At 64.7% G+C, this 55425-nt stretch carries 52 protein-coding genes, 1 tRNA gene and 2 pseudogenes (1 of these 55 running past the window's edge); 32 read left to right on the top strand and 23 right to left on the bottom strand.

From position 1 onward, the window contains the following. Positions 1 to 164: 164 nt before the first annotated feature. Positions 165 to 1211: an aldo/keto reductase gene (locus tag AC0WR5_RS13300; RefSeq protein WP_475863790.1), complete on the top strand. Its 1047-nt coding sequence runs from the start codon at positions 165 to 167 to the stop codon at positions 1209 to 1211. Positions 1212 to 1230: 19 nt separating this feature from the next. Here the strand turns inward: AC0WR5_RS13300 and AC0WR5_RS13295 are convergent. Beyond that, positions 1231 to 2091: pseudogene (locus AC0WR5_RS13295) on the bottom strand (helix-turn-helix domain-containing protein). Positions 2092 to 2130: 39 nt separating this feature from the next. Here AC0WR5_RS13295 and AC0WR5_RS13290 point away from each other — a divergent pair. The 3 genes and pseudogenes from AC0WR5_RS13290 to AC0WR5_RS13280 all read left to right on the top strand — a co-directional run. Next, positions 2131 to 2775 (top strand): annotated as a pseudogene (locus AC0WR5_RS13290) (fatty acid desaturase); the annotation flags it as partial. A gap of 82 nt (positions 2776 to 2857) precedes the next feature. Further along, entirely contained in the window at positions 2858 to 3316 is a 459-nt protein-coding gene (locus AC0WR5_RS13285; protein ID WP_475869012.1) for a fatty acid desaturase, read from the top strand. Between the two features lie 32 nt (positions 3317 to 3348). After that, positions 3349 to 4221, top strand: a complete 873-nt coding sequence (locus AC0WR5_RS13280) for a DMT family transporter (protein ID WP_475869010.1) — start codon at positions 3349 to 3351, stop codon at positions 4219 to 4221. Here the strand turns inward: AC0WR5_RS13280 and AC0WR5_RS13275 are convergent. Beyond that, entirely contained in the window at positions 4218 to 4922 is a 705-nt protein-coding gene (locus tag AC0WR5_RS13275) for an NUDIX hydrolase (protein ID WP_475863788.1), read from the bottom strand. The two genes, AC0WR5_RS13280 and AC0WR5_RS13275, sit on opposite strands and share 4 nt — an antisense overlap. Before the next feature lie 56 nt (positions 4923 to 4978). Next, on the bottom strand, positions 4979 to 5359 hold the full coding sequence (locus AC0WR5_RS13270) for a DUF983 domain-containing protein (protein ID WP_475863787.1): 381 nt from the start codon (positions 5357 to 5359) through the stop codon (positions 4979 to 4981). Between the two features lie 309 nt (positions 5360 to 5668). Here AC0WR5_RS13270 and AC0WR5_RS13265 point away from each other — a divergent pair, with 309 nt between their 5' ends. The 4 genes from AC0WR5_RS13265 to AC0WR5_RS13250 all read left to right on the top strand — a co-directional run bounded on the left by AC0WR5_RS13265 (position 5669) and on the right by AC0WR5_RS13250 (position 8545). Beyond that, positions 5669 to 6607, top strand: coding sequence for an EF-hand domain-containing protein (locus AC0WR5_RS13265; protein WP_475863785.1), 939 nt, complete (start codon positions 5669 to 5671; stop codon positions 6605 to 6607). A gap of 220 nt (positions 6608 to 6827) precedes the next feature. Next, on the top strand, positions 6828 to 7445 hold the full coding sequence (locus AC0WR5_RS13260; RefSeq protein WP_475863783.1) for an RNA polymerase sigma factor: 618 nt from the start codon (positions 6828 to 6830) through the stop codon (positions 7443 to 7445). Beyond that, positions 7438 to 7965: a hypothetical protein gene (locus AC0WR5_RS13255; protein ID WP_475863782.1), complete on the top strand. Its 528-nt coding sequence runs from the start codon at positions 7438 to 7440 to the stop codon at positions 7963 to 7965. Before AC0WR5_RS13260 ends, AC0WR5_RS13255 begins: the two co-directional genes overlap by 8 nt. A gap of 7 nt (positions 7966 to 7972) precedes the next feature. After that, entirely contained in the window at positions 7973 to 8545 is a 573-nt protein-coding gene (locus tag AC0WR5_RS13250) for a periplasmic heavy metal sensor (RefSeq protein WP_475863781.1), read from the top strand. Between the two features lie 54 nt (positions 8546 to 8599). Here the strand turns inward: AC0WR5_RS13250 and AC0WR5_RS13245 are convergent, their stop codons facing one another. Beyond that, on the bottom strand, positions 8600 to 10018 hold the full coding sequence (locus tag AC0WR5_RS13245) for a diguanylate cyclase (protein ID WP_475863779.1): 1419 nt from the start codon (positions 10016 to 10018) through the stop codon (positions 8600 to 8602). A gap of 103 nt (positions 10019 to 10121) precedes the next feature. Between AC0WR5_RS13245 and AC0WR5_RS13240 the strand changes: the two genes are divergently transcribed. Beyond that, positions 10122 to 10406: a DUF3572 domain-containing protein gene (locus AC0WR5_RS13240; protein ID WP_475863778.1), complete on the top strand. Its 285-nt coding sequence runs from the start codon at positions 10122 to 10124 to the stop codon at positions 10404 to 10406. A gap of 16 nt (positions 10407 to 10422) precedes the next feature. Here the strand turns inward: AC0WR5_RS13240 and AC0WR5_RS13235 are convergent, their stop codons facing one another. Then, positions 10423 to 10881: a MarR family winged helix-turn-helix transcriptional regulator gene (locus tag AC0WR5_RS13235; RefSeq protein ID WP_475863777.1), complete on the bottom strand. Its 459-nt coding sequence runs from the start codon at positions 10879 to 10881 to the stop codon at positions 10423 to 10425. Positions 10882 to 11071: 190 nt separating this feature from the next. On the opposite strand from AC0WR5_RS13235, the gene AC0WR5_RS13230 reads away from it, so the two are divergent. From AC0WR5_RS13230 to ribD, 6 genes are all read left to right on the top strand, one after another. Beyond that, positions 11072 to 11770: an HAD family hydrolase gene (locus AC0WR5_RS13230; RefSeq protein ID WP_475863776.1), complete on the top strand. Its 699-nt coding sequence runs from the start codon at positions 11072 to 11074 to the stop codon at positions 11768 to 11770. Positions 11771 to 11881: 111 nt separating this feature from the next. Beyond that, positions 11882 to 13444, top strand: coding sequence for a trimethylamine methyltransferase family protein (locus AC0WR5_RS13225; protein WP_475863774.1), 1563 nt, complete (start codon positions 11882 to 11884; stop codon positions 13442 to 13444). 128 nt (positions 13445 to 13572) lie between these two features. Beyond that, positions 13573 to 14163, top strand: coding sequence for a heme NO-binding domain-containing protein (locus AC0WR5_RS13220; protein WP_475863773.1), 591 nt, complete (start codon positions 13573 to 13575; stop codon positions 14161 to 14163). Then, positions 14160 to 15209, top strand: a complete 1050-nt coding sequence (locus AC0WR5_RS13215) for a diguanylate cyclase domain-containing protein (RefSeq protein ID WP_475863771.1) — start codon at positions 14160 to 14162, stop codon at positions 15207 to 15209. Before AC0WR5_RS13220 ends, AC0WR5_RS13215 begins: the two co-directional genes overlap by 4 nt. A 187-nt stretch (positions 15210 to 15396) precedes the next feature. Continuing rightward, positions 15397 to 15864, top strand: coding sequence for a transcriptional regulator NrdR (gene nrdR, locus AC0WR5_RS13210; RefSeq protein ID WP_475863770.1), 468 nt, complete (start codon positions 15397 to 15399; stop codon positions 15862 to 15864). After that, positions 15861 to 16964 carry a bifunctional diaminohydroxyphosphoribosylaminopyrimidine deaminase/5-amino-6-(5-phosphoribosylamino)uracil reductase RibD gene (ribD, locus tag AC0WR5_RS13205; protein ID WP_475863768.1) on the top strand — a complete coding sequence of 368 codons (1104 nt, stop codon included), beginning with the start codon at positions 15861 to 15863 and terminating at the stop codon, positions 16962 to 16964. Before nrdR ends, ribD begins: the two co-directional genes overlap by 4 nt. A gap of 5 nt (positions 16965 to 16969) precedes the next feature. Here ribD and AC0WR5_RS13200 read toward each other — a convergent pair whose 3' ends face one another. From AC0WR5_RS13200 to AC0WR5_RS13190, 3 genes are all read right to left on the bottom strand, one after another. Next, a complete protein-coding gene (locus AC0WR5_RS13200; protein WP_475869008.1) occupies positions 16970 to 18988 on the bottom strand; it encodes a capsular polysaccharide biosynthesis protein in 2019 nt (672 codons plus the stop codon). 14 nt (positions 18989 to 19002) lie between these two features. Then, positions 19003 to 20133, bottom strand: a complete 1131-nt coding sequence (locus tag AC0WR5_RS13195; protein ID WP_475869006.1) for a polysaccharide biosynthesis/export family protein — start codon at positions 20131 to 20133, stop codon at positions 19003 to 19005. Positions 20134 to 20273: 140 nt separating this feature from the next. Next, on the bottom strand, positions 20274 to 21566 hold the full coding sequence (locus AC0WR5_RS13190) for a capsule biosynthesis protein (RefSeq protein ID WP_475863766.1): 1293 nt from the start codon (positions 21564 to 21566) through the stop codon (positions 20274 to 20276). Positions 21567 to 21781: 215 nt separating this feature from the next. Between AC0WR5_RS13190 and AC0WR5_RS13185 the strand changes: the two genes are divergently transcribed. The 5 genes from AC0WR5_RS13185 to nusB all read left to right on the top strand — a co-directional run bounded on the left by AC0WR5_RS13185 (position 21782) and on the right by nusB (position 25306). Next, the gene (locus AC0WR5_RS13185; protein WP_475863765.1) at positions 21782 to 22372 is read left to right on the top strand and encodes a riboflavin synthase; all 591 of its coding nucleotides are present in this window, start codon (positions 21782 to 21784) and stop codon (positions 22370 to 22372) included. Then, a complete protein-coding gene (locus AC0WR5_RS13180) occupies positions 22369 to 22956 on the top strand; it encodes a hypothetical protein (protein WP_475863764.1) in 588 nt (195 codons plus the stop codon). Before AC0WR5_RS13185 ends, AC0WR5_RS13180 begins: the two co-directional genes overlap by 4 nt. Positions 22957 to 23103: 147 nt before the next feature. Next, complete coding sequence (ribB, locus tag AC0WR5_RS13175; protein ID WP_475863762.1) at positions 23104 to 24234, top strand: 3,4-dihydroxy-2-butanone-4-phosphate synthase; 1131 nt, start codon at positions 23104 to 23106, stop codon at positions 24232 to 24234. 3 nt (positions 24235 to 24237) lie between these two features. Next, positions 24238 to 24780, top strand: a complete 543-nt coding sequence (locus AC0WR5_RS13170; protein WP_475863761.1) for a 6,7-dimethyl-8-ribityllumazine synthase — start codon at positions 24238 to 24240, stop codon at positions 24778 to 24780. 28 nt (positions 24781 to 24808) lie between these two features. Further along, on the top strand, positions 24809 to 25306 hold the full coding sequence (gene nusB / locus AC0WR5_RS13165; protein WP_475863760.1) for a transcription antitermination factor NusB: 498 nt from the start codon (positions 24809 to 24811) through the stop codon (positions 25304 to 25306). A 128-nt stretch (positions 25307 to 25434) separates the two neighbouring features. On the opposite strand, the gene AC0WR5_RS13160 is transcribed toward nusB, so the two are convergent. Further along, positions 25435 to 27273, bottom strand: a complete 1839-nt coding sequence (locus AC0WR5_RS13160) for an autotransporter domain-containing protein (RefSeq protein ID WP_475863758.1) — start codon at positions 27271 to 27273, stop codon at positions 25435 to 25437. A gap of 494 nt (positions 27274 to 27767) precedes the next feature. Here AC0WR5_RS13160 and AC0WR5_RS13155 point away from each other — a divergent pair, with 494 nt between their 5' ends. Next, positions 27768 to 28136, top strand: coding sequence for a hypothetical protein (locus AC0WR5_RS13155; RefSeq protein ID WP_475863756.1), 369 nt, complete (start codon positions 27768 to 27770; stop codon positions 28134 to 28136). Between the two features lie 425 nt (positions 28137 to 28561). Further along, entirely contained in the window at positions 28562 to 29017 is a 456-nt protein-coding gene (locus AC0WR5_RS13150; RefSeq protein WP_475863753.1) for an MmcB family DNA repair protein, read from the top strand. Positions 29018 to 29079: 62 nt separating this feature from the next. Here the strand turns inward: AC0WR5_RS13150 and AC0WR5_RS13145 are convergent, their stop codons facing one another. After that, the gene (locus AC0WR5_RS13145) at positions 29080 to 29313 is read right to left on the bottom strand and encodes a DUF6324 family protein (RefSeq protein WP_475863752.1); all 234 of its coding nucleotides are present in this window, start codon (positions 29311 to 29313) and stop codon (positions 29080 to 29082) included. A gap of 243 nt (positions 29314 to 29556) precedes the next feature. On the opposite strand from AC0WR5_RS13145, the gene AC0WR5_RS13140 reads away from it, so the two are divergent. Together AC0WR5_RS13140 and AC0WR5_RS13135 are read left to right on the top strand one after the other, a co-directional pair. After that, positions 29557 to 29633 (top strand) — tRNA-His (locus AC0WR5_RS13140). Positions 29634 to 29822: 189 nt separating this feature from the next. Beyond that, entirely contained in the window at positions 29823 to 30650 is an 828-nt protein-coding gene (locus AC0WR5_RS13135; RefSeq protein WP_475863750.1) for an alpha/beta fold hydrolase, read from the top strand. A 66-nt stretch (positions 30651 to 30716) separates the two neighbouring features. Here the strand turns inward: AC0WR5_RS13135 and AC0WR5_RS13130 are convergent, their stop codons facing one another. Together AC0WR5_RS13130 and AC0WR5_RS13125 are read right to left on the bottom strand one after the other, a co-directional pair. Beyond that, positions 30717 to 31736: an alpha/beta fold hydrolase gene (locus AC0WR5_RS13130; protein WP_475863748.1), complete on the bottom strand. Its 1020-nt coding sequence runs from the start codon at positions 31734 to 31736 to the stop codon at positions 30717 to 30719. Positions 31737 to 31915: 179 nt separating this feature from the next. After that, positions 31916 to 32224, bottom strand: a complete 309-nt coding sequence (locus AC0WR5_RS13125) for a DUF6476 family protein (protein WP_475863746.1) — start codon at positions 32222 to 32224, stop codon at positions 31916 to 31918. Positions 32225 to 32255: 31 nt separating this feature from the next. On the opposite strand from AC0WR5_RS13125, the gene AC0WR5_RS13120 reads away from it, so the two are divergent. Both AC0WR5_RS13120 and rpoH read left to right on the top strand, forming a co-directional pair. Continuing rightward, entirely contained in the window at positions 32256 to 33299 is a 1044-nt protein-coding gene (locus tag AC0WR5_RS13120) for an RluA family pseudouridine synthase (RefSeq protein WP_475863745.1), read from the top strand. 470 nt (positions 33300 to 33769) lie between these two features. Then, a complete protein-coding gene (gene rpoH, locus AC0WR5_RS13115; protein WP_475863744.1) occupies positions 33770 to 34666 on the top strand; it encodes an RNA polymerase sigma factor RpoH in 897 nt (298 codons plus the stop codon). Positions 34667 to 34745: 79 nt separating this feature from the next. Here rpoH and AC0WR5_RS13110 read toward each other — a convergent pair whose 3' ends face one another. The 5 genes from AC0WR5_RS13110 to AC0WR5_RS13090 form a co-directional block, all read right to left on the bottom strand. After that, entirely contained in the window at positions 34746 to 35924 is a 1179-nt protein-coding gene (locus AC0WR5_RS13110; RefSeq protein ID WP_475863742.1) for a dipeptidase, read from the bottom strand. A 78-nt stretch (positions 35925 to 36002) separates the two neighbouring features. After that, positions 36003 to 36296 (bottom strand): hypothetical protein, encoded by a 294-nt coding sequence (locus AC0WR5_RS13105; protein ID WP_475863741.1) that lies wholly within the window; start codon positions 36294 to 36296, stop codon positions 36003 to 36005. A gap of 3 nt (positions 36297 to 36299) precedes the next feature. Next, entirely contained in the window at positions 36300 to 38135 is a 1836-nt protein-coding gene (locus AC0WR5_RS13100) for a M3 family oligoendopeptidase (RefSeq protein ID WP_475863739.1), read from the bottom strand. Between the two features lie 144 nt (positions 38136 to 38279). Further along, positions 38280 to 39251: an alpha/beta fold hydrolase gene (locus AC0WR5_RS13095; RefSeq protein ID WP_475863737.1), complete on the bottom strand. Its 972-nt coding sequence runs from the start codon at positions 39249 to 39251 to the stop codon at positions 38280 to 38282. Positions 39252 to 39327: 76 nt separating this feature from the next. Then, the gene (locus AC0WR5_RS13090) at positions 39328 to 39624 is read right to left on the bottom strand and encodes an SCP2 sterol-binding domain-containing protein (protein ID WP_475863736.1); all 297 of its coding nucleotides are present in this window, start codon (positions 39622 to 39624) and stop codon (positions 39328 to 39330) included. Between the two features lie 165 nt (positions 39625 to 39789). On the opposite strand from AC0WR5_RS13090, the gene AC0WR5_RS13085 reads away from it, so the two are divergent. The 5 genes from AC0WR5_RS13085 (at position 39790) to AC0WR5_RS13065 (ending at position 44711) form a co-directional block, all read left to right on the top strand. After that, a complete protein-coding gene (locus tag AC0WR5_RS13085) occupies positions 39790 to 40275 on the top strand; it encodes a tetratricopeptide repeat protein (RefSeq protein WP_475863735.1) in 486 nt (161 codons plus the stop codon). Positions 40276 to 40304: 29 nt separating this feature from the next. Beyond that, on the top strand, positions 40305 to 43184 hold the full coding sequence (locus AC0WR5_RS13080) for a helicase-related protein (protein ID WP_475863733.1): 2880 nt from the start codon (positions 40305 to 40307) through the stop codon (positions 43182 to 43184). A gap of 2 nt (positions 43185 to 43186) precedes the next feature. Further along, a complete protein-coding gene (locus AC0WR5_RS13075; RefSeq protein ID WP_475863732.1) occupies positions 43187 to 43576 on the top strand; it encodes an RNA-binding S4 domain-containing protein in 390 nt (129 codons plus the stop codon). A 49-nt stretch (positions 43577 to 43625) separates the two neighbouring features. Further along, positions 43626 to 43964: a ferredoxin FdxA gene (gene fdxA / locus AC0WR5_RS13070; protein ID WP_475863731.1), complete on the top strand. Its 339-nt coding sequence runs from the start codon at positions 43626 to 43628 to the stop codon at positions 43962 to 43964. Positions 43965 to 44201: 237 nt separating this feature from the next. Further along, positions 44202 to 44711, top strand: a complete 510-nt coding sequence (locus tag AC0WR5_RS13065) for a CarD family transcriptional regulator (RefSeq protein ID WP_475863729.1) — start codon at positions 44202 to 44204, stop codon at positions 44709 to 44711. A gap of 72 nt (positions 44712 to 44783) precedes the next feature. Here the strand turns inward: AC0WR5_RS13065 and cobS are convergent, their stop codons facing one another. Beyond that, positions 44784 to 45527 (bottom strand): adenosylcobinamide-GDP ribazoletransferase, encoded by a 744-nt coding sequence (gene cobS, locus AC0WR5_RS13060; protein WP_475863727.1) that lies wholly within the window; start codon positions 45525 to 45527, stop codon positions 44784 to 44786. A 71-nt stretch (positions 45528 to 45598) separates the two neighbouring features. On the opposite strand from cobS, the gene cobT reads away from it, so the two are divergent. Continuing rightward, on the top strand, positions 45599 to 46609 hold the full coding sequence (cobT, locus tag AC0WR5_RS13055; RefSeq protein WP_475863726.1) for a nicotinate-nucleotide--dimethylbenzimidazole phosphoribosyltransferase: 1011 nt from the start codon (positions 45599 to 45601) through the stop codon (positions 46607 to 46609). 19 nt (positions 46610 to 46628) lie between these two features. Here the strand turns inward: cobT and AC0WR5_RS13050 are convergent, their stop codons facing one another. From AC0WR5_RS13050 to nrdE, 5 genes are all read right to left on the bottom strand, one after another. Next, positions 46629 to 48506: a monovalent cation:proton antiporter-2 (CPA2) family protein gene (locus AC0WR5_RS13050; RefSeq protein WP_475863724.1), complete on the bottom strand. Its 1878-nt coding sequence runs from the start codon at positions 48504 to 48506 to the stop codon at positions 46629 to 46631. 241 nt (positions 48507 to 48747) lie between these two features. Then, positions 48748 to 50907: a hypothetical protein gene (locus tag AC0WR5_RS13045; protein ID WP_475863722.1), complete on the bottom strand. Its 2160-nt coding sequence runs from the start codon at positions 50905 to 50907 to the stop codon at positions 48748 to 48750. Between the two features lie 197 nt (positions 50908 to 51104). Next, a complete protein-coding gene (locus AC0WR5_RS13040) occupies positions 51105 to 52094 on the bottom strand; it encodes a hypothetical protein (RefSeq protein ID WP_475863720.1) in 990 nt (329 codons plus the stop codon). A gap of 174 nt (positions 52095 to 52268) precedes the next feature. Beyond that, positions 52269 to 53246 (bottom strand): class 1b ribonucleoside-diphosphate reductase subunit beta, encoded by a 978-nt coding sequence (nrdF, locus tag AC0WR5_RS13035; RefSeq protein WP_475863718.1) that lies wholly within the window; start codon positions 53244 to 53246, stop codon positions 52269 to 52271. Between the two features lie 150 nt (positions 53247 to 53396). After that, on the bottom strand, positions 53397 to 55425 hold the 3' portion of the coding sequence (nrdE, locus tag AC0WR5_RS13030; protein WP_475863716.1) for a class 1b ribonucleoside-diphosphate reductase subunit alpha. It continues 98 nt past the right edge of the window; the window shows 2029 of its 2127 coding nt (coding positions 99-2127); its start codon lies beyond the right edge, outside the window; the stop codon is at positions 53397 to 53399.

Here is a 55425-nt window from a genome sequence, read left to right as displayed (position 1 = left end):
TGGCTCTCGCGCGGTCCGCCCCTTGTTTTGCGGGCCCAGCGAGGGTGCGGCGAAAAAAGGGCCGGATACCCCGAAAATTGCGCGTTTCGGGGGTGACGCCGCGCAGGAAATTCGTAACTTTCTGACACTATTCAAATCTGAAGGCGAAGAACGGGTACATATTTATGCGCATGAAACAGCTTGGCCGCACTGGGATCGAAGTCTCGACCTATTGTCTCGGCTCGATGACCTGGGGCAACCAGACCCGTAGTAACGACGCGCACAAGCAGCTTGATGCCGCTGTCGACCACGGCATCAACTTCATCGACACCGCCGAGATGTACCCGGTGAACCCGGTCAAGGCCGAGACGGTCGGCCGGACGGAGCGGATCATCGGCCTGTGGATGGAGAAATCCCGTGGACACCGCAGTGAGGTCGTGATTGCCTCCAAGCATTCCGGCGAGGGCATGCAGCACGCCCGCGAGGGGGCGCCGATCACGGCCAAGACCATTCCGCAGGCGATCGAAGGCTCCCTGCGCCGGCTGAAGACCGATTACATCGACCTCTATCAGTTCCACTGGCCCAACCGCGGCTCGTACCATTTCCGCCAGAACTGGACATATGACCCCTCCGGGCAGGATCCGAAGAAGGTGCTCGACAACATGGCCGAGTGCCTCGAGGCTCTCGAGAAGGAACGCAAGCGCGGTACCATCCGCGCCTTTGGCCTGTCGAACGAGAGCGCTTGGGGCACGGCGCAATGGCTGCGCCTTGCCGAAGAAGGCAAGGGCCCGCGCGTGGCCTCGATGCAGAATGAATATTCACTGCTCTGCCGGCTCTACGATACCGACATGGCCGAAATGTCGGTGAACGAGGATGTGGGCCTGCTGGCCTTTTCGCCGCTGGCCGCGGGACTGCTGACCGGCAAGTACCAGGGCAATGCCAAGCCCAAGGGCTCTCGCATCACGTTGAACGAGGATCTGGGAGGCCGCAAGACCGCCCGGGTGTTCCCGGCCGTCGACGATTACCTCGACGTGGCCTTCAAGCATGATCTCGACATGGTGCAAATGGCGCTTGCCTGGGTTGCCCAGCGTCCCTTCACCACCTCGGTCATCTTTGGCGCCACGGACATGGCACAGCTGAAGCGGATCCTGGAAGGCACTGAGCTAACTCTGTCGAAAGAGGTTCTGAAAGACCTGGATGCGGTGCATCGCAAGCATCCGATGCCCTATTGATCACCACTGCGTGGCCGGGTCAGCCGATCCGTCCGCGCAAACCGCGCAGATAGCGTGGCAGTTCGCGCGAGGTTACAGCGGCCTCTCGCACGAGGTGGTCGAAATGTCCCGTCAGCGCCTGGACCCGCTCGGAATCACGAAACGCGATATAGTTCAGCCCGGCATAGAGCACCGCCAGCAGCGGCCCGAATATGGTGATCGGTGCCGAGAACAGCCGTCGAGCGTCGAAGAGGTAGATCCTCATTCGGGGGTAGAGGCTCTCGCTCAGCTCGATGAAGCGATCTACCTGGCGCAGCGTCAGGTCCGAGGGCAGATCCGCGTAATAGCCGCCGGCACTGGCAAAGGCAATCATCTCGTGCCGGGGCAGGGCGATCTCGTAGTCGGAATGTGAATTGCGCATCCAGTTGAGCCAGTTTTCCGAGGCGTTGATCGCCTGGGTCGTGGTCCGGCCAAGGTGCGGGGAATACTCCCATTCCAGCAGTTCCGTTGTCTTCAGCATGTCGGGCAGCGCCGCCGGAACATGGCGGATATTGTAGCCTGCGGCCTCCTGGTGCCAGGCAAAGATCTGTTCGTCCACAAGCGCCCGGGGCGCCGCCGTCAGCGAGAGCGAAGTGACCAGCAGGTCGGCCGCGGTCTCGGGGCGGTCGGAGAGCGACAGCAACCAGTCAGAGGACACCCCAAGCGCCGCCGCGCATTCTCCCACCACCTTTGCATTTGGCAGTCGCGGCCCGTCCCCGCCCAGCATTTGCGAGATCGTGGACCGGTCAACGCCGATCTACCGGGCAAGGCCGCTCTGGCTCATCTCCCGCATCTGCAAGGCTTCGCGCAGGCGGTCTCGGAACTGTGCCGCGCGCCTGCGTTTGTCGATCTTTTCCATCATACGGCGTTTTTTATCACGATATGACGAGTTGGTAACAAGATGAGGAATTCCACGGCATCTCCGCTCAGCTTAGCGTCGGGGGGGCGTGGTGATCTGGAAACCGGCGCCTCTCAAGACAGCGGACACAGAATGGAAACCCCGGCGCACAGCCTGGTAAAGGCACTCTTGTGGACGCTCCTCGGCATCGCGGTGATGAGCCTCGTGGGGCTGTTCTTTACCGGCTCGGTGCGGCTTGGTGGCAAGATGGCCGTTGAAAACGCGGCGCTGGGCTTGCTGAGCTACGAGCGGATCTGGGCCCGCATCTCTTGGAGGGTGTCGAAGGCTGAGCGTACCTTTCGTCGGGCGGAATGGCCGACACTGGTCCTTCTCGTCGCCTGCTATCTGCTGTGGGCCCTCGCCACCAAGTGGCTGGCCGTGGTCTGGCTGCCGCTGGGCATTGTGGCCCTGGCAATCGCGGCGGCACTGCATTCCTCGCTCAGTCACAAACTGATCCATGGCCATCCGTTCCGAAGCCAGTTGCTGAATGCCGCGCTGGCATTTCCCACGTTGTCGCTGGTGGTGCCCTACAAGCGCTTTGCCGAGACCCATCGGGCACATCACCACGACGAGATCATGACCGATCCCCACGACGACCCTGAGAGTTGCTATCTCGATCCGGCAATCTGGGCCCGGCAACCGGCCTGGAGGCGGCAACTGCTCCGGACGAACAACACGCTGGCGGGGCGGATGCTGATCGATCCAGCGCTGGGCCCGATCACCTTTGCCCGTGCCGACCTGCGCGCGATCAGAGGGGGGAAGGGAGATCCTGCACGCCTGGCTCTGGCATCTGGCGGGGCTTGTACCCGTGGGGCTGTGGTTGGGACGGGTGTCGGAGATGCCCATCTGGGCCTTTCTGCTCGGCAGCTACCTGTCGCATTCCCTGCTCAAGATCCGTACCTATCTCGAGCATCGTGCCCACCTTCAGGCCGGGGCCCGCACCGTGATCATAGAGGATCACGGCCCATTGGCGCTGCTGTTCCTCAACAACAATTTTCACGCTGTGCACCATCAGAACCCCGGCCGGCCTTGGTACGAATTGCCGGCGCTCTATCGGAACGGGCGCGCCGAGTTCCTGCGACGCAATGTGGGCCGCATGTATCCCTCCGATGGCACGGTGTTCTTGCATCACTTCCTTCATGGGAAGGAACCCGTCGAAGATCCTTACTTTCCAAAGCCTTCAGAATAATACATGACGGCGGCATGGAAAATGCCTGGATCATGTTTACCCTCCTCGCGGTGGTCTTCCAGACCCTCCGCTTCATGCTGCAAAAGAGCCTTGCCTCGGCATCGCTCAGCCCTGCCGGCGCGACATTCGCGCGGTTTCTATGGGCCGCGCCGCTGGTCTGGGCGGCGCTGCTGCTGAGCGGTCTCGCCTGGCCTGCACTTGGGCTGCGCTTCTGGGCGCTTGCGCTGACCGGCGGCGTGACACAGATTCTGGCCACGGTCTGCGTCGTGGCGCTGTTTCGCAACCGCAACTTTGCCGTGGGCGTGACGCTGAAGAAGACCGAGGTGCTGCTGACCGCGCTGGTCGGCTTCCTGGTGCTGGGCGAGACGATATCGCTGCCCGCTTTCCTGGCCATCTGCATCGGCCTGTCAGGCGTCCTTGCGCTGACCGACATGCCGGTGGCCGGCGGGCGCGGGCTTCGGCGGTTTGCCAATCCGGCAACGGGCCTCGGCCTCGCGTCCGGCCTGTTCTTTGCGCTGTCGGGGGTGACCTATCGCGGGGCCTCGCTGCTGGTGCCGGCAGAGCCCGGTGCGCGTGCCCTGATCACGCTGACGGCTGTGGTCACCTCTCAGCTGATCCTCATGGTGATCTGGCTGAGTTGGAAGGAAAGGGGCGAGATCGGCCGGGTGATCCGCGGCTGGCGCGTGACCTCGCTCGTCGGGGTCACCTCGGTCATCGGCAGCTATTTCTGGTTCATCTCCTTCACGCTGCAGAACGCCGCCTATGTTTATGCGGTGGGGCAGGCAGAGGTCGTGCTCAGCCTGCTGGCCTCGGTGCTCTTCTTCCACGAGACGATCTCCCGGCGCGAGGGGCTGGGCATCGGGCTGATCACCGCCAGCGTCCTGGGCCTGGTGCTGCTGGCCTAATCGGCAATTCCGTCGAGAGGGCTCTGGCCGCGCAGCCGACGGAACAGCTGCCTTTCCTCGCCCTGGGCGAAGAAGGGCACACTGTCGGGCGGACCGGGATCGGCCACGCGTTGCGCCACCTCGGCCAGGACAACCTCGGTGATGAAGGGCAGATCGAAACGACGGGCCTCGCTCAGCGGGATCCATTGCAGGTTCGACAGCTCGTCGGAGGCGGCGCCGAAATCGTCGAGATCGCCGGCGATCGCGCTGTCGGCATCCACCATCAGGAAACGGGCATCGAAGCGGCGCGGGCGCCCCGGCGGCGTGACCGCGCGAAACACGAAGCGGAGCGCCGACGCATCGGGAAGGTGCCCGGTCGCGGCAAAATCGCGCCAGTCTTCGGGGGGCGCGGTCCAGCGGCCCGGCTGCCCCAGCACCAGCCCCGTCTCCTCCCATAGTTCCCGGATTGCGGCGGCGGCGATGGCCGGCGCCAGGCCCGGAGGACTGGCCTCGGCCAGGCGGTCGAGGCAGGGCTGTTGCAGGGGCCGGGACAGGGGCACCGCGGCATCGCCGGGGTCGAGGGCACCACCGGGAAACACGAACTTGTTCGGCATGAAGACGGCGCCGGCACCGCGCTGGCCCATCAGCACGCTCGGCGTGCCCGTGCGGTCGCGCAGGGCAATCACCGTGGCGGCATCGCGGATAAGGGTTTCGCTTGTCATTCCGTCTCTCCCTTGCGCCGGGCGACGAGGGGGCAGAAACGCGTTCCTGTCGGGCCTTACCGTCCGCGGATCCAGTGCAGCGCCACGCAGGCCCCCTTGATCCTGGGCAGAAGGTAGAGGCAGAGCGTGATCATGCCAATAGCGCTGAGGGTCAGCAGCATCAGCGGGTTGGGGGTGACGGGGCTGAATCGGATGGTCAGCACCGGCACCAGCGCACCGCCCAACACCAGGATGCCGGCCCAGAGGGCAGCCTCGCGGTCCCCGCCGAGGCCGAGGGGCTGACGGCAGACGGGGCAGCGCTCCCGCACCCGTAGATAGCCCTGCATCATCGGGCCGGCGCCGCAGTTCGGACAGCGCCGGTGCCAGCCGCGGCGCAAGGCAAGGCGCAGCGGATGCCGGGCGGGCATGGACGAGGGGATGGGGCTGGTGAGTTTCATGCAGGAGGTTCGTGCACCGGGGAAGGAGGTTTGCGGCAAAGATGACTTTCCGGCACAGGGATTCAATGCGACAGCCTGTCTTGCGGCGGGATGCCGCAAGACAGGCCCGCTCTTGCATGCCCGCAACTGCGGAATGATCGGCGCAACGTGGCCAGGAGAGCGGGCCGGTCTCGTGAGGGCCGTTTCAGCGCGTGCAAACTTTTTTGCCCTTTCTGCGACGGAAGCGCCGGCGCCCCCCGTTTATCCTTGCAGATGTTGACCGGCGCGGCTGGTTGCATCGTGCACCAGGGATTATAAGGAGTAACCCCCATGAAACGTGCAGTTCTTCTGAGCGGTATCGCCGCGCTGACGCTGAGCGCACTCGCGTCCGGTGTCGTGGCACAGACCGCACCGACGCAAAACGCGCCCGCGCCGCAGGGCGGCCCCGCTTTCATGCGGATGGACGCCAACGGCGACGGCAGCGTGACCCAGGAAGAGATCCAGGCCCAGGCGGCCGAACGCTTTGCCGAGGCGGATGCCGACGGCGATGGTACGGTCACCGCCGAGGAACTCGTCGCCCAGATGCAGAAAATGCAGCAGGAGCGAGAGGCCAACCGGATGCAGCGCATGGCCGACGCCATGATCAAGCGCATGGATGCCGATGAGAGCGGCGGCCTGAGTGCCGACGAGATGAAGCCGGCCGGGCGCGGCATGGCCATGTTCGACAAGCTGGACACCGATGGCGACGGCATGATCTCGAAAGAGGAATTTGCCGAAGCGCGTGGCGCCATGTCCGGGCGTGGTGGTCCGGGCCAGATGGGCGAAGGCCGCCCGATGCGCGGCCCGATGGGGGGCGCGATGATGGGCCAGCCCGGCATGGGGGGCCAGATGCAGGGCCAGATGCAAGGGCAAATGCCCGGCCAGATGGGGCCGCGCACGGCAATGAACATGCACCCACATGGGTTCGGCCACCATGGTCCCAAGATGCAGGGCCAGATGATGCAGCAGGTCCCGCGTGGCGGTCAGCCCGGCGGCATGATGCCCTGTATGATGCCGCAGCAGGCCATGCAGATGGGCGGCCAGATGGGGGGGCAGTTCGGTGGCCATTTCGGCACCCCGATGGGTGGCCAGATGTTCGGGCAACCGTCCGACATGATGCCGCCGATGGCCGCACCGCAGGGCCAGCAGGATGGCGCCGCAATGCAGCCTCCGATGCCCACGCCTCCGGGTGATGGCGCTGCCCCCGCAGAGGGCGAAAACGGCAACTGACGCCCTCAGGGCAAGCCATTCCGGCCCGGTGTCCGCGGGGGGTGACTGTCCCGCGGTTCCCAACATCGGGTCGGTGCTTTCTCCGGGACAAGAGGGGCCGGAGAAAGGGAGCTCGGGTCCGGTATGGTGTGCATCCCCAGGCCATGCCGGACCGGGCATTCCCGGCGAAAGCCCGCACAGATGACCGGGAGGCGATGCTGGTGCGCATTGCCAGGCAGAAATGAAACGGATACGCCGCATCGGCATGAACCAGATGGCCTTCGACGATCCAGATACGATACCGGATGATGCGCTGCTTGTGCTTTATGCCAACGGCGATCCGGTCGCGGCACGCCTGCTGACGGCGCGGCTCGGTCCGCGCGTTCTGGCCCAGGCACGTCGCATGCTCGGCTCTCTGGAAGAGGCCGAGGACATCACCCAGGAGGCGCTGCTGCGCCTTTGGAAGATGGCGCCGGACTGGCGTCAGGGCGAGGCCAAGGTCACGACCTGGCTCTACCGGGTGACGGCGAACCTCTGCACCGACCGGCTGCGCCGGCGTCGCGGAGGTACACCGGATATCGAGGACGTGCCCGAAATGGCAGATCCGGCGGCACCGGTGGATGACCAGATGCAGCATCGCGCCCGCATGGACGCTCTGCAGCAGGCGCTGAACGAGTTGCCGGAACGACAACGGCAGGCCGTGGTATTGCGGCACCTGGAAGGTCTGGGCAATCCTGAGATTGCCGAGATCATGGAGATCAGCACCGAGGCGGTCGAGAGCCTGACCGCCCGGGGCAAGCGGGCGCTGAGCCGCCTCATGGCGGAACGGCGCGAGGAATTGGGGTATCAGGATGACTGATCGCAAGAAAGGTGAAGGCCTGCCGGAAGAGGCACTCGACGCCCTGTTCGCCGAAGCGCGCGAAGAGGACATGCGGCTCTCCGATGGCCTGATGGCACGGATCATGGCGGATGCCGAGGCCGAGACGAAGATGCGTCTCGAGGCCGAGCGCGCGGCCATGGAGCGTCGACGGGCCGCCGCGGCACCTGAACCCGCACGCGGCTGGATCGGCGGTCTTTTCGGCGGATTTTTCGGCGGTCACTCTGCCGGGGTTGCCGGCGGCACGCCCGAGGGCGGAGCCGCGGGGATGACGCTTGGCGGTGGCATGGGCCAGATGGTCCGTGCGATCGGTGGCGTGCCGGCCCTCGCCGGGCTGGTGGCTGCCACGGTCGCCGGGATCTGGATCGGGCTCGCGCCGCCCGCGGCGATAGCCGACAGCGTCGATGCCTTCTTTGGCACAAGCACTGGTTCCTCCGAGGTGTATGACCTCTATTACGTGAACAACGGTTCCGTCCTCGACCTGGCCGAGGCAGAAGGATAAGCGCACGATGAGCGACATGACGACAGAAACGCCGCCCACCGGCGCCGGTGGCAATGGCGACAACGGCCGGGGCCCTGAACGCCGCAGGACCGCGCTATGGGTGCGCATCGTGCTGTTCATCTCCCTAGCTCTGAATCTCGCGGTGGCCGGCCTGGTCGTGGGCTTCGTGCTCAAGGCGCCCGTGGGCGGGCCGCCGCCCCATCTCGAGCGGACGGGCGGGGTCCTCTCGCTGGCCATGACCGATGAGGAGCGCCGCGAGATCGGCCGGATGGTCTTCGAGGACATGAAGGCGAACCGGCCTTCGCGGCAGGAAATTCGCTCCGAGTTTGCCGGTATCATCGCCACGCTGCGGGCCGAACCTTTTGACAAGGAAGCCTTTTCGCAAAGCATGTCGCGGCAGCTTCAGGAGGCGATCCGCCGGCAGACCTCCGGGCAGGAGCTGCTCATCGACTATATTGCCGAGATGTCGCCCCAGGATCGCCAGGCCTATGCTGATCGCTTGGAAAAGCGCCTCAGCCGGCCGCCGTCGCACGCCGAGGATGTGGACAAGGGGCGACCGAACCGGCCCGAGCAGAACTGAAGACACCCGGTGCGCCCATGGCCACCGGGTTTTCCATTTCAGGATGGGAAGCGGTCAAGCGCCGGCACGCAGGGCCGTGGGCGGGGCAAAGGACGTTCCACCGCGTCGCGGCTGAAGGGCCACCTGGTCCCGCCCGCAGTGCTTGGCGGTATAGAGCGCGCGGTCGGCATCCTCGATCAGGCTCTCTGCATTGCGCGTACCGGCCTTGCCCAAGGTAACCCCAACCGAGATCGTCAGGCTCAGCGGTGCCTGGGTCTCGGCCAGGACGACCTTCGACTGGCGCACCGCCTCGCAGAGCTGGGCGGCACGGTCGAGCGCGTCCTGCGGCGCAATGTCGGGCAGGGCGACCAGGAATTCCTCGCCGCCTATCCGGGCCAGCAAGTCCTCGGGGCCCAGCTGGCTTCTCAGAGTATGGGCGACGGATTTCAGGGCCAAGTCGCCCACCGCGTGACCGTGGATGTCGTTGACCTTCTTGAAGTGGTCGAGGTCGATGACCATCACCGCAAAACCGCGGGTGCCGCGCGCGGTCATGCGCGAGATCTGCGACAGTCGGGGCAGGGCGAAGCGGCGGTTGTAGAGGCCGGTTAGCGGATCGGTGATCGAGGCACGCAGCCCGTCGGCAAGCGCCCTGCGCAGCCCGTGCCGCCGCGCCAGCCGCAGTTGCAGCGCCCGCAGTCGCGCGGTGATCTCGTCGGCGTCGAAGATTCCGCACATGATCGACCCGGCGCCGATCTCGTACCCCTCGGCCACCACCCGGTGGCTGGCATCGGGGGCAAAGAGCAGGATCTCGATTTCGCTGCGGTCACGATGCGCCTGGATCTCGGAAAGCAGGCGGAAGCTGCGGTGTTCCTGGCCCGGCGTGATGCCCAGGACGATCAGCCCGGGCTCCTTTTGGAGGCCGCCGGGGCGCGCCACGTCGGACAGCAGCCGATAGTCCATCCGGAACCCGGCGAGCGGGCCGAGCGCGGTTTGCCAGGCGGCTGCCTGTGCGGCATCGGCGGCGATCAGGGTAACGCGTGTCTTGCCCATGAAGGTGGCCGAGGCCTCGCGCAGGCCGGGCAGGCGGCCGTCGTCGCTGCGCAGCTGCAGCGTATCGATCATGTCGCGGGCACGTTCATGCGAGCGCAGGCGCGCCTTGAAGACATCTTCGGGCTCGCTGCGTGGGATCACCTCGTCGGCGCCGGCCGTCAAAAGCGCGCCGCGCCCGGTCTGGGCGCCGGCTGCGGTGACCACGAAAATGGTGACCGTCTCGTATTGCGGTGTGGCCCGGATGTGGCGCAGGAACTGGGCGACCGGCATGCAGGAGAGCTCGTCCGCCACCAGCAGGACGCTGGGCTGCCAGTCGTCCATGATCGCCAGGGCCTCCTCGTCGGACCCTGCAACCTGAATGTCGTAGAAAGCGCCCGAGAGACGTGCGGCCAGCGTAATCCGGCGGGTCACGTTGTCGTCCACGATCAAGATCCGTCCTGGCATGAAATCTTCCCGGAATGGCCGGCTGAGAGAGCCGGGTTGCATGGCTAATGAATTGGTGAAATTGGTTAAGAAACAATTTCGAAGCGCATTGGGAGTTATCGAATTGGCAGTATCGCGCGCACGAGCCGAAGAGGTCGCCACGGCGGCCCTGACATGGCTTGCGGGGAACGAGGAATTGCTGCCCGTGTTCATGGGCTCTACCGGCCTTTCTGCCGATGATCTGAGGCAGGCGGCTTTGGCCCCGGAGTTCCTCGGTGCCGTACTCGATTTCATCCTGATGGACGATGCCTGGATCGTGAGGTTCTGCGACCAGGCGCAGCTGCCCTACGACCTGCCGCAGCAGGCGCGCATGATGCTGCCCGGGGGCGAACAGGTGCACTGGACCTGAGGGCGCGCTCAGAGGTTCAGAGGTGGCGCAGGGCCGGCTCTTCGCCTTCGGTCAGCTTTTCCAGCAGCTTCAGCAATTGCTCCATCTCGCCTTCCGCCAGGCGATCCGCCATCACGGCCATGTTCTCCACGGCAAAGGGCGTGCCCTGGGCCACGGCCCGCTGGCCGGCTTTTGTCAGGGCGATCTGGCGGGTGCGGCGATCATCGGTGCCAAAGGACCGCTCGAGGAGCCCGTCCGCTTCCATCTGACGCAGCGCACGAGAGGTGGCGGTGCGGTCGATGCCCACGAATTCCGCCAGCTCCGACGGCTGGGTCAGTCCCTCGTTGGCCAGGCCCAGCAGGATGCACCACTGTATCCGGGTCAGGCCGATGTCGCGCAGGCGGTCGTCCAGCCTGCGTTCCTGCAGGCGGGCGGCCAAGGACAGCCAGTATCCCAGGGATTGGTGCAGCCGGTATCGGGGCGTCTCGTCGCTCATGCCTTGGTTGAGCCTGACGGGATCGGGAAAGTCAAGGATGCCGGTGGGTTGCTGGTGTAAGCAGAGCTGGCGCCGTGGCATGGTGCGGGGATTACCGGCTTGTGCCCGAAGGCCGGATCGCGCAGGGTCCGACTGCCCGGCCAGGGCGGCGGATACACCGGACGAAACAGCGGACGAAAAGGCGGATACCATGGCGCTTGGCGGAATTCTCTTTGACAAGGACGGGACCCTGTTCGACTTCGCTGGCACCTGGAACGGCTGGGCCAAATCCGTCATTGCCGATTTCGCCGAAGGCGACGACGACCTTGCTCGCGCCATTGCCGCGGCACTGAAATTCGATCTCGAGCTGGGCAGTTTCACCCCGGACAGCCCGGTGATCGCCGGGACCACCTGGCAAGCGGCGGAACGCGTGGCGGCGGTGCTGCCCGGACGCGATGCGGAGTGGGTCGCTGGCTTCCTGAACCGGCGCGCCGCCGCGGCAGAGCTGGTGCCTGCAACCCCGCTCCTGCCGTTGATGCAGGCGCTGGCGGCACGGCAGCTGAAGCTCGGCGTCATGACCAACGACGCCGAGAGCAGCGCCCGGGCCCACCTGCGCGCCGCCGGTGTCGAGGAGATGTTCGATTTCATCGCGGGCTTCGATTCCGGCTTCGGCGAAAAGCCGGATCCGGCGCCGCTGCTGGCCTTTGCGCGAGCCGGGGGCCTTACGCCCGGGGCTTGTGCGATGGTCGGCGACAGCACCCACGACCTGCTGGCGGGGCGGGCCGCTGGTATGACGACCGTGGCCGTGCTGACAGGCATGGCCCCGGCCGAGGAACTCGCGCCACATGCCGATGTGGTGTTGCCCGATATCGGTCATCTGCCCGCCTGGCTCGACACGCGGGCGGGTTAGAAGCCGGCCTTTCCCTTTTTGATTGAGTGAATGCGACACTGGGTGTCGCAAACGGGGCTGCTTTGGACCGGGGGCGAGCGTTTGCTCGCTCCATCAGGATGGAGGCAGGTCATGGAACATGCGGCAGCCAGGGCGAAACGACGCGGCGGCGGACGGGCCGGATCCGTCGCACGACGGGGCAGCGCCGCGATTTTCCAGCCCCCCTGGCGCATTCCCGTCAATATCGACCGTCCGACCGAGCCCCTGGGCGAGGAGGGCATTGCTGCCATCCATGAGGGCGCCATGACGGTGCTGGAGGAGATCGGCGTCGCCTTCCTGCATCCTGACGCCTGCCGCATCCTCGAAGAGGCGGGCTGCATCGTCCAGGGTGATGTTGTGCGCATGGGGCGCGACTTTGTCACCGAGATGCTTGCCACCGCCCCCGCCGAATGGACACTTACCCCGCGCAACCCGGATCGCATGCTGCCCATCGGGGGCAACCATATCCTCTTCGGCAATGTATCCTCCCCGCCGAACTACTGGGACATGGCGCTTGGTCGCAAGGTGCCCGGCACCCGCGAACAATGTGCCAACCTCCTGAAACTCACGCAGTATTTCAACTGCATCCACTTCGCGGGCGGCTATCCGGTAGAGCCGGTGGACATCCACGCCTCGGTCCGCCATCTCGATGTGCTCTTCGACAAGCTGACGCTGACCGACAAGGTGCCACATGCCTATTCGCTCGGTGCCGAGCGGGTCGAGGACGTGATCGAGATGGTACGCCTGGCTGGCGGCTGGACGCAGGAGGAGTTCGACGCCACTCCGCACATGTACACCAACATCAACTCCACCTCGCCGCTGAAGCACGATTACCCGATGCTCGACGGCTGGATGCGGTTGGCGCGGCGAGGTCAGGGGCTGATCGTCTCGCCCTTCACGCTGGCCGGCGCCATGGCGCCGGTGACCATGGCCGGCGCGGTGGTTCAGTCGCTGGCCGAGGGCCTCTCGGCCATCGCCCTGGCCCAGTACATCAGTCCGGGCGTGCCCTGTGCCTTCGGCACCTTCACCTCGAACGTCGACATGAAATCCGGCGCTCCGGCCTTCGGCACGCCGGAATACATGCGCGCCACCCAGATGACCGGCCAGATGTGCCGCCACTACGGTTTGCCGATGCGCGCCTCGGGGTCCTGCGCGGCCAATGTGCCGGACGGCCAGGCGATGTGGGAAACCTCGAATGCGCTCTGGTCGGCGGTGCAGTCGGGCGCGAATATCGTCTATCATGCCGCGGGCTGGCTCGAGGGTGGGCTGATTGCCAGCCCCGAGAAATTCATCATGGATTGCGAGGTGTTGCAGCAGATCCAGCGCTACATGGAGCCGGGGATCTGTGCCACGGACGAGGGGGGCATCGCCCTCGATGCCATGCGCGAGGTGCGCCAGAACGGCCATTTCTTCGGCACGCAACACACCCAGGACCGCTATGCCACGGCCTTCTATCAGCCCTTCCTGTCGGATTGGCGCAACTTCGAGAGCTGGCAGCAGAGCGGTGCCGTCTGGACCGCCGAACGGGCGCATACAACCTACCTGAACATTCTGGAGGACTACCGCGCGCCGCCGATCCCCGAGGCCAATCGCGCCGCGCTTCAGGAGTTCGTCATCCGCCGCAAGCAGGAGGGCGGGGCGCATACGGATTATTGACCGCGAAAAATGATTAACATGCGACGCAAGAAGGGGCTTTGCGGCTCGGTCACCCGCGCCGGTGTTGAACCGATGTTAAACCTCTGACGCCATCCTGACGGCCAGCGAATACGGGCTGCGGCGGCACCATGCACGGTTTGATCAACAAATCCATCCAGAGCTTCCTGCGGGATTCCTATGGCGAGACGGTCTGGAGTGAGGTCGCACTCGCTGCCGATCTGCCGTTCCCGGAGTTCGAGGCGATGCTCACCTATGAAGAACCGGTGACTTGGCGCGTGGTCGATGCCGCTTGCGAGATCCTGCGCAAGCCGCGCCACGTCGTGCTCGAGGACATCGGCACCTACCTCGTGTCGCACAAGAACAACGAAGGGCTGCGTCGACTGCTGCGCTTTGCCGGCATCTGCTACGAGGATTTCCTGCATTCCCTCGATGATCTGCCCGACCGCACACGCCTTGCCGTGTCCGACCTTGAATTGCCGGCTCTCGAGCTGCGCCAACATTCCGCCTCGCGCTTCTCCCTGACCTGCCAGAGCAGCCGCCTGCCGGGCTTTGGTCATGTCATGGTGGGCATCCTGCGGGCCATGGCCGACGACTACGGTGCGCTGGTGGTTCTCGATCACCTCGGGGGCGGCTCCGGCATCGAGCGGATCGAGATCACCCTGGTCGAAACCGCCTTTGCCGAGGGCCGCAGCTTCGAGCTCGGGGCGCGTGCCGGATGACAGTCCCTCCGAAGAAACCCGACCTGCTGGTCTCGGGCCCGCAGGTGCAAGGCGTCAGCCTTGCGGCGCTCGACACGCTCTGCCCTATGCACCTGGTCCTCGATCCGACCGGCCACATCAGCCATGCTGGCCCGACGATGCAGAAGCTGCGCCCGGAAGAGCCCATGGCCGGCCAGCGCTTTCTTGAGCTGTTCGAGCTCAGTCGCCCCCGCGCGGTCGACTCGATGGAAGACCTGATGCGGCTCGCGGGTGTCAAGATGCACCTGCGCCTGCGCGACGTGCCTCGCACCGCGCTCAAGGCGGTCTTCGTGCCGCTCGCCCCCGATGCGGCCGGGCAGCAGGGGGCGCTGGTCAATTTCTCCTTCGGCATTTCCATTGTCGATGCGTTGCAGACCTACAGCCTGCACAGCGGTGACTTTGCCGTCACTGACCTGACGATCGAGATGCTCTACCTGATCGAGGCCAAGACCGCCGCGATGGAGGCCTCGCGCAAGCTGAACCTGCGCCTGCAGGGGGCCAAGATAGCGGCCGAGGAGCAGGCCTATACCGACACGCTGACCGGGCTGAAGAACCGCCGCGCAATGGATCATGTCCTGGCCCGGCTGATCCGCACCCGCCAGACCTTCGCTCTGATGCATCTCGACCTCGACTACTTCAAGGAGGTCAACGACACCCATGGCCACGCCGCCGGCGACTTCGTGCTCCAGCACGTTGCCCACCTGATGGTCGAGGAAACCCGCGAGGTGGATACCGTCGCCCGCATCGGCGGGGATGAGTTCGTGCTGCTCTTCCCGCGGCTGACCCGCACCGCCCGGATCGAGGAAATCGCCGCCAACCTGATCCGCCGTCTCGAGGTACCGATCACCTTCGAGGGCGTGACGTGCCGGGTGTCCTGTTCCATGGGCACGACCCTGTCGAGCTATTACGACAGGCCGCGCCCGGAGCAGATGCTGGCCGATGCCGACATGGCGCTCTATCAGTCCAAGCACGGCGGCCGGGCCCAGCATACGCTGTTCCTGCCGGGTGCGGCCTCGGCCACATCCTGAGTGTTCCCCTACCCGCCAATACGCTGAAAATGCGGGCCTGCCGTGGCAAATCCGCAGCATATGTTGATTGCTCAAATCGGTGCTACCCAATCTGATGTAGAAACCCTATAGTCGCTGTGGATAAAAAGGGGTGGCCCCATAGCCGTGCAATCGGCCCGGGGAAACAATCGAGAGGGGAGCCCGGCCTATGCGCTGTCCGTTCTGCGGCAACATAGACACTCAGGTGAAGGATTCACGCCCGGCAGAGGATCACGTCTCGATCCGCAGGCGTCGCTTCTGCCCGGCCTGTGGCGGTCGGTTCACCACCTACGAACGCGTCCAGCTGCGCGATCTCGTGGTGATCAAGTCGAACGGCCGTCGCGAGGATTTCGATCGCGACAAGCTCGAGCGTTCGATCCGTATCTCGATGCAGAAACGCCCCGTCGAACAGGAGCGCATCGACCAGATGATCTCCGGCATCGTGCGCCGCCTCGAGAGCATGGGCGAGACCGACATCCCCTCCAAGGTCATCGGCGAGATTGTCATGGAGGCGCTCGCGCGCATCGACACCGTGGCCTACGTGCGCTTTGCCAGCGTCTACAAGAATTTCCAGGCGGCCGACGATTTCGACAAGTTCGTGAGCGAACTGCGTCCGAACATCGTCAAAGACGAGTGAACCGGCAAGACGACGCCCGCTATCTCGCCCTGGCGCTGTCGCTGGGGCGTCGGGGGCAGGGCAATACCTGGCCCAACCCCTCCGTGGGCTGCGTCATCGTGCGTGATGGCTGCATCGTCGGGCGCGGCTGGACGCAACCGGGGGGGCGCCCCCACGCCGAACCGATGGCCCTGGCGCAGGCTGGCGAGCGTGCCCGGGGTGCCACCGCCTATGTCAGCCTCGAACCCTGCGCCCACCATGGCAAGACGCCTCCCTGCGCCGAGGCGCTGATCGGCGCAGGGATTGCCCGCGTCGTGGCGCCCATCGCCGATATCGACCCGAGGGTCGAGGGCAAGGGGTTCGACATGCTGCGCGCCGCCGGCATCGAGGTCTCGACCGGGCTGATGGCCGAGGCCGCGCTGGCAGATCATGCCGGCTTCTTTCTCAACCGCGAGCAGGGCCGGCCCTTCGTCACCCTCAAGCTCGCGCTCACCATCGACGGTTGCATTGCCACGGCCAGCGGCGACAGCCAGTGGATCACCGGCCCCGAGGCGCGTCGCCGGGTGCATGCCATGCGCCTCTCCCATGATGCGGTCATGGTCGGCGCAGGCACCGCCCGGGCCGATGATCCCTCGCTGACCGTGCGCGGCATGGGCGAGGTGTCTCAGCCGGTGCGGGTCGTCGTCTCACGGCGGATCGACCTGCCGCTTCTGGGCAACCTCGCGCGGACCGCACAGCAGGTGCCCGTCTGGATCTGCCACGGCCGCGATGCCGATCCGGCCCTGATCACCGCCTGGCAGGGCGTCGGTGCCAAACTGCTGCCGTGCGAGGTTTCCGGGCGGCAGCTCGATATCGGCTCGGTTCTGCAACAGCTCGGCGCGCGCGGTTTGACCCGTGTCTTCTGCGAGGGGGGCGGCGCCCTTGCCGCCACGCTCCTCGGTGCCGATCTCGTCGACGAGCTCATCGTCATGACCGGCGGGGCCCTCGTAGGGGCAGATGGCCGCGGCGGCGTGGCCGCCCTCGGGGTCGCCAGGCTCGCCGATGCCCCGCGCCTCGAACTTGTCGACTGCACCCGCATCGGTCCCGATGTGATGACCCGCTGGCGCCGTCCGACCCGCTGATCGGCCTAGCGCCAGAGCCAGCTTTGCGAGGCGAAGAACCCCTGCAGCTTGGCCAGTCCCCTCAGCGCCGGGCTGCCGCTGGTCGTACCCGTTTCCAGTCTGTCCATCGCCACTTCGACGGTACAGGGCAACCCGCTCACCGGATCGCGATAGCGCGGGTAATCGATCAGCGCCGCATGGATCAGCCCGGCAAGCGCCGGCCTTGCAGTGCGATGTTGCACCCGTGGCCCCAGGTCCTGCGTCAGGCCCCAGCCGGCATAGAAGGGTCGCCCCAGCGTGGTGACCGCCCGGCCCCGGATCAGCGCCTCGAACCCTATGAGAGAGGTCATCGTCCAGACCTCGTCGACCTGCTCCAGCAGCGCGGCCGGATCGGTGCCGGTGATCACCCGGTCGGCCAACGTTTCGGCCTCCTCCACCGCGCCGGGGCGCAGCCCGGCCTCGACGTCGGGATGCGGCTTGTAGAGGATCACCGCTTCGGGCCGGGCGCGACGCGCGGTCACGAGCAGGGCGCGGTTGGTGCGGATCTCGCCGGCCCCCAGCCGGATCGAGGCATCGTCCTCCACCTGTCCCGCCACAAGCAGGCGGGCACCGTCGGGCACTCCCTCCAGCGCGGGGGCCTTTCCGAGGTTGTACTTGCTCAGCCCCGCCGCGCGAAGCCGTGAAACAAGCGCTGCCACGCGCGCCTCTTGGTCCGGGCGCAGGCGCTCCCGCCCGGCAATCAGCCGGTCCAGGCGGCTCTCGCGCGTGGGATCGTAGTAGATCCCGAGGTCATCGAGGGTCAGCGACACCGGTGGCACCAGCGCGGCTCCCAGGCCGCGGGACCGCAGAAAGCCGTCTTCCACGCGCACGACCTCTGCCTCGGGCGGGGTCAGCCCGGCCCAGCTCATCACCCTGCGGTCCTCGCCCTCCGACTTGGCACCGGCAAAACGCATCGCCTTTTCGCCGCCAAAGAAACCCTGAAAGCTCTTTCGTTTCCATAGCCTTATGTTCAACCCTACCCAGCCATCATGATCCTCGCGCCAGGCTCGCGCCCGCGCGGCCAGCCCCTCTGCGGCCTCCTCTGCCGGGCACAGCGCGTCGCGGCAGGGATCGTACCACACCGGGTAGCGCAGCAGTGCCCCCGCGGCCAGTTGCGCCGCGCCGAGCGCCCGCCCGCGCCGGGGCAGGGGCGTCGGGTTGCGGTCTTCGCTCAGGCCCCAACCGGCATAGAAAGGCAGGCCGAAAACCTGCGGTCGATGGCCCGCCAGGATCGCCTCGAACCCAAGCTGCGAGCTGACGGTATAGACCGCCACCGCGCCCTCCATCAGCGCCCAGGGGCTGACCGGCCGGTCCAGCAGGCTGGTGCGGATGTCGGTGTCGCCGGGGCCGAAATGGCCGGGCCGGTGCCCGGCGGTGCTCTCCGGGTGGGTCTTGATCACAATGCGCACGCCGGGGTTTTCCTGCCGCGCGGCCTGCAGCATCGTGGCAAAGCTATCCGCGGCGGCGCCACCAAGCCGGATCGAGGCATCGCCCTTGGTCTGGTCGATCACCAGGACATAGCCGGGCGCGGGCAGCGGCGCCTCCGGCAGTACGGCTGCATATTTGGTCAGATGCGCCTCCCGCATCTTGGCGATCAGCGCCTCGGCCCGGGCCAGTAGCTCCGGCGCGTCGAGCGGATCATGGGCCAGCAGATGTTCCAGATCCGAGGGGCGCGTGGCATCGAAATGACAGCCCCGCCGGTCGAGGACCAGCCCGATGGGCGGCTCGCCTGACCGCCCCGGGCGCAGCGAGCGCAGGAAGGGATCCTCGACCCTCAGCAGGCCGGCCCCCCGCCGCTCGGCCACACGCTGGCCCCTCCAGGCGTGGCGGGAGTGCCCCCATACCCCCACCAGCTCGCCGGGGCCGGGCAGGCCCGTCGTCACGCGATAGCCCGCCAGCGACAGGATCCGCCGCAGGCGTGGCTGCCGCAGGAAGCCGCCGGTGTAAACGAAAAGCCGCCGCGGCGCATCGGGCGCGGCGGCGGCTTCGGGATCGGAGGGGGGCAGGGTGGTCAAGCCCGTCAGTTGGCCAGGTTGGCCACCGAGTTCACCGTTGCCGCCGAGCTGAGCGAGCCGGTGAGCGTCGCGATGGTTTTGTTCCACTGGGTGAACGGTGCCTCGGTGACATAGATCACGTCGCCGTCCTGGATCAGGAAATCCCGGGCCAGGAAGATGCCGTTCGGCTCGTTCAGGTTCAGCACGTAGACCATCCGCTGCGCTCCGGTCAGGTCGTTGCGGGCCAGCACGCTCTTGGCGATGGCCTCCGGCTCGTTGCGGAACACGAAGATGCCGGTGGGGTCTGCGGCATTGGTCTGCAGGCCGCCGGCCCGGGCCAGGGCCTCTACGCCGTTCATCGTCGCGTTGTCGAAATCGATGCTGGTCTGCCGGCCGGCCGCGCCCAGCACGATGAAGCTGCGCTGATCGCCTTCGACCAGCACGCGGTCGCCGTTGCGCAGCGCGATGTCGTAGGCAGGGTTGGTAAAGATGTCCTGGTACCAGACGGTCGATTTCTGGTTGCCGCGCATCACCGTGACCTGGGCGATCTCGGGCTTGACCGTGGGCCCGCCGGCCGAGGCCAGCATCGACGACAGGTTCCGGGTCGGGCGCTGGATCGGATAGACGCCCTGTGCCCCGATCGAGCCGCCGAGCGTCACCGTCGCACCGTCGCCGGCCTCCCGGCGTACCTCGACCTGCGGGTCGGGTGTCTGTTCGGCCAGCTGTGCGGTGATCTGCTGGCGGATCGCTTCGGGGGTATTGCCGGCGGCCTTGATGCGGCCCGCGTAGGGCACGAAGATATAGCCGTCGTCATCCACCTGCACGCCGTTCAGGCTGGTAAAGTTCATGCCATCGCTGACAAGCAGCCCGTCGTCGACGTTTTCCCAGATGGTCAGGGTCAGCGTGTCGCCGGGGCTGATGGTGTCGGATCCGACCGTGGCGGCATTGCGGAAGGCCTGAGAAAAGCCCAGGGCAGGCGTCACCGCGGTGGCCTTGGTCACCCGGTCGTTCACGGTAACGATGAAACTGTCGCCCTCGCGCTGGATCGACCCGGCATAGATCTGGTCCTTGTTGGGGCCGACATGGGGCAGGGCCGCACAGGCGGCGAGGCTGCCGAGTGCCAGTGTCACGGCCGCGCGCCGCAGCCCACGGGTCATCCCTTGGTAGCTGATAGGGGTCACGTCTCGATGTCCTCACCACTTAAGTGCCGGCGCTCGACCAGCCGCAAGTTCTTATTGTTTTATGGGCCGAGGCTAGCCCCAAAGCGGTTTCGGATCCAGCACGGGGTGGCTCGGCGTCAGGTTACGATTCGCAACTGTTGCCGCGGAGCCGCGGTGCCGGACTTCAGCGCATCATAGGGATCTTCGGCCGACAGCATCATGTCGACCACCTGCCGCATCAGCTGGCGCCGGGCCCGGGCGGAATAGAAACCGCCCGCAATCTGGCTGGTTTCGAGCAGGAACCGGCGGAAATCCTTGTAGGCGCGGCGGTCCGGACGCTGTGCGCTGGCAAAGAACTCATCCAGCGGCTGGGTCGAGACGAACTCCGGTTTGGCATAGACGGCGGCGCCGAAGACCTTGATCGGGATGCCCCGATAGAGCACCTGCTGCCCGGCGGTGGAATTCACCGTGACCGCGCTGCGGGTGTCGGCCAGAAGCTCGGCCAGCTTGCCGCCGCGCACGTAATGCACCCGCCCGGTCAGGTCCATTTCGCGGGTCAGGCGACGGATCTCGCGGCGCAGCGGCGCCCGCCCGTCCTCCAGCGGATGCGCCTTGATCACCAGGTGATGATGCCCCGGCGCTCCCTCGCTGAAGCCGCGCATGACCTCCTCGAGGAAATCCACCATTGTGGCAAAGGGGGAATGCGCCTGGAAGGAACTGTCGTGTTCCAGCTGCAGCAGCACTAGGTGATAGGGAAAGCCCGCGCGCCGGATCCGGCGCGAGGCCCGCCGCCGCTCGATCGAGGTTATCGGCATGCTCAGCAGGCGCCGCACGTAGAGCTTGAATTCCTGCGTGACCGTCAGGCTGCGATGGGGCTGGAAACTGCGATAGTTGCGGTTCGCGAACATCACGAACCAATGATAGAGCGCTCCGTAGAAGACATGTTCGCGCATGTCGCCCCAACGCGCCGGCGGCAGCGGCGCATCCATATCCGACAGCGCCAGCATCTGGCGCATGTCCTCCACGCCCATCTCCATCAGCCGCGAGTTGCCGTTCGATCCGCCGCGTTCATAGGTCACCCAGTAGGGCCGCATGTAGCCTTCCTCGAAGACATGCACCGTCACCCCGCGGGCGCGGGCCTGGATCACGGCCTCGGCGTGGACCGGGCGCACGTCGCCATAGAGCACGATGTCGGTCACGCATTTCGTCTCGAGCAGGCGGGCCAGTGTCTCCGGCCAGGCCTCGATGTCCTCGCGATAGGGGATATAGCTGTTGCGGTCCCGCCAAAAGACGCTGTCCCCGGCGTTGAAGCCCACGCGCCAGACCTCTGCCCCGGCATGCTGCAACATGCGGGCGAGTTGCTGAAAGAACGGACCGTGAGGGCCCTGCAGGAACAGGAACACCCTCCGGCGTTGCACTCTGGGTTTCATGGTTTCCAACCTCTGGATCCTTCTTGGCTGAAAACGTGCAAACGGTCAAACTTGGGGTGCACACTGCCGATCAATTCCTTCCGCGATCTGAAACGCCCTGCGATTTCCGGCGCCTGGCGGCCATTGAAGGCGGGCCCGCGCGCCAGCTCTTGAACGGTGCCCGGCTTGGCGCTACCGCTTGGAAAAGCGAAGCGCGGCGGCGCGGAAAGGCTCCCATGTTCACCGGATTGATCAGCGACATCGGCACTCTGCGCAGCCTGCGCCAGGCGGGCGACCTGACGGCCCGCATCGGCACCGGCTACGACATGGAGGGCGTCGACATCGGCGCTTCCATCGCCTGCGACGGCGTCTGCCTGACCGTCACCGCCACCGGGGCCGACTGGTTCGACGTGACCATCAGCGCCGAGACCCTGTCGAAATCCACCCTGGGCCGCTGGGCCGAGGGGCACCGCATCAATCTCGAGCGGGCGCTGCGCGTGGGCGACGAGCTGGGCGGGCATATCGTCTCGGGCCATGTCGACGGCACCGCCGAGATCCTGGCGATCCGCGACGAGGGCGACAGCACCCGCTTCACTTTTCGCGCCCTGCACGGTCTGGCGCGTTTCATCGCGCCAAAGGGCTCGGTCGCGCTCAACGGCACCTCGCTTACCGTCAACGAGGTCGAGGGCGAAACCTTCGGCATCAACATGATCCCGCATACGAAATCCGTCACCACCTGGGGCGGGCTCTCGGTGGGCGATCACGTCAACCTCGAGGTCGACACCATGGCCCGCTACGTCGCCCGCCTGCAGGAGATGCCGGCATGAGCGAAGGGGCCGGGGGGTGGCCCCTGCACGGCATTGGACACAACATGGGGCCGTCGATGGACGCGGGCCGCACCTGGCGGGCGCATTCCTGGGCCCGGGCGCAGGCGCAGCATAAGCAGTCCGCGCTGCCCGTGGCGCTCTTGCGGATGCGCATGGCCCGCGCCGCCGATGTCGGGCTCGCCTACCGCGACTATGCCTCGGTGCGCGCAACTTCCGGCCGCGACATCGCGGGCTACCTGATCTCTTCCAACGCGCTTCAGGTCTTCTCCAACGGCGCACCGGTGCCAGAGGAGATCTCCGAAAAGCTGATCCGGCTGCGCCATGTCCACCGCATCGCCCTGGCCCAGCCGCCGCTCAGCCCCGAGCTGTTGATGGACTGCGTGCGCGGTCTCGATGCCGCGGTCCCGGCGCCGCCGCTCCTGGCCTCCTTCCCCCGCATGCGCGAGGCGCTCGCCCGGGCGCAGCAGGGGCTGCCAGCCGCGGGTCTCGTCGCCATCACCGCCCTGGGGCTGGAGAAGGAATGGGTCGCGGCCGGTCGCCTCGGCGCCGCGCTCCCGGCCGAAGCACTCTTCGGCGCCGCTTGACGCGGCGCCAGGGTCCGCCCGGAGGCTGCGGATGCCTACGGTGTCGCTGCGCACAGCCGCCCTGCCGATTTCGCCCAAGCGTCAGGCTGGCAAATGTTGTCCCCCTGCGGTATCTGCCCCCAAGGCGACAGGAAGAAAGAAGGGCACATGTCCGACAACAATGCATATGACAACGCCGGCCCCGTAGAGGAGCGCTGGTCCGACGCCATCTCGTCGATCGAGGAGATCATCGAGGATGCCCGCAACGGCCGGATGTTCATCCTGGTCGACCACGAGGACCGCGAGAACGAGGGCGACCTGGTGATCCCGGCGCAGATGGCCACCCCCGAGGCGATCAACTTCATGGCCACCCATGGCCGCGGGCTGATCTGTCTCTCGCTTGCCGGCTCCCGTGTCGATCAGCTCGGGCTGCCCCTCATGTCGCCGAGCAATTCCTCGCGTCACGAGACCAATTTCACCGTCTCCATCGAGGCCCGCGAAGGTGTCTCCACCGGCATCTCGGCCCATGACCGCGCGCGCACCGTCGCCGTGGCCATCGACGCGGGCAAGGGCCCGGCCGATATCGCCACGCCCGGCCACGTCTTTCCGCTGCGCGCCCGCGACGGCGGCGTGCTCGTCCGCGCCGGCCATACCGAGGCCGCGGTCGATGTCTCGCGCCTGGCCGGCCTCAACCCCTCGGGCGTGATCTGCGAGATCATGAACGAGGACGGCACCATGTCGCGCCTGCCGGAACTGATTGCCTTTGCCCAGAAGCACGGGCTCAAGATCGGCACGATCTCCGACCTGATTGCCTATCGCCGCCGCCACGACAACCTGGTCAAGCTCGAGCGCGAAAAGACCATCACCTCGGAATTCGGCGGCGATTGGACGCTGCGCCTCTACGTCGACGAGACCCAGGGCGCCGAGCATATCGTGCTGATCAAGGGCGATGTCTCGGGCGATGACCCGGTCCTGGTGCGCATGCATGCCATGGATCCGCTGCAGGACATGGTGGGCCTTGGCGGTGTCGGCCGCGCCGACGAGTTCCGCGACAGCATGAAGGCCGTGGCCGAAGAGGGCCGCGGCGTTGTGGTACTGCTGCGCGACACCCATATGAAGCTCGCCACCGGCGAGGGCGTCTCGCCCCAGACCCTGCGGCAATACGGCCTTGGCGCCCAGATCCTGACCTCGCTCGGGCTGTCGCGCCTTGTGCTGCTGACCAATTCGCCCCAGCCCAACGTGGTGGGGCTCGATGCCTACGGGCTTGAAATCACCGGCACCCGCCGGATCGGAGGATAAGACATGGCTGCATCCGAACAGCATTACACGATGGAGCGTGGCAGCTTCGACAAGCCCGCCAAGCTGCTGATCGTCGTGGCGCCCTATTACCGCGACATCGCTGACCAGCTGATCGCGGGCGCGAAGGCCGAGGCCGAGGCCTGGGGCGTCGAGCACGAGCTGATCGAGGTGCCCGGCGCGCTCGAGATCGCGAGTGCCATCTCCATGGCCGGGCGGATGTCGAACTACGATGCCTATGTCGCCCTCGGCTGTGTCATCCGCGGCGAGACCACCCATTACGAGACCGTCTGCAACGACAGCTCGCGTGCGCTCACGCTGCTGGGCCTGCAGGGCTATCCGATCGGCAATGGCATCCTGACCGTCGAGAACCGCGAACAGGCGCTGGTGCGCGCCAACGTCGATGATCAGAACAAGGGTGCAGGGGCTGCAGCTGCGGCCTTGCATCTTCTCGCGCTTTCGCGCAAATGGGGCGCTCCGAAAAGCGGCGTGGGATTCCGCCCCGCGTCCGAGGAATATCGCCTGGCCGGTGGCGACACCACCGCCTGAGCCAAGCTGTCAGATAGGCCACCGACCGATGAGCGAAGACGCACAGACCCCGCAGCCCGCCCCCCTCTCGGGCAACCAGAAGCGCAAGATGCGCTCTGCCTCCCGGCTCTATGCCGTGCAGGCGCTGTTCCAGATGGAAGCCGCGGGGCAGTCGGTGGAACGTGCCATCGTCGAATTCGAGGATCACCGCTTCGGTGCCGAGTACGAAGAGGGCGAGATGCAGGAGGGCGACGTGACGCTCTTCCGCAAGACGCTCCGCGATGCGCAGAACTGGCAGAGCAGGATCGACCAGATGACAGACCGCGCGCTGGTCGCCAAATGGCCGCTGGGCCGGATCGACTCGGTGTTGCGGGCGCTCTTCCGCGCTGCAGGTGCCGAGCTGGTCGAGGGCGAGGCCCCGCCCAAGGTGGTGATCTCGGAATACGTCGACGTGGCCCGCGCCTTCTTTCCCGAAGGCAAGGAACCCAGCTTCGTCAACGCCGTGCTCGACCACATGGCCCGCGAAGCCAAGCCCGAGGCCTTCTGAGGACCGGGACCTGGACAGCAGGACACCTGAAAAAGGCGCCGTGGGCCTCCGCGGCGCCTTTTTCTGTGAGCGTAGGCGTCCGGGCTGCGGCCCGGACGCGGCACTTTCAGGATCGGGCTGCGGTTGCCTCAGAAGGTAAAGTTCAGCGAAGCACCGATGGAATGCGCCCGGCTCTTGCGGGTAAAGTCGCCCTGGTATTCCAGCAGGGCGGTCAGCCCGTTGTTCAGTTCGGCGCCCAGGGCCAGCCGCGCGCTCAGCGCGTCGGGCTGCGGTCCCTCGATCAACTCGCTGCTCGCGCCGCCGTCGATAGCCACCGCGAAATCGTCGCTCTTGAAGTCATGGGCATAGGAGACCTCGGCAAAGCCGAAGGTGGTGCCCGTCGGCCTGACCGCGCGGATCGTGCCGCGGATGCCGATCACCGGCGACAGGCTCTCGTCGCTGAAAGAGGCCACCTGCACGCCGCCATTGCTCTCCTGGAACCCGTCGATCGACCGGCTCTGATAGACGAGGCCCACGAAGGGATCGATCACTGCGGTGGTGCCGGGACCCATGGCATAGGGGGGCAGTTCCTTGCCCAGTTCCATGCTCACTTGCCAGGTCTCGCCACCGGGGCTGGCGGCAAAGGGGCCGCCCGTCGCGCCGTCGGGATCGCGCACCTGGCTGTAGTCGAAGCTGCCATAGGTCACGTCGAAACGCCCGTGAAGCCCGTTCGTCTGCTGGAAGGTGGTGTAGACCGATCCGATGATCGCATCGGTGGTCAACGTGGAATCGTAGCCGTCCTTCACGTCGGCGCTGATCGAGCCATAGCTCAGCGCGGCCCCCACGCGGACCGTACCGAGAGACGTGGTGTTCGGCAGGGTATAATCGATGCCGACCGTGCCGCTGCCGCCGTCGAAGTCGAAGCCGGTGTTGTAATCCGTCGTGTCGTAGGTGCCGAAGGTGTAGCTGCCGGTCAGGTAGACATTCAGGCCCTTAACGCCCCAGGCATCCTCGGCAAAATTCATGGTGGCGTCCGACGCCTGGGCGGCCGACACCACCATGGCAGAGCCGCTGTCGCCGGGGCTGAAGCGGGCAACGACCTTGCCATGGCGTACCACCATGACCTGCTGCACGTCACGCAGCACGTTCAGGAACAGATCGCTGTCGCCCGCGGTGCCACCAGAGGGAGTGGGGGCGACGGCAGCTGCGATCACGCAGTCTGCAAAGGCCTCGGCAAAGGCGGTCGCCTCATCGCCACCACTGCGAAGGTAGTCGAGATCGGCTACACAGCCGGCCGTGGTGGCCAGCGCCAGGTCGATGTAGTCGGCCTCGGTGTTGCCGGCGGTGCTGGTGACATTGGCCAGTGCTTCCGAGGTGACGGTGCCGTCCGACTGCAGCACCAGCACGTTCGTGCCATCGGTCGCGACGCCGCTGCTGCCGGTAGTCGCCGTGATCTCGGCCGTGGTCACGGTCACCAGGGAGATGCCGCGGGCCTGCAGATCGGCCAGGATCGAGGCATAATCGAGCGAGGGGTCCTCGTTGTCGCGGTCCTCGTCGGTGACAAGCACCAGCGTGACCGAGGCGCCAGGCGTGAAGCTGTAGGTGCTCAGCGCATAGGAGATCGCGGAATAGCCGTCCTCGACGCTACCGCTGATGCGCAGGCTCGCCGCGGCGGCGCCAAAGGAGAGCGCATCGCCGAGCAGGTCGCCGTCGAGATCGAAGGCAATGCCCAGGTTTTCGCCGCTGACGCCGCTGCCATAGCCGGTCAGTCCGAACGAGGCGGTGAAGCCGGAGGCAGCCAGGGACGTTTCAACGGTCGAGGCGAAAGAGGGCAGAAAGGCCTGCTCCGTCGACATCGACCCGGATTCATCGACCAGGAATATGATGTCGGCATAGGAGGCTGCGAGGGCGGGGAAGGGGGTGAGAAGGCAGGCAGCGGATGCAACCAGCCGGGCCCCGAAAGGGGCCTTGCCTTGAAAAATGAACATTTCTTGAACGAACCTGACTGAACGGTTGGGGACTCGGAAAACTAGGGAAATATGGTCCGGCAAAATTGTGACTAGCCGGTGCCGAAAATCTGCTTCGGGCCGCCTTGGCACGCAATAAAAACTGTCGAGACGTGCAATCCGTCACCCGCGTCCTGCGCCAGGAGCTTTGGATCTCGTCGTGGTGATGGCGCTAATATTCAGAAAAATTGGTGTTTCAGGCTCACTTTTTCGTCATCATTAACCATCTGCAATCTCGGTGAAAAAGCAGAGCCAGTCTCGATGGGCCGCGGTGTCAGGCGCCGCAACGCTTCGATGGCCCCCTGTCCGGACGACAGGAGCGGAAATCTGCCGGTCCGAGGCGGAAAGTCTTGTCATATCGCCGCCGATTGCGACGTCGTGGCACAGCCGAGGCGCGCAAATTGATTCGATATGATGTGGATTTTCCCTCATATTCCGCTAGGCTTATGTGAGAGAATCTGCACGCGGAGGCTGTCATGCCCAAACTCGTCCGGCTCTACATCACCCAGATCGCGATCGGTTTCGCGATCTCGGCGGTCTTTACCGTCGGGCTGATCTATTTCGATGTCGCGGGGCTCAAGCGTCTCGTGATGTCGTCCTCCGACGGGCTGCTCGGGGCCTTCCTGGTCTTCTTCTTCAACGGCATCGTCTTTGGTGGGGTGCAATTCGCCGTGACGATCATGGGCATGCGCGAGAAGGGCGGTCCGGGTGGCGGCACGCGCGCGCCGCTTAAGCTGGCGCCGCAACCCGCCATGGCGCGCCCCGCAGGGGCGGGCAACGGGCCTGACCGTCAGGAAGATGTGGAAGCGAAAAGGCGGCGGGCCCGCACGCAGCCGTTTGGTTGACGCATTCCCGAGGACCTGATGATCAGGTGGGCGCCAGGTAACCGGACCACGGTCCGGACAGAGCCAGCTCCCTCGGAGTTGCTTAAGGCCACCGGAATGTAACCGTTCACGAGAAGGGCAGCACCCGCCTTCGACCCAATTAGGCCTTCGGGCCTGCGCCGGCAAGGGGGATCTGTCGCGAATTTTTCGCGGCATGTGGACGGCGGCTCTGTAAAGGGCGGTGAGCGCCGTGACGGATCCGGCCGCGGGAGTTGCCTTTTCGTCCGGTCCTGATGCTGGTTCCGGCGCAGGGCAGGGGGGGCTCTGGCCCCGTCTGCCTGCGGCAGCTTTCCCGGAGTATCTGTGGAAAGACGAAGTGCAGGAGGGCTGCGCCGCCGCGCCCGGGCGGGGCTTGCCTTTGTTCGCGCAATGTTCACAATGCGGCCATGCCCGTCACCACGCTCACGCCCGATCCCGCCGTGCCCCAGCCCGGCCAGCTTTTGGCCCGGGGTGTCTGCCGTCTGCTCGCCAGCCATGATTTCGCATGTCTCGAGGAATTCGTGCCCGAGCGCGGCAAGCGCGTCGATGTCATGGGCGTCGGGCCCCGGGGCGAGCTCTGGGTGGTGGAATGCAAGTCGAGTCGTGCCGATTTCATGTCGGACGGCAAGTGGCAGGGCTATCTCGACTGGTGCGACCGCTTCTTCTGGGCGGTGGACCAGGATTTCCCGCTGGAACTGCTGCCCGAGGAGAGCGGGCTGATCATCGCCGATGCCTATGGCGGAGAAATCATCCGCATGCCGGAGGCGCAGAAGCTGGCGGGGGCGCGGCGCGCTGTGCTGACGCGCAAGATCGCTCGGGATTCGGCGCGGCGCCTGCAGGCACTGCGCGATCCTCGTCTTTAGGCCCCGTCTTTAGGCCCCGTCTTCAAGCCGCGGCTCCAGGCTGCAGAGGCCTCCGACCGGATTCAGCGGCGGTTGCGCGGCTTGCCGCCCTTGGACGGGCCCTTGCTGCGGCCCATTTCGGTGGCGGCCTGAGCCGCTGCACGGATTTCTTCCGCGATCTCGAGAGCCTCTTCGGGTTCGAAATCCATCGGGATCTCGATGCCGCCTTCGGCCTCGATGAAGAGCCGGACCATGCCCTTGTCGGTGGGGCCGATCTGCAGATTCGCCTCGATGTCGCGTTCGGTGTCGATGCCCATGTCATCCTCCGGGATTGATCAGCGGTGGCTACAATGCCGGCAGGGCTTTGGCAAGTCTTCGCCCCTCGGCCCGCGCGCCTGCAGGGCGCCTGCCGCGCCGTGCGGGCTGCTTTCTTCCGCGGCAAGGGGCCCCTGCGGTGGGCGTCTGCGGGGGGGGCGGAAAATACCCCGGGGCAGAGCACATTTTTCCGACATCAGCCTCTTGCAATCATCCGCGGGTCTCTGTAATCCACCCCCCAACGTGCCGCCTTAGCTCAGTTGGTTAGAGCGCTGGATTGTGGATCCAGAGGTCCCCCGTTCAAACCGGGGAGGCGGTACCATGAACCCCCTGCAGGGCAGCGGGTCGTGGACATCACCGACATCCTGCATATTTTCGGCGCTGCGTGATTGATCATCTGCGTGGCGCATTCGCCTGTCCGGCTCTTCAAGGCCTGCCCGGGCGTCGTGCCGTCTTGCGCGGTGGCCCGCCGTCGCGATGATGACGCGGCAAGACAAGCGGAGATGATCGAATGACGGACAAGATTGTCGAGACAAGCCACGGCCGGATCGCGGTGAGCGAGAGCGCGGGCGAGGGGCCCGTGGTGCTGATGATCCATGGCAATTCCTCCTGCAAGGAGGTGTTTCGCAACCAGATGGAGGGCCCCCTGGGCGAGAGCTTCCGCCTGGTGGCGATGGATCTGCCCGGTCACGGCGCCTCCGAGGATGCCGGCGATCCCGATCTCAGCTATTGCCTGACCGGCTATGCCGGTGCCGCGATGGAGGTGATGCGGGCGCTCGGCTACGAGGATTATGCCGTCTTCGGCTGGTCCCTTGGCGGCCATATCGGGATCGAGATGATGGCGCGCGACGCCGGGCTGACCGGGCTGATGATCACCGGTACCCCGCCCATCGCCTCGACGCCGGAGGGCATGGCCGAGGGCTTCGTGCCCAGCCCGCACATGCACCTGACGGGCAAGGAGGAGTTCACCGAGGAGGAGGCCATGGCCTATGGTCGCTCGACCTGCGGCGACAATGCCCCCTTCGAGGATTTCCTGCTCGATGCCGTCAAGCGCACCGATGGCCGCGCCCGCTCCACCATGATCGCCAAGCTTGCCGAGGCGGCCCATGTCGACCAGCAGCAGACCGCGGTCCGGAGTCCGGTGCCGCTCGCCGTGGTCAACGGGGCCGAGGACGCCTTCGTCAACAATGCCTTCATCGCCGGGCTGCCCTACGAGAACCTATGGGGCGAGGTGCTGCTGCTCGAAGGCCTGGGACATGCGCCCTTCTGGGAGGCGCCCGAGCGTTTCGATCCGGTCTTGCGCGAGTTCCTCGAGAGCCTTGCCGCCGGAGCCGAATAGCCCCCCGCATGACAACGGCCCCCGCAATCTGACGGGGGCCGTTCATGATGAGGCGAGGGTGGGGGCTCAGTGGCCCTGCAGCTGTTCGTCGAAGAACCGGAAGGTCCGCGCCACGGCCTCCAGCGCCGCTTGCCGTGTCTGCTCCGGATCTTCCGCCACCAGGCTGTGATCGACGCCGGGCACGTACATCGTTTCCACCGGTACGCCGGCCTCCTTCAGCCTGGCTTCCATCGCGCGCGATTGCGTCACCGGCACGATGCGGTCCTGCTCGCCATGCACCAGCAGGAAGGCCGGGTCGTCCTTGTCGACGTTGTAGATCGGGCCCGAGGCCTCGATCAGGTAGTCCGGGCAGGCGCCCGGATCGCAGCCCAGGAACCGGTTCACCACGCCGCGGTCGAGCGAGGCCCTGGGCGCCGCGTCACCATGGGCAAAGTCGAAGACCCCGTACCAGATCGCCGCCGCGTTCACGCAGTCGGATACCTCCGCCTGTTCCGCGGCATAGGGCGCAAGCCCGGCGCCGTCGCAGGTCACCGCCGCCAGCGAGGCAAGGTGCCCGCCGGCAGAGCTGCCCCAGATCGCGATGCGCTCGGGGTCGATGCCGTAGTCGTCTGCATGGGCGCGCAGATAGCGGATCGCCGCCTTCACGTCGTATTCCGCCGCCGGAAAGGGCGCCTCGCCGCTCAGCCGGTACTCGGCCGAGGCGGTGACATAGCCATGGCTTGCCAGGTCTGCCAGCACCCCGGGGAAATCTGTAAAGACGCCGGCAGCGCGCTTGTGGCTGCTCTGCCAGCCCCCACCGTGGATATAGAGCACCAGCGGTCTCGGTTCGGCGACATCGGTCTGGCGATAGATGTCCATGGTCAGCGGCCGGAACCCGTTCTCGACCTTGTAGATCACGTCGGCCGTGGCGGTCACGCCCTCCGAAAACTCGGTGATCTGCGCCGGAAAGGCATCGCCCGGGGGCGGTGCGTCTGCGGTCGGGTAGTCGGGCAGTGTCTGCGCAATGCCTGCCACCGGGGCGGCCAGGGCAATGGGCAGGACGATGGGCATGGCCAAGGCCATGACGGTTCGTTTGAAACCGGGCATAAAAAGTTCCTCCCTAGAATGTGCGCATCCTCCTCGATACGCACAATGCAGGAACTGTTAACCGGATGGTACATTCGGTCAATGGGGAATTAACCACCTGGTTCATTGGCGCAGATCCTGCGCGGGCGATGCCTGCCGGTGGGCCCGCCATGGCGCGGGGCCATGCCGCGGCATGGGTTTCACTCGCCGGTGGCAGCTTCGCCCGTCTTCACGGCGATGTCCTGCAGCAGCGTGCCATCGGTGCTGTCGTAGACCAGGATGTGGTTGTCGCCGGTCACCACGGCGTACCAGCCGCGCCCGACGGTATAGGCCTCGGCAGTCACGCCCTCGGGCAGGGTGATCCCCGTGGGCAGCGTCAGGTCCGGCGATTTCGCAAAACGGATGACAATCAGTCCCACGAGGGTTATCAGCCCGAGGATCATCACCACCATCAGGGCGGTGACGAGGCGCCGCAGCAGCCGCAGGTTGGCCGGTTCTGCCCCGTCCAATTCCGTCCCCTCAGACCCCGAGTTGCGCTGCATGAGCGATCATTCCCTTCTTGTCCGGATCTCGGCCGATCCGCCCGCCCGCCTTGATAAGGCGCTTTCCCGCGATGTGCCAGAGGAGGCCGCGCTGTCGCGCACCCGCCTCGCCCGGCTGATCGCCGATGGCCAGGTCACCCGCGGCGGAGAGGTGCTCTCCGACCCCAAGGCAAAGGTGGCCGAGGGCGACCTGATCGAGATCGCCGTGCCGCAGGCCGCCGAGGTCGAGACCCTGGCTGAGCAGATCCCCCTCGACATCGTCTTCGAGGACGAGGACCTGATCATCATCAACAAGCCCGCCGGCATGGTCGTCCATCCCGCGCCCGGCTCGCCCACGGGCACGCTCGTCAACGCGCTGCTGGGCCATTGCGGCGACACCCTCTCCGGTGTCGGCGGCGAGAAGCGCCCCGGCATCGTGCACCGGATCGACAAGGACACCTCCGGCCTGCTGGTGGTGGCCAAGAGCGACCGCGCCCACCACGGCCTTGCCGCCCAGTTCGAGGCCCATACCGCCGAGCGCGCCTATCTCGCGCTCTGCCACGGCGTGCCCAACCCCGCCGATCCGCGCCTGCGCGGCGTCAAGGGCGCCTCCTTCGAACCGGGCGGCGTGCTCAAGCTGCAGACCCAGCTTGGCCGTCACCGCACCGATCGTCAGAAGCAGGCCGTCACCTTCGACGGCGGTCGCCATGCCGTCACCCGCGCCCGCACGCTCCAGAGCTTCGGCACACCGCCGGCCGTGGCGCTGATCGAGTGCCGGCTTGAGACCGGCCGCACCCACCAGATTCGCGTGCACATGGCCCATGCCGGCCACGCGCTCGTCGGCGATCCCACCTATGGCGGCCGGCGCAAGGCCTCGGCGAGGGCGCTGGGGCCCGTGGCGGCGGCGGCCGTTGATTCCTTTCCGCGCCAGGCCCTCCATGCCGCGCTGCTCGGCCTCACCCATCCGGTGACCGGCGAAGAGCTGCGTTTCGAGGCCCCGTTGCCCGAAGACATGCAGGCGCTGATCGCCACGCTGCCGGGCGGCTCCGAAACACCGTTCTGACCGGGCGCGGCGAGGCGGAACATCCTCCTCGCCGCGGTCGTCGGTGTGCCTCGCACGACAGGGCAGGGGATCGGACCCGCAATCGGGTGAAAAAGGTCTGATGCCCCTGAAATCGCCGTTTCGGGCCTTGTTCGGCAGGGGGGCATCAGGACCGAACGCGAAACGTTTTGTCCTGATACCCTCGCCTTTGTGGTGATATGTCCTTGCATCATTGCTGGCATGGCTCTGCATTGCGCCCTGGGTGTGCGCGTTTGCACATACTGGCTGCTTGCGGGACTGAACCGTCGGGTTTACTTCACTGGGTCAACAAACCGGCGTGAGACTTTTGAAATCTTTGCCCATCCGCGTCGGAAAACCGTAAACTCCACGTTAATGAACCTGTGTCAGGACCTTGAAGCGACGGACCGGCACGCCTATGTGAATGTTAATCCCATTTACATGGGGCAGAAAAACAGGGGAAGGACAGTAGCTTGAGTAATTATGCAAATCTTCCGGCACCGACTCCCGAAGGCGGTCTGAACCGGTACATGCAGGAAATCCGCAAGTTCCCCATGCTTGAACCGGAGCAGGAATACATGCTCGCCAAGCGCTGGGTGGAGGATCAGGACACCGAGGCGGCGCACAAGCTGGTCACCTCGCATCTGCGTCTCGCGGCCAAGATCGCCATGGGCTATCGCGGCTACGGCCTGCCCCAGGCCGAGGTGATCTCCGAGGCGAATGTCGGCCTGATGCAGGCGGTCAAGCGCTTCGACCCGGAAAAGGGTTTCCGTCTCGCCACTTACGCCATGTGGTGGATCCGCGCCTCGATCCAGGAATACATCCTGCGGTCCTGGTCGCTGGTGAAGCTGGGAACCACCTCCGCGCAGAAGAAGCTCTTCTTCAACCTGCGCAAGGCCAAGGCCCGCATCGGTGCGCTCGAAGAGGGCGACCTGCGTCCGGAACACGTCAAGCAGATCGCCAATGATCTCGGCGTGACCGAGGACGAGGTGACCTCGATGAACCGGCGGATGTCGGGTGGCGATGCCTCGCTGAACGCCACCGTGGGCTCTGATGCCGACAGCGCCATGCAATGGCAGGACTGGCTCGAGGACGAGGACGCCGACCAGGCGACCGACTACGAGGAACGCGACGAGCTGACCGCCCGCCGCGAGATGCTGGCCCAGGCCATGGACGTGCTGAACGACCGCGAGAAGGACATCCTGACCCAGCGTCGCCTGGCCGAGGAAACCGTCACGCTCGAGGATCTCTCCGAGATCTACGGTGTCAGCCGCGAACGGATCCGCCAGATCGAGGTGCGGGCGTTCGAAAAGCTGCAGAAACGCATGCGCGAACTGGCCGAGGAACGCGGCATGCTTGCCGCCGTCTGAGGCGCAATGCGCTGAACTGAAACGCAAAAGGCCCCCGCCATCTCTGGCGGGGGCCTTTTCGAATGCGCGGTTGTCGGCGTCAGCTCTCGGGCAACCGCGCGCGCAGTACGCGCACCATGTTGCCGCCCATGACCTTCGCGATCTGCGCCTCGCCCAGCCCCTCGTCCATCAGCGCCTGGGTCAGGGCCGGCAGCTCCGAGATGTCGAAGGTGGTTGCGACCGAGCCGTCGAAATCCGAGCCCAGGGAGACATGGTCCTCGCCGAGCACCGCCACGGCGGCAGCGATCATCGCGGCCACGTTCTGCGGGCTCGCGTCGCCACAGGTCACATCGCCCCAGAAGCCCATGCCCACCACGCCGCCGGTCTCGGCAATGCGCAGGGCGAGCGCATCGGGCACATTGCGGTGGACGTCGCAGTAACTGTTCAGCCCGCCATGGCTCAGCACAAGGGGAATATCCGTCATTTCAAGTACATCCTCGACGACGGCGGGGCTGGAATGGGCGACGTCGAGCACCATGTTTCGCGCCACGGCCTCCTCGACCACGTCGCGGCCAAACTCCGTAAGCCCGGCGTTCGATTCGCCATGCAGAGAGCCTCCGAGCGCATTGTCGAAGAAGTGCTGCAGCGCCACGAGCCGATAGCCCGCCGCCTCCAGCCGGTCTAGATTGGCGATATCGCCCTCCAGGGGATGCGCCCCCTCGATGCCAAGAACGGCACCGATGCGCTCCTCTCCAGCGCTGCGGGCGGCCAGCACCGCGTCCAGGTCCTGCCGGTTCAGGATGACGGTCACATTGCCGTCCTTCTCGGCGAAATCATGCAGTTTTTCAGCCTGGTAGAGCGCCCGTTCCGTCAGGTTGCCCCAGGTCCGCAATGGCCAGGCCGAGATCATCGCCAGCAGGGTGATATTGTCGGCGGCCTCGGTGGAATTGGCCTCGTAATTCTGGCCCTTCGGGCTCTTGGTGACGGCGGTAAAGACCTGCAGCCCGGCGTTGCCGTCCCGCATCCGCGGGAAGTCCACCATGCCATAGCTGCCGCGTTTGGTCAGGTCGCGCTTCCACAGCAGCGGATCGGCGTGCCAGTCGCCGATCAGCAGGCCGTCATGCAGCTCCTGCGCCGCCTCCGAAACCGGGTAAGGTGCATGATCCGCAACCGGATTTTGCGCCTTGCCGACGATGCCGGGCGCAAACAGAAAAATCCCCGCCACGGCAAGCGCGGCGAGGATCAGAACGGCCAGAAATACGTTTCTCAGCAGTGTCATGCGACAACTCTCCTCCAGCGTCGTCAGGATATGCTTAACCCTACGAACGCAACCGGAGAGCGCTATGGAAACGTCGCGTTACGGATCGGTTGACGGGGTGTCATCAGGCGCCGCCGTGCGCGCGGCGCGATCCGCGCGCCGGCGCTCGCGCCACTCGCGGATCGTCTTCACGTCCATCATGGCGATGGCCACGCCAAGAGGGATCATCCAGAAGCCGAGGATCGGCAGGAACCCAAGAAAACCGAAGATAACCAGCAGGATACCGACCGGCAGGCGGGTGCCCGGCGGCAGCGAACGGCGCACCTTGACCATCATGCGCCGCAGCTTCGTCTTCCAGCCATAGCTTGGTTTCTGGGGCTCCGCCTCGGCCAAGGATCAGTCCTCCATCGCTTCTAGCTCATCGATGAACCCTTCGATCATCGACAGGCCCTTGTCCCAGAAGGCGGGGTCGCTGGCATCGAGCCCGAAGGGCGCCAGCAGCTCCTTGTGGTGCTTCGATCCGCCGGCCTTCAGCATTTCGAAATACTTCTCCTGGAATCCCTCGGGCTGATCTTCATAGACCGCGTAGAGCGCGTTCACCAACCCGTCACCGAAGGCGTAAGCATAGACGTAGAAAGGAGAATGCACGAAATGGGGGATATAGGCCCAGTAGGTCTCGTAACCCTCCATGAAGTCGAATGACGGCCCGAGGCTCTCGGCCTGCACCGACATCCACAGGGCGTTGATGTCCTCCGGCGTCAACTCGCCACCGCGGCGCGCTTCGTGCAGCTTGCACTCGAAATCGTAAAAGGCGATCTGGCGCACGACCGTGTTGATCATGTCCTCGACCTTGCCGGCCAGCATGGTCTTGCGCTGTTCCTTGGTATCGGCCTTCTCCAGCATCGCGCGGAAGGTCAGCATCTCGCCGAAAACACTGGCGGTTTCGGCTAGGGTCAGGGGGGTAGAGGACAGCATCTCGCCCTGGCCAGCGGCCAGTACCTGGTGCACGCCATGCCCCAGTTCATGGGCCAGCGTCATGACGTCCCGCGGTTTGCCAAGGTAGTTCAGCATTACGTAGGGGTGCACGTCCGTCACCGTGGGGTGGGCGAATGCCCCGGGCGCCTTGCCCGGTTTCACGGCCGCGTCGATCCAGCCCTTGTCGAAGAAAGGTTGAGCGATTTCAGCCATTTTCGGCGAAAAGCCCGCATAGGCGCCCATCACCGTGTCTTTTGCCTGATCCCAGCCAACGATGCGCTTGTCTTCGCTGGGCAGCGGCGCGTTGCGGTCCCAGACCTGCATCCGGTCGAGGCCGAGCCACTTGCGCTTCAGCTCGTAATAGCGATGCGACAGGCGCGGATAGGCCGCGACAACCGCGTTGCGCAGCGCCTCGACCACCTCGGGTTCGACGTGGTTCGACAGGTGCCGGCCCATCTGCGGGTTCGGCATGCCGCGCCAGCGGTCGACCACTTCCTTTTCCTTGGCCTGGGTGTTGTGAACCCTGGCAAAGGTGCGGATGTTGTCGCCCAGCACATCGGCGATCTCGCGGGCCGCGGCCTCGCGCTTGCCACGGTCGTGGTCCGTCAGCAGGGTCAGCGTGCTCTCTATGTTCAGCTCATCGCCATCGACGAAAAAGCGAAGCCCGGCAATGGTTTCGTCAAATAGCTTTTCCCAGGCGTCGCCCACCACGCCCATGTCGTGCAGGAATTTCTCAAGCTCGTCCGACAGCTGGTAGGGCTTCATTGCGCGGACCCGGTCGAAGACGGGCTTGTACCGCGCCAGCTCGGCATTCTCGGCATAGAGCGCATCCAGATGGCCATCGGGCAGGCGGTTCAGCTCCAGCGTGAAGAAGACCAGCGGCGTGGTATAGGTGGTGATCTTGTCCTGCATGTCGGACATGAACTTTACCCGGTCGCCCGCGGTGGTCTGCTGGTAGTAGCGCAGCCCGGCATAGGACATGATGCGCCCAGCCACCGACTGGATTCGCTCATCTCTCTTGACGCAGTTCAGGAATTCCTCGCTGTCGAGGCCTTCCAGCTTGCCCTCGTAATCCTCCGCAAAGCTGCGGCAGGCCTCTTCCAGCCAGTCGAGGTCGCGCTTCAGCTCGGGGGCATCCGGGGCGGAATAGAGGTCGCTCAGGTCCCAGTCCGGCAGCTTGCCCAGGGGCGTGCCGTCTTCGGCGGTGGCATTGGCGTCCCAGACGGGGAAGGGCAGGGGCAGGAAATTGGATCGCATGGGACCTCCTCAGGGAATTCGTACCGGATCTTCGACATAGGCCGCGGGGCCCAATCCAGCAAGGGCCGGCACCAAAAGGCTGGTGCCAGCATGGCGGTTATCACGGTGGATTGAAAAGGGCGGAATGGCCGCAGGGGCCAGATTTCACGCGCTTTGCAGCCCTTCAGCGGGCGATGTGGCATGGGCTGCGTAATGCGCGGCGCAGGTATCGAATGTATGCGCGCGGATCGCTGCACTCTCCATCATCACCTCGTGCCGGGCACCGGGCACGACTTCCAGCCTCCCGTTGGGCCAGGCCGCCATGCGGTCGCGAATCCGCTGGGGCGAGACGATGCCCTCCTGATCGCCTAGGAAGGTGACGGTGGGCACGTCGGGCGAGGGCATGCGGGCCAGCGTCAGCATCTCGCGCAGCGCGCCGTTCAGCCAGCCGAGAGTCGGCCCGCCGATCAGAAGTTCGGGGTGCGCCGTGGCATGCCGGCGCATGTACTCGTACATCTCTTCGTCGTTCGTCAGCTTGTTGGCCGGGAAAAGCTCCTGCAGAACATATATTTCCGGGCTGGTGCCGGGGGCGGGCGACTGGTGCATGCCCAGCACGCCAGCGGCGCTGCTGAGCACCCATGCCACCGGGCGTAGCGCGGCGGACAGCTCGATCCCCCACATCGGCGCGGTAAAGGCTGCCGCGGCCACCGGAATGCCCCGGTGCAGCGCCCTCAGACCAATGGCGCCGCCCATGGAATGGGCCAGCAGAAAGAGCGGCAGGCTGCGGTCCACGCCTAGATCCGGCAGGGCTGCCAGCAGAGTTTCGACGTCGGTCTGATAGTCCAGGAACCGTCCCACGTGGCCCAGGGCGGCATTCTCGGCCACCCGGTCGGCAAGGCCCTGTCCGCGCCAGTCGACGGTGACCGTCTGATAGCCGCGCGCAGCCAGGTCGGCCGCCGCCCGGCCATATTTCTCGATGTACTCGGTGCGTCCAGGAAACAGCAGGACGGTGCCCTTCGCCCCTTCGAGCGGCCAGACACCCACCCTGATGCGCACCCCGTCAGGGCAGCGCAGCCAGTGGGCTCGGCCCCCAGCGGGGCCCTCGGCAACCTCGGAAAAAAGCGGTGCGGTTTCCATCGTGAACTCCTGCCGTTCCGGTATTCCTGACATCCTGCGGCGCCCGGCCGCCCCTCCGGCGGCCAGGCGGAAGGTATCAGCTTAGGGCTGCCCCCAGAGACATGGCCTTGCCCATGTCGCCGTCAACGCTCAGCTTGCCGGTCATGAAGGCAGAGGTCGGGTTAAGATCTCCCGAAAGGATGTCCTCGAAGGTATCCTTGTCGGCTGAGAGGGTCACTTCTGCCTCTTCATCGCCTTTGGCGGCGCGGGCGCCGTTGCCGTCCACGATGATCTCGCCTTCGCCCTCGATCACGAACTTGACGGTGCCATCCACGCCTTCGCCGCCCAGTTTTCCGTTCAGAGCAGCCACGGCTGCCGAAATCACGTCACTCATTTGGGGCTTTCCTTCAATTTTAAGTAATCGGCTCTATATTTCCCGCTGACTCGGGATACACTCACTGTCGTTATGGGCGCTGAAAAATCATATCTCAAATCACTTGTCGCGGCATGTTTCGCTGCGTCATGTCTGCTGGCCCCGGTTCAGGGGGCGGCACAGGGCATGGCGGCGGACGAATCGGTCGACATGCTGATGCAACAGCTCAAGGACGCGGACGAGGCCGATGGCCACAAGATCGCGCGCGAGCTCGACCTGATCTGGTCGCGCAGCGGGTCGCCTACCATGGATCTGCTGCTGCGGCAGGGGCGTGACGCGATTGAGGCGGGTGATCTGACCGCCGCGATCGGTCATCTTTCCGCGCTGACCGACCATGCGCCCGACTTCGCTGAAGGCTGGCACATGCGGGCTCAGGCCTTTTTCCTGCAAGAGGAATTCGGCATGGCCATGGCGGATCTGCAACATGCCCTGGCGCTTAATCCAAGGAATTTCGAGGCCGTCTATGGCCTGGCCCTGGTGCTTGAACAGACGGGGCTGATAGATTCGGCCTACGATGGCTACGAGGCCGTTCTGAAGGTCTACCCTGCGTATAAACCTGCCGCCGATGGGCGTGATCGGCTTGAAGCTCTCGTCTCTGGCAGCGATATCTGACACCGCAGTAACACGCGGGAGGGCAGAAAATGTCCGCGCAAGGCAGGATTACGGCGGTTCTCGGACCGACCAATACGGGCAAGACCCATTACGCGATCGAACGTATGCTGGGGCATCGTACCGGCATCATCGGCCTGCCGCTACGCCTTTTGGCACGCGAGGTTTACGACCGCATCGTCGCCGTCCGCGGCCCCTCTGTCGTGGCGCTCGTCACTGGAGAGGAACGGATCGTGCCACCGCGCACCCAGTACTGGGTCTGCACGGTCGAGGCGATGCCCGATGGCATGGGCTGCGACTTCCTCGCGGTTGACGAGATTCAGCTCTGTGCAGACCCCGAGCGCGGCCATGTCTTTACCGACCGGCTGCTGCGGTCACGAGGGCTGAACGAGACGCTCTTTCTCGGGTCCGACACGATGCGTGGCGTCATCGCGGATCTTGTGCCCGGGGCCCAGTTCGTGCGGCGCGACCGGATGTCCCAGCTGAGCTATGCCGGTTCGCGCAAGATCTCGCGGATGCCGTCGCGATCTGCCATCGTCGGCTTTTCGGTCGATAATATCTATGCAATGGCGGAACTTATCCGCCGTCAGAAGGGCGGCGCCGCAGTGGTCATGGGCGCGCTCAGCCCCCGTACGCGCAATGCTCAGGTGGATCTCTACCAGAATGGGGATGTCGATTACCTGGTGGCCACCGATGCCATCGGCATGGGCCTGAACCTCGACGTGAACCATGTTGCCTTCTCCGCCCTCAGCAAGTTCGACGGCCGCCGGATGCGCCCGCTGGCGCCCAACGAGCTGGCCCAGATCGCAGGGCGTGCAGGGCGAGGCATGTCCGATGGCACCTTCGGTGTGACGGGCGAGGCATCGCCCCTTCATCCCGAGGTGGTCGAAGCTATTACCGAGCATCGCTTCACGCCGATCCGCAAGCTTCAGTGGCGCAATCCTCAGCTCAATTTCGGGGGAATCGATCCTTTGATTCATTCCCTCGAACTCTCTCCAAAGGACGAACGCCTGATCCGTGCGCGGGAGTCGGACGACCTTGCCGCGCTGAAATCCATGGCACGCGAGGCCGATGTTCAGGCACGTGCGAGCGATCCTGCCTCGGTCCGGCTGCTCTGGGATGTTTGCCGCATTCCCGATTTTCGCGGTATCAGTCATAATGAACACGCGGGGCTGCTGACCCGGATCTTCGGTTTCCTGCATGAAAAGGGCAGGGTGCCCGACGACTGGTTGGCGGGGCAGGTCAGGCGCATCGACCGGACCGATGGCGACATCGACGCGCTGTCGAAACGTCTCGCCTTCATCCGCACCTGGACATATGTTGCGCAGCGCAATGGCTGGGTAAACGACGAAAGTCATTGGCGTGACGAGACTCGCGCTGTAGAAGACCGATTGTCAGACGCGCTGCATGCGCGGTTGACCCAGAGATTTGTGGACCGGCGCACCAGTGTTCTGCTGCGGCGGCTCAAGCAGAAGGAGGCCCTCTTGGCCGAAGTGAGTGAAACCGGCGAAGTGACCGTCGAAGGCGAATTCGTGGGGCGGCTGGAAGGTTTCCGGTTCCGTCAGGATAAGGACGCAACGGGGCAGGAGGCGAAGACCATTCGCCAGGCCAGCATCCAGGCGCTTGTCCCCCATTTCAACCTGAGGGCGGACCGTTTCTATAACGCGCCCGATACAGAGATCGACTTTACCGAGCAGGGTGGCCTGATGTGGGGCGACCAGGCGGTGGGCAAGCTTGTCCCGGGTTCCGAGCCGATGAAGCCGCAGGTCGTGGCCTTTGTCGATGACGAAGCCGGCCCGGACGTGGCCCAGAAGGTGCAGCGCCGTCTGCAGCACTTCATCGATCGCAAGGTTGCCGCGCTTTTCGAACCTCTGCTGAACCTTGGCCGCGACGAGGCCCTGAGCGGGCTGGCGCGCGGCTTTGCCTTCCGCATGGTCGAGGCGCTCGGCATCCTGCCGCGTGGTGAGGTGGCCGATGAGGTCAAGGCGCTGGACCAGGATGCCCGTGGCGCGCTGCGCAAGCATGGCGTCCGGTTTGGCCAGTACACGATCTTCATGCCACTGCTGCTGAAGCCCGCGCCGACACGTCTGCGTCTGGTGCTCTGGTCGTTGGCCCGTGGTCTCGACGAATTCCCCGAGGCACCGCCTCCTGGATTGGTTACCGTGCCCGCGCAGAAGGACCTGCCGCAGGGCTATTATGCCATGGCCGGGTACCGCGCGGCCGGCGAGCGTGCCATCCGTATCGATATGCTTGAGCGTCTTGCAGACATGCTGCGGCCGGAAGACAGCCGTGGCGGCTTCGAGGCCAAGGCGGACATGCTCTCGATCACTGGCATGACGCTTGAGCAGTTCGCTGACCTGATGCAGGGCCTTGGTTACAAGGCCGAAAAAGGCGAGCGGGCAAAGGTGAAACCCGCACCTGCGACCGAGGTTTCTGCAGAAGCACCTTCCTCCGAAGCTGCTCCTGGAGAGGCAACTACCGAGGCAAGTGCCGAGGGAACGCCCGCAGCCTCCGAACCCGTCGCGGAAGCGCCGGCTGAGACCACGTCGGAACCTCAGCTCGAAGAGCCCGTGGCTGAGGTCGCGGAAGAGCCTGTTGCCGAAGCGGGCGCCGAAGCCGAGATGGAGGTCTTCTTTACCTTCACTTGGGGCGGACGCGCCGCCCGCCAGAACAGAGAGGGCCAACGTGCCCGCGGAGGTCAGCAACCCCGTGGTGATCGTGCCAAGGGCAAGGGGGGCAGTGCCCCTGCGGGTGGCAAGCCGCGCGGCAAGCAGGGCGGCAACGCCAAGGGCCCGCGCAACAACAAGGCGAAGACTTTCGAAGCCTCTCCGCCCAGCAAGAAGGGCAAAGATCGCATCGATCCCGATAACCCCTTTGCCGCGGCGCTGATGGGGCTCAAGGACAAGAGCTGATCTTGTCCGAGGCTTCTGCCGATACGCGTCTGCGCGTCGACAAGTGGTTGTGGTATGCGCGCTTTTTCAAGAGCCGCAGCCTCGCCGCCGGTTGCGTGACGGGCGGGCATCTGCGGATCAACGGCAACCGGGCGGCAAAGGCTTCGGCCAATGTGTCGCCCGGTGACGTTCTCACCTTTCCGCAGGGCCATTCTGTGCGAGTGGTGCGCATCCTCGCCTTGGGAACCCGCAGGGGCCCCGCGCCCGAGGCACAGGCCCTCTACGAGGACCTCTCGCCACCGGAAACTCAGGAGAAACCCGTTCCACCGATTGCCCGTATCGAAGGCAATTCTCGTCCCACGAAGCGGGACCGGAGGAAACTCGATCTTGATCGACGTGGGGCGCTTGAATGATCCCGCGCGCTGGTCTAGCTAGGCCACTGTCCGAGCCTGAGAGTACGCCATGACTTACGTTGTCACCGAAAATTGTATCGCCTGCAAATTCACGGATTGTGTCGAAGTCTGTCCCGTGGATTGCTTTTACGAGGGCGAGAACACGCTGGTGATTCATCCCGACGAATGCATCGACTGCGGTGTCTGCGAGCCTGAATGCCCGGCAGATGCCATCCGTCCGGACACGGAGCCGGACATGGAGAAATGGGTCGAGTTCAACCGCAAGTACGCGGAACTCTGGCCGGTGATCATTACCAAGAAGGATCCGATGCCCGAGGCGGACGATCGTGATGGCGAAGAGGGCAAGCTGGAGAAGTACTTCAGCGAGGCACCCGGCGAAGGCGGCTGAGGGCAGCCGCTTACCGGACGATCTGGCAAGGGATCTCGCGAGGGGGCCCTTGGAGGAATGCCGATTCTATGGTATGACTCGTTGTTACACATGACAACGAGTACCCATTCTTGGTTCGCGGGCGCTGCTGACTGCCGGACCTGTATCTGACGAGAGAGAGTTTCGCGTTTGGTGCCGCCGGTCGGCGCCGGACGCTTTCGTGCCCTCTGATGTGTGGGTATCTGAGGAAGAACCTGTATGACCAAATCGAAGAAAACCGAGTTTCGCCCGAACGATTACGTGGTCTATCCGGCCCATGGCGTGGGTCAGATCGTCTCCATCGAACAACAGGAAATCGCGGGCATCCCGCTGGAGCTGTTCGTGATCTCCTTTGAGAAGGACAAGATGACTCTTCGTGTGCCGACACACAAGGCGACCGAGATCGGCATGCGGTCCCTTTCGACGCCCGACGTGGTTTCCAAGGCGATGACGACCCTGAAGGGCAAGGCCAAGGTCAAGCGGGCGATGTGGTCCCGTCGCGCCCAGGAATATGAGCAAAAGATCAACTCGGGTGACCTGATCGCAATTGCCGAGGTCGTGCGTGACCTGCACCGCAACGACGATCAGCGCGAACAGAGCTATTCCGAGCGTCAGCTATATGAAGCGGCCCTGGAGCGCCTGACGCGCGAAGTGGCTGCCGTCTCCGGTGGGGATGAGGTTGCCGCTGCCAAGCAGGTCGACGAAGTGCTGGTCGGTCGCGCCGCCTGATCACGGCCGCTGGCTTAACAGTAAAAGGGTCGTGGCGATGCCGCGGCCCTTTTTCTTGTCCGCGACTTGTTTCTAAATGGCCGCAAGGCTGAAAAGAATCACGATCTCCGCCACCTGTTGGCTCGCCCCGAGGACATCGCCGGTTTGTCCGCCGATCTTGCGTAGGGCCAGGCGCCCGATAAGCATCGCCACGATTATGCTCAGGATCGTTGCCCAGATGCCGGCTGTCGGCCCGAAACAGACGAGCGCGGCGCCGATCCCGATGCCCATCGCCGCCGCGGCAGTGAGCACATCGACATGGCCCACCGCCCGTGAGAGGCCGTTGTCACGCGCGTTGGGCAGAACTGCCATGAGAACTGGCATGATGGCACGTGAAAGCGTTGCGGCGCCCAGGATTGCCGCCCAGGCGCCTGGCTGTGCAAGAAGAGTGCCCAGTGCAGCCCACTGCGCCAGGACCGCAAGCACAAGCGCGAGAACGCCGAAGGCGCCGATCCTGCTGTCCTTCATGATGTCCAGGCGCCTCAGACGGTCGTGGCCGCCCCAGAAACCATCTGCCAAGTCCGCAAGACCATCCTGGTGCAGCGCCCCTGTGACCATGACTGACGTCACTACCACCGGAATAGCGGCCAGCGTCGGCGGCAGTCCGAGCCACATTCCGACAAGGCCTGCAAGTCCGCTCAACGTGCCGATGACGCTGCCGGCAAGGGGATAGGCCCAAGCGGCTTGGGCACCGCGCGCATCGTGTCGGGGCAGGGGCAGGCGGCTCAGCAATCCGAGAGCCGAGAGCAGGTCGTTCCAGGCTTGGCGAGGTGTCATGATTTCCGGTTTACTCCCGTCTCCTGCGGTCGTTAGACACGGGGCACCAACGAATTGCAATGGAACCAGCCATGTCTGACGGTCTTCCCACACTCGATGCCTTTCTTGCCGCCCTGGCCGGCGCGCCCGCCCCGGATGCCGGCGCCATCGCGGGCGCAGAGGAACGCAATGCCATGCTGACCAAGCCTGCGGGGGCGCTCGGCCGGCTGGAGGATCTGGCGATCTGGTACGCGGGCTGGCGGGGTGATGCAAAACCCGAGATCCTCGCACCCCAAGTGGTGATCTTTGCGGGTAACCACGGTGTGACTGCGCGCGGGATTTCGGCTTATCCAGCCGAAGTGACAGTGCAGATGGTCGCGAATTTCCGGGCCGGTGGCGCGGCCGTGAATCAGCTGGCCAAGTTGGCTGGCGCGCGAATGGACATCGTCGAGCTCGAGCTCGAGCGTCCGACCCGCGACTTCTGCGAGGCACCGGCAATGACCGAAGAGGAACTGCTGCAGGCCCTGAACGTCGGCTGGACTTCGGTTGCCGGCGACTGTGATTTGCTTGTTACAGGCGAGATGGGGATCGGCAATACAACCTCTGCGGCTGCGATCTCTCATGCGCTCTACGGCGGCGAAGCCGCAGATTGGGCCGGTCGCGGAACAGGCCTTGACGAGAAGGGCGTGGCCCTGAAGGCTACTGTCGTTTCTCAGGCGGTCGCCTTGCACCGCGCAGAGAGCGGCATGGAGATCCTTCGCTGCCTGGGGGGACGCGAGATTGCCGCCATGGCGGGCGCCATTGCCCGCGCCCGTGTCGAGGGAATCCCGGTCATTCTCGATGGCTACATTTGTTGTGCGGCGGCCGCCTGCCTGCAACGCGATGTTCCGGGGGCCCTCGATCACACGATTGCAGGTCATTGCAGCGCCGAGGGCGCGCATCCTGCGCTCCTGTCGCGTCTCGACAAGGCGCCTCTCGTATCCCTTGGTCTGCGTCTCGGGGAAGGCTCCGGGGCAGCACTTGCCATCAACTTGTTAAAAGGGGCCATCGCCTGCCATTCGGGCATGTCCAGCTTTGCCGAGGCGGGCGTGTCCGAGGCGTGAAAAAATGCGACGCAGCCGGTCAGGCTGCGTCATCCTCCGAGGTTGAACGCCGCGCAAGAAGCGCTGTTTCGAGGTCCTTTTCCAGTTCCTTGGAGCGTTCGATGTACTCTGCATTGCGGCTGGTCGGCATGTCCGGATTCCACAGTTCCGCCAATTCCCGAACCGTCATCCGGTCGTGCTGGAAGAATATCTTCTCCGCCTCCGATGCCTCGAATTCCGTCAGCCCTATGTTTTCCAGAACATAGCGGCCTGCGCGCAGAGAGCTGTCGAAGGTTTCGCGTACGATGTCATCCGCACCTGCCCGGTAGAGCTTGTAGACATGGGTGCGGTCATAGGCGCGCGCGATGATATGCAGGTCCGGCCGCTGGGCTCGCGCATAGGTCACGAGCTTGGTCACGGATTCTGGGTTGTCGAGGGCAGCCACGAGCACACGCGCCTTTTCCAGGCCTGCGGCATGGAGGATGTCTGGACGGGTGGGGTCGCCGAAGTAGCCCTTGAAGCCAAAGCGCCGCATCACTTCGATTGTTTCCATGTCGTGGTCGAGGACAACGGTCTTGAAACCCGAACTTTGCACCAATCGGTTCACGATCTGACCGAAACGGCCGATCCCCGCGATGATCACCGGCCCGTCGTCTTCGAAATCCTCGGGCTCTGCAGGTGTTGTTGCATCTCCCATCCGTTTCGAGATGACCTCGTACAGGATGAAGAAGAGTGGTGTCAGCAGCATCGTCAGGGTGATGGCGAGCAGGATCTTGTCCGACAGACCGGCCGGCAGAACCCGAAGCTGGTTCGAGAAGGAAATCAGGACAAAGCCGAATTCCCCTGCCTGCGCCAACCCGAGGGTGAAGAGTATCAGGTTGCGGTCTCGCAGTTTGAAGATTCGGCCGAGCACGAAAAGGATCAGCCCTTTGAGTGCCATGACGCCGCAGGCGATGCCTATGATCACCATGGGGGCCGTCAGGAAAATGGAGAAGTCGATCCCGGCCCCGACGGTTATGAAGAAGAGGCCGAGCAAGAGGCCCTTGAAAGGCTGGATGTCGCTCTCCAGCTCGTGGCGAAACTCGCTGTTGGCGAGTACGACACCAGCGAGGAAGGTGCCGAGAGCCGGCGAGAGGCCGACCATGTACATGAGGGAGGCAATCCCGATCACGATCGTCAGCGCCAGGGCCGTGTACATTTCGGGAAGCCGGGCAGAGTGAATGAAGCGGAAGATGGGACCAACCAGGTAGATCCCCGCAAGGATCACCACTGCAACGGCCCCCAGGGTAACAAGCGTGACCCCCCATCCGGGCAGCCCCTGTACCAGGGACATCGCCTCGGATGCGGCCTCCGGCGTGGGTATTGCCGAAGCACTCTCGGTCGTGCCGGTCGTGGCCACGATCGCTGTCCCCGCCAGGAGCGGCATGAAGGCAATCATCGGGATCACGGCGATGTCCTGCGTCAGAAGGACCGCGAAGGCCGAGCGCCCGCCCTGTGTCTGCGTAAGGCCCTTTTCGGATAGGGTCTGCAGCACGATGGCCGTAGACGACAGCGACAGGATCATGCCGACGGCAAGGGCCGCGGTCCAGGTCAGGCCGAAAAACATGCCCGCGCCCATGACCGCCAGCATCGTGATCACAACCTGCAATCCACCCAGCCCGATCAGCTTGTGCCGCATTCCCCACAGCGCACGGGGTTCAAGCTCCAGCCCGATGAGAAAGAGCATCATGACGACGCCGAATTCGGCAAAGTGCTGCAGTGAATGGGTCTCGTGACCAACCAGGTGGAGGATCGGGCCGATGACGATGCCTGCCGCCAGATATCCCAGGACAGATCCCAGACCGAGCCGCGCGGCGATTGGCACGGCAATCACGGCTGCGGTCAGGTAAATCGTGGCCTGGTACAGAAAACCTTCCATCTCGTCTCCTTGGCGTGACCTCCGGACGAAGACACAGGTCCAGCCGGATGAGGACGGCCCGGAGGGGAGGCTCCGCAAGAGGGATCGCAGGTCACCGGTTTGCGTAGCGTCACATGCCCGATGATAAATGTCTCTGGGACGCTGGCAACAGGCCATCTGAGGGGCCTCCCCTCTTTGATGTCGCCAGAAGGCATCCTGCTGAAAGCCGATCAACAGATTTGCTGCGCAAATGCAGGGCCGCTCAGCCGTCGGGCATGCTCAGCACGAGATTCCTGTTGGATTTGATGTATCTAAGTTCGGTATCGCCGATGGCGGCCACGCGGCCGCCGTCCAGGCGATCACCAACCTTTACCTTCACGACCTGCCCATTCGAGAGGCGGACGAGCGCGGATCGGTCGGAAGGTCTGCCCATCACCCCGAGCAGGCTCACATCGTTCATGTCGATTGCTCGTTTCTCGGTCGCCTGTTTCGCCACTGAGGCCGCGGTTGGCAGCGAGGGCTGCATCGTGCTTTCCGGTGCGGTCTGCGTCGGCGTACTGCGTGCACGTGCTTGGGCTGCGGCAACCGTGGCCGCAAAGTCCACGGGCCGCGCTTTCGGGCGCACGGATTCAGCGTCTGCGAATTCCGGTGAGGCCTCTTCGCCCTCGGTGCCGGGCTCGCCTCCGTCGTCCTCGGGCTCCAGCTCGTCTTCCGAGACGAGGTCTTCCGGGCGGGCACGGGGCCTGACTTCGGATATGGCAGACGCGACGGCCTCCTCGACGCTCGCCTTTGCTGTGTCTGTTGCGGAGCGGGCCTCGTCGTATGTGTCCTCCTGGGGCGTGCCAGATTGCGCCTCGGCGGTGTCAACTTGCGTGGCGACGTCTTTCTGATCTGTGCTTTCTGTCGCGTTTGGCGGCAGGATGTGTTCGGGCGGAACGGCAGGTGGGCGGCCGAGATAGACCATGTGACCGGCTGGGGTCATCGCACCCTCTTCGGTCGCGCGCACAAAACCCCGGTCATCCAGGTCGAAATGCTGCTCCGGGGCAGGTGGATTCGGTGGTGTCTGGAAACCGGCCTCGACTTCGGGGCGGCCATCCGCAGGCAGTTCGCCGACCGGAGGAAGGCGATCCACTGGCGTGACGGTGTCGACCGCAAAGCTGCCAAGTTTGGTTGCGACAGGCGCAACGGATTGCACGGGGGAACGCAGCCATATCCCGGTGGCGGCATAGCGGGCAGCGGCTTCTGCTGGTGTGGCCGGTTCCGCATCGGGGCGTGGTGCGGGCAACGAAATGGCGGGCACGCCATCAGCGGCTGTTGTGTCCGTGCCGGGCTGCGCGTTTTCGCTGCTTTCTAAGCCCAAGGTTTGTTCCGGCACCGACTGATCACTGGGCCTATCTGCCTTGGGAACAACAGGCGCTTCGGCATCTGGCTGGCCGTCGGAAAGGGCCAGATCGGGGGCCGAGCCCAGACCGAGAAGGAAGCTGATCCGGTCGCTCTTGATCACGGCGATGGATGCCACGATCAACACCAGCAGCAGAACCAGGGCAGACAAGACCAGAGCAGGTGACTTCCGGTTCTGTGCCGGCGCTGGAGAGACGTCCGTTTGATTGCTCTTGTCGGAGTTCGCGCCGCTGTTGGATCCTTTAGATGCAATTGCAGCATCCCCGGATGGTTTCAGGCTTGCTATGGAGGCCGAGATGAGAGCATCAGCATCGCTTGGCAGCGGCTCTGTATCGGATGTAGAGGTTTGGGGCGCACGCGTTTCGGCGGAGATAACTTCCGCCGTGTTCGGGCTGGCTTGTGTGGTGCTGTCGAGCGAAGGCAACTGTGAAGTCTTCCGCGGAGCAGGAGCCGCCGGCAGTGTTTCCTGTAAAGGCGATGCCATGGCCGGGTTGACGTAGGAAACCCCATCCTGCGGCGCTGCGGGAACAACGCCGGGCGCAGAGACAAGAGACGTTCCGAAGAACGGCTCGGCGTCGAATTGATCGGCCAGAGGGGTCCCCACGCAGGCAACTGGCACAAGACCATGGCGCAGAGCGAATTTCTCTGCTTCTTGAAGTGTTTCAACGGCAATCGCTGCGACCTGCAACTTGTCTCCTTGCCGCCGCCAGGCAATGGCAAGGTCACGAACTGCGTATGGAGTCATCCCTTCGAGCCCCAGCCGCACGGTGGAGACGTCATCATCGGCAGCGGTGTCTGCCCCAGCGACAGACAGAAACCGGATCTGATCCTGTGGCAATACCAGCTTGGTTTCGAGTTGGCCTTTCGAGAGCGCACGCGCCTTCTCAACGAGGGCGTCCATACGACGGGTCAGATCGGCGACATCCGGGTTGACGCGACCAATGCTCTCCCAGCCGGAAGAGACCTTATGGAGAAGCTCCAATCCGTCGGAAGCGAGATACAGGGCAAAATTCGGTTGCATGTTCCAGGCCCGACCTTTGTCGGCGAGAAGCAGAAAAGGCCTTCAGTTTGATTTATGGAAGGGCGCTCTTCCGTCGACGCATGGGATCCTACAGCAGTGCCTGGGCCGGGCAAAGCCAAGAACCAGCGATCGGCGGGTTTCCGGGCAAGCGTCGGCATCACATTTATGTCGACAGGGCGTGAAGGATCCGTTGATCCTCAGCGCATCCAGAACCCTTCGCGCTTGATCTTGTTGCGAATAGCCTGTTCCTTGCGCGGCAGGTCATCCTGATCGAAAAGGGCGCGCACCTTGCGACCGCGGCCCTGAAAAATCATGCGCTTCATAGGATCATAGGCCTTCAGGACCTTCTTGATCCTGTTGGGGGCGGTTATCTCTTCCAGCACATCCACCGCCTTGTCGCTCTCGCGTGCGTAGAGCAAGGGCAGGAGGCGATAGTGACAGGTCGTGGCGCCGTCGATCATCCCGGGGGGCAGGGTGGCACGCCCGCCGCCAAGCGCATGGATGACAAGGGGCAGGACAGCCTGGTCAAGCCATGGATCCAGCGGCTGACACACGAGCGCGTCCGGCGGATCATTCCGGAGCGAGAGTGCGTAGTCGAGAAAGAGTTTTCCGAACGTCTGCGGGCTTTCGTAAAAGAAGAAACCTGCATTGAAGTACAGGTATCTCTTCCAGAATTCGTCCGGCCAGGCGGTATCGAGACTGCTTTCGAAATCGAGCCCGAAGCGATTATAGAGCGCCTTCCATGTCTCGCTGTAGCCGGGACCGTAGAGTTCGATCACGGGCCATGTACCTTCCCGTCGCATCGAAGCAGTTGGACGGGAGAAATCGAACGGCACCTCCGTCAGCTCATCAAGGATCAGCGTATCGCTGTCGAAGAACACGAAAGGCGCGTCGGGCAGGGCCGTGAGGCACTCGATCTTGTTGCCGTAGGGGTATTTTTCCCCGAAATACCTGCTCTCGAAGGGCAGGATCTCTGCGCCGAGATCGGCGAGGAGGCTGCGCACCTCGGAATTGCCAATCCGCGGATCCGCGCTCCAGGTATGGCCGGGCTGGGGCTCCGCCACCAGCAGTCTGCCCTTGAAGCCGGGACTTTTCGCGCGGAGAGAGGCGGCAAAGAGTACAGCTTCGTATTCAAGCCGGCCCGATTGGCCGACGATCACGATATTGAAGCTGTCGTCTGCCGCCATAGTTTCGCTTCCAGTGGAAAGATATTGAAAATACGGAGAAATCCCTGCCGCGCCTGTATACCCTGATGAGGTTGGCCTTGGAAGGGAGAGATCGGCACCCTTCCGTTTTTTCCAGCGCCCTGTGCCGGGGCGGTTGATCTTGCGGCGTATCGACCGGCAGGGACGCGCTCGGTCTCAGAAAGTCCAGTCTTCGTCCTCGGTCGCGACGGTGCGTCCAATGACATAGGAAGAGCCTGATCCGGAAAAGAAATCATGGTTTTCACTGTCCGGCGACAAGGCCGCGAGGATGGCCGGGTTCACCTGTGTCAGCTCCTCGGGGAACATCGCCTCGTAGCCGAGGTTCTGCAGCGCCTTGTTCGCATTGTAGTGCAGGAAGGCGGTGACATCTTCGGTCAGGCCGATTGGGTCATAGAGATCCCGGGTATAGTTCACCTCGATTTCGTAGAGCTCGAACAAAAGGCCAAAAGTGTAATCTTTCAATGCTTTGCGCTCTGATTCCGACAGGGCTGCCTGCGCCTTCTGGAACTTGTAGCCGATGTAGTAGCCGTGAATGGCCTCGTCGCGGATGATCAGGCGGATCAGGTCGGCGGTATTGGTCAGCCGCGCGCGACTAGACCAGTACATCGGCAGGTAGAACCCTGAATAGAAGAGGAAACTCTCGAGGAAGACGCTGGCGATCTTGCGCCTTAGCGGGTCCTCGCCGGGATTGTAGGTTGAAAGGATTGCCTTTGCCTTGGCTTGCAGGTGAGGGTTTTCCTGAGACCAGCGAAATGCTTCATCCACTTCGCGTGTCGAGCAAAGTGTTGAAAAGATGGATGAATAGCTGCGGGCGTGCACTGATTCCATAAAGGCGATATTGGTCAGGACGGCCTCTTCGTGCGGGGTCAGCGCATCTGCGAGCATGGTCGGCGCGCCGATGGAGCCCTGGATGGTATCAAGCAACGTCAGCCCGGTGAAAACGCGGATCGTGAGCTGCTGCTCCTCGGGGCGAAGCTGGGACCAGCTCTGCAAGTCATTGGAAAGCGGAACCTTTTCAGGCAGCCAGAAGTTGGCCGTAAGCCGGTTCCAGACCTCGAGGTCCTTGTCGTCCTGCAGGTGATTCCAGTTGATCGCGGCGGGAACGGCGCGGGTTGTTTCGTCGATATCTTTCATGATCGGATCCCGTGAAAAGGGCGCGAAAAACCGTGTCGGTATTACGTCGGTATCGCGTCGGTATTGCGTCGGTGCGGTTTCGGGTGCGCGGCGGGGCGCGCCTGCTTCGTCTTTCGGGTAATACTCCGGGGTGCGGGGCTGAGCGCCGCGTCAGAGGGTGCAGGACACGCAGCCCTGCACCTCGGTGCCCTCCAGTGCGGTTTGGCGCAGGCGCACGTAGTAAATCGTCTTGATGCCCTTTCGCCAGGCGAGGATCTGGGCCCGGTTGATGTCGCGCGTGGTGGCCTCGGCCGGGAAGAAGAGTGTCAGCGACAGCCCCTGGTCCACATGCTCGGTGGCAGCGGCATAGGTCTCGATCAGGGCCTCGGGGCCGATCTCGTAGGCGTCGCGATAGAACTCCAGGTTCTCGTTCGTCATGAAGGGGGCGGGATAGTAGACGCGGCCCAGCTTGCCCTCCTTGCGGATCTCGATGCGCGAGACGATCGGGTGGATCGAGGAGGTGGAATTGTTGATGTAGCTGATCGAGCCGGTGGGCGGCACCGCCTGTAGATTGCGGTTGTAGAGGCCATGCGCCATGACCGCATCCTTAAGCGCCTGCCAGTCGGCGCGGGTGGGCAGGGCGATACCGTCGAAGAGGGCGGCCACGGTCCCGTTCTCCGGCAGCCAGTCTCGGGTCACGTATTTCTCGAAGAAGCTGCCGTCGGCATAGGCCGAGCGCTCGAAGCCGCGGAAGCTCTGCCCGCGTTCGCGCGCCAGCAGGTTGGAGGCGCGGATGGCGTGATAGGCCACGGCGGCGAAGTAGACTGAGGTGAACGCTACCCCCTCGGCGCTGCCGTAGTGGATGCGCTCGCGGGCGAGGAAACCGTGCAGGTTCATCTGGCCTAGGCCGATGGCGTGGCTCTCGTCGTTGCCGCGGCGCACCGACGGCACGGAATCGATGGCGGACATTTCCGACACCGCCGTGAGCGCACGGATGGCCGCCTCGATCGTGGCGCCGAAATCGGGGCTGTCCATCGTCTTGGCGATGTTGAGAGAGCCGAGATTGCAGGAGATGTCGGTGCCGAGGTGGTCGTAGGAGAGGTCGTCGTGGAAGGTCGAGGCCTCGTTCACCTGCAGGATCTCGGAGCAGAGATTCGACATGGTGATGCGACCGTCGATCGGGTTGGCACGGTTCACCGTGTCCTCGAACATGATGTAGGGATAGCCGCTCTCGAACTGAATCTCGGCCAGGGTCTGGAAGAAGGCCCGGGCGTTGATCTTGGTTTTCCGGATGCGCTTGTCCTCGACCATTTCCGCGTATTTCTCGGTGACCGAGATCTCGGAGAAGGGCCGGCCATGGACCCGCTCAACGTCATGGGGCGAAAAGAGGTACATGTCCTCGTTCCGCTTCGCGAGCTCGAAGGTCACGTCGGGGATGACCACCCCGAGCGAGAGTGTCTTGATCCGGATCTTCTCGTCGGCATTCTCGCGCTTGGTGTCGAGGAAGCGCAGGATGTCAGGGTGGTGGGCATTGAGATAGACCGCCCCGGCCCCCTGCCGCGCGCCCAGCTGATTGGCATAGGAGAAGCTGTCCTCGAGCAGCTTCATCACCGGTATGACACCGGAGGACTGATTCTCGATTCCCTTGATGGGGGCGCCATGCTCGCGGATATTGGTGAGCATGAGGGCCACGCCGCCACCACGCTTGGAAAGTTGCAGGGCCGAGTTGATCGAGCGGCCGATGCTCTCCATGTTGTCCTCGACCCGCAGCAGGAAGCAGGAGATGAGCTCTCCGCGCTGTGCCTTGCCGGCATTGAGGAAGGTGGGGGTGGCGGGCTGGAACCGGCCCGAGAGGATCTCCTCCATGAAGGACATGGCAAGCGCCTCGTCCCCGCGCGCGAGCGTCAGGGCGACCATGACGACGCGGTCCTCGTAGCGCTCCAGGTACCGTTTCCCGTCGCGGGTCTTGAGGGTGTAGGAGGTGTAGTACTTGAAGGCGCCGAGGAAGGTGGGGAAGCGGAACTTTCGCGCGAAGGCGGCGTCCCAGATCCGGTGCAGGAAGGCGGGGGCGTAGGCCGTGAGCACTTCCTTCTCGTAGTAGCCCTCGTCCACCAGATAGCCGAGCTTTTCCTCGAGCGAGTGGAAGAAGACGGTGTTCTGGTTGACGTGTTGCAGGAAATATTGCCGCGCGGCCATCCGG

This window comes from Pseudooceanicola sp. DL12, assembly GCF_056270665.1.
Note: the sequence above shows the minus strand (reverse complement) of the source record. Positions and strands in the feature narration are given on the sequence as shown.

Bases quoted from the DNA above. Each gene is read 5' to 3' on its own strand.
- AC0WR5_RS13300 (WP_475863790.1), top strand. From the start codon at position 165: ATGCGCATGAAACAGCTTGGCCGCACTGGGATCGAAGTCTCGACCTAT.
- AC0WR5_RS13280 (WP_475869010.1), top strand. From the start codon at position 3,349: ATGTTTACCCTCCTCGCGGTGGTCTTCCAGACCCTCCGCTTCATGCTG.
- AC0WR5_RS13275 (WP_475863788.1), bottom strand. From the start codon at position 4,922: ATGACAAGCGAAACCCTTATCCGCGATGCCGCCACGGTGATTGCCCTG.
- AC0WR5_RS13270 (WP_475863787.1), bottom strand. From the start codon at position 5,359: ATGAAACTCACCAGCCCCATCCCCTCGTCCATGCCCGCCCGGCATCCG.
- AC0WR5_RS13265 (WP_475863785.1), top strand. From the start codon at position 5,669: ATGAAACGTGCAGTTCTTCTGAGCGGTATCGCCGCGCTGACGCTGAGC.
- AC0WR5_RS13260 (WP_475863783.1), top strand. From the start codon at position 6,828: ATGAAACGGATACGCCGCATCGGCATGAACCAGATGGCCTTCGACGAT.
- AC0WR5_RS13255 (WP_475863782.1), top strand. From the start codon at position 7,438: ATGACTGATCGCAAGAAAGGTGAAGGCCTGCCGGAAGAGGCACTCGAC.
- AC0WR5_RS13250 (WP_475863781.1), top strand. From the start codon at position 7,973: ATGAGCGACATGACGACAGAAACGCCGCCCACCGGCGCCGGTGGCAAT.
- AC0WR5_RS13245 (WP_475863779.1), bottom strand. From the start codon at position 10,018: ATGCCAGGACGGATCTTGATCGTGGACGACAACGTGACCCGCCGGATT.
- AC0WR5_RS13235 (WP_475863777.1), bottom strand. From the start codon at position 10,881: ATGAGCGACGAGACGCCCCGATACCGGCTGCACCAATCCCTGGGATAC.
- AC0WR5_RS13230 (WP_475863776.1), top strand. From the start codon at position 11,072: ATGGCGCTTGGCGGAATTCTCTTTGACAAGGACGGGACCCTGTTCGAC.
- AC0WR5_RS13225 (WP_475863774.1), top strand. From the start codon at position 11,882: ATGGAACATGCGGCAGCCAGGGCGAAACGACGCGGCGGCGGACGGGCC.
- AC0WR5_RS13220 (WP_475863773.1), top strand. From the start codon at position 13,573: ATGCACGGTTTGATCAACAAATCCATCCAGAGCTTCCTGCGGGATTCC.
- AC0WR5_RS13215 (WP_475863771.1), top strand. From the start codon at position 14,160: ATGACAGTCCCTCCGAAGAAACCCGACCTGCTGGTCTCGGGCCCGCAG.
- nrdR (WP_475863770.1), top strand. From the start codon at position 15,397: ATGCGCTGTCCGTTCTGCGGCAACATAGACACTCAGGTGAAGGATTCA.
- AC0WR5_RS13195 (WP_475869006.1), bottom strand. From the start codon at position 20,133: ATGACCCGTGGGCTGCGGCGCGCGGCCGTGACACTGGCACTCGGCAGC.
- AC0WR5_RS13190 (WP_475863766.1), bottom strand. From the start codon at position 21,566: ATGAAACCCAGAGTGCAACGCCGGAGGGTGTTCCTGTTCCTGCAGGGC.
- AC0WR5_RS13185 (WP_475863765.1), top strand. From the start codon at position 21,782: ATGTTCACCGGATTGATCAGCGACATCGGCACTCTGCGCAGCCTGCGC.
- AC0WR5_RS13180 (WP_475863764.1), top strand. From the start codon at position 22,369: ATGAGCGAAGGGGCCGGGGGGTGGCCCCTGCACGGCATTGGACACAAC.
- ribB (WP_475863762.1), top strand. From the start codon at position 23,104: ATGTCCGACAACAATGCATATGACAACGCCGGCCCCGTAGAGGAGCGC.
- AC0WR5_RS13170 (WP_475863761.1), top strand. From the start codon at position 24,238: ATGGCTGCATCCGAACAGCATTACACGATGGAGCGTGGCAGCTTCGAC.
- nusB (WP_475863760.1), top strand. From the start codon at position 24,809: ATGAGCGAAGACGCACAGACCCCGCAGCCCGCCCCCCTCTCGGGCAAC.
- AC0WR5_RS13160 (WP_475863758.1), bottom strand. From the start codon at position 27,273: ATGTTCATTTTTCAAGGCAAGGCCCCTTTCGGGGCCCGGCTGGTTGCA.
- AC0WR5_RS13155 (WP_475863756.1), top strand. From the start codon at position 27,768: ATGCCCAAACTCGTCCGGCTCTACATCACCCAGATCGCGATCGGTTTC.
- AC0WR5_RS13150 (WP_475863753.1), top strand. From the start codon at position 28,562: ATGCCCGTCACCACGCTCACGCCCGATCCCGCCGTGCCCCAGCCCGGC.
- AC0WR5_RS13145 (WP_475863752.1), bottom strand. From the start codon at position 29,313: ATGGGCATCGACACCGAACGCGACATCGAGGCGAATCTGCAGATCGGC.
- AC0WR5_RS13135 (WP_475863750.1), top strand. From the start codon at position 29,823: ATGACGGACAAGATTGTCGAGACAAGCCACGGCCGGATCGCGGTGAGC.
- AC0WR5_RS13130 (WP_475863748.1), bottom strand. From the start codon at position 31,736: ATGCCCGGTTTCAAACGAACCGTCATGGCCTTGGCCATGCCCATCGTC.
- AC0WR5_RS13120 (WP_475863745.1), top strand. From the start codon at position 32,256: ATGAGCGATCATTCCCTTCTTGTCCGGATCTCGGCCGATCCGCCCGCC.
- AC0WR5_RS13110 (WP_475863742.1), bottom strand. From the start codon at position 35,924: ATGACACTGCTGAGAAACGTATTTCTGGCCGTTCTGATCCTCGCCGCG.
- AC0WR5_RS13100 (WP_475863739.1), bottom strand. From the start codon at position 38,135: ATGCGATCCAATTTCCTGCCCCTGCCCTTCCCCGTCTGGGACGCCAAT.
- AC0WR5_RS13095 (WP_475863737.1), bottom strand. From the start codon at position 39,251: ATGGAAACCGCACCGCTTTTTTCCGAGGTTGCCGAGGGCCCCGCTGGG.
- AC0WR5_RS13090 (WP_475863736.1), bottom strand. From the start codon at position 39,624: ATGAGTGACGTGATTTCGGCAGCCGTGGCTGCTCTGAACGGAAAACTG.
- AC0WR5_RS13085 (WP_475863735.1), top strand. From the start codon at position 39,790: ATGGCGGCGGACGAATCGGTCGACATGCTGATGCAACAGCTCAAGGAC.
- AC0WR5_RS13080 (WP_475863733.1), top strand. From the start codon at position 40,305: ATGTCCGCGCAAGGCAGGATTACGGCGGTTCTCGGACCGACCAATACG.
- fdxA (WP_475863731.1), top strand. From the start codon at position 43,626: ATGACTTACGTTGTCACCGAAAATTGTATCGCCTGCAAATTCACGGAT.
- AC0WR5_RS13065 (WP_475863729.1), top strand. From the start codon at position 44,202: ATGACCAAATCGAAGAAAACCGAGTTTCGCCCGAACGATTACGTGGTC.
- cobS (WP_475863727.1), bottom strand. From the start codon at position 45,527: ATGACACCTCGCCAAGCCTGGAACGACCTGCTCTCGGCTCTCGGATTG.
- cobT (WP_475863726.1), top strand. From the start codon at position 45,599: ATGTCTGACGGTCTTCCCACACTCGATGCCTTTCTTGCCGCCCTGGCC.
- AC0WR5_RS13050 (WP_475863724.1), bottom strand. From the start codon at position 48,506: ATGGAAGGTTTTCTGTACCAGGCCACGATTTACCTGACCGCAGCCGTG.
- AC0WR5_RS13045 (WP_475863722.1), bottom strand. From the start codon at position 50,907: ATGCAACCGAATTTTGCCCTGTATCTCGCTTCCGACGGATTGGAGCTT.
- AC0WR5_RS13040 (WP_475863720.1), bottom strand. From the start codon at position 52,094: ATGGCGGCAGACGACAGCTTCAATATCGTGATCGTCGGCCAATCGGGC.
- nrdF (WP_475863718.1), bottom strand. From the start codon at position 53,246: ATGAAAGATATCGACGAAACAACCCGCGCCGTTCCCGCCGCGATCAAC.